The organism is Simiduia aestuariiviva (assembly GCF_014192475.1).
Taxonomy (GTDB): domain Bacteria; phylum Pseudomonadota; class Gammaproteobacteria; order Pseudomonadales; family Cellvibrionaceae; genus Simiduia; species Simiduia aestuariiviva.
This window is the reverse complement of sequence record NZ_JACHXZ010000002.1, coordinates 101,823-159,493: the sequence shown is the minus strand read 5'-3', so window position 1 is coordinate 159,493 and position 57,671 is coordinate 101,823. Positions and strand designations below refer to the sequence as shown.

The window sequence follows — 57,671 nt, the reverse complement described above, 5'->3', positions numbered from 1 at the left end:
AAAAGAGCGCGACCATCACTGGCAGGGCCTGCAGCAACATCACGCCACTGCGCCGCAGGGCTGGCTTTACCCCCGCTGTGGGGCCACTAAACAGCAGTTGCTGCGCCGTTAAAAGCCACCAAAATGTGAGCGTGCAGTACAGGGTTTCAAATATTAATTGCGCGAAAAGTAGTTGGGCTGCCGCGGCAAAATAGCCAAGGAACACCACCAGGAGCGCGTCGCGCCGATGCCGCATCTCCAGCAACTTGAGCAACATGCCCACCAACAGCAATCCGGTCATGGGCTCTACGCCGCGCCAACTGCCATAGCCACGCCAAATACCAAACGCGCAGACCAACACCAACAGCGTTTTAATCAGTCGACCGGGCATCGCCCAGCGCCCCAAATAAATTTGCCAGCGCCAGATCAAGATCACCGCGCCTGCACCCAAGACCCAAACGGGCAGATGACTTGTGTGTGGCGCCAGTGCCCACAACAGCGCGAAAAATAGCCACAGTTGACTGTTGCGGGGGATCTGCTCAATCAGCACTGCGTGTCTCCAGCCCGTATAAAGCCAATCGGGTTAAGCACCGGTCTCTATGGGAATCGCCCTGCCCCATCGGAATCACCTGGCCCGGTAATGCCAACGAAAAAGGCAGCCCTCGCTGATCCAAATAAAGCACCCAATGGCACAGGCGACTGAGCCGGTTCTCTGTATCCATGCCTTCAAAAAAATGCCAATCAAGTGCCTGAGCCTGCCCCTCTGACTGGGCAAACTGTTTCAGCATCAGGCCCTGCCCCCGAGCAAACTGCTTCCAGGCAATGCGTCGCAATGATTGCCCGGGCTGGTAGCTTTCGAGTCCGACAAAGTCATCGCTGCCCGCGCGCTGAAAGTGGGCATCTAGCTCTCCCTCTGCGTCCGCCCAAGGCGCTTGCTCACTCGCGATAGGTCTTGGGTATACCAATGCCTTAGCGTCCAAATCCAGCCAGGTCCAACAACGCAAAATACCCAGAGGAAACACACTCTCAAGTTTTAATCGCCCTGGATGCAGCCAGCCGCGACGGTCACTTTGGGCCCAGAGTTCCACATCTTGCTCGTCCCCCGTTAAACTCAGTGATATGCACGGCTCATTGCGCCAACCAACGTTCAGTACCTGCCCCTTGCCACTGCCCGCTTTGCATTGAATACGCACGCGGAAAGCTGCGCGCTCGCCTACAAATACAGGCTTAACCTCACCTAATGTTAATCGCAGAGCCGCTAAATTGTGATAGGTGTGCAAGATGGCAACTACGAATACGCTCAGCAGCAAAAATGCCAAGCCTAGGATCAGCGAGTTTTCGTAATTGGTGCCCAGCACCCACAAAAGCAGCAGCGTAAAAATATAAGCCCAGCCACTCGCGGAGGGAAAAATGAATAAATTGCGCTGCCCTAACGTGACCGTACGCGCAGGTCGGATGCGACGGTTAACCCAATTGCGGAAACGTCTTTGCAACGCCGCCGAAAATGCACTCAACATAAAACCCACATCTACGTAATTAAAGAAGCGTGGCCACCGTAGCCAGGCTGCCAAGGAGAAGTACTCAGATACTAAATCACGCCCACCATATCACCAAGGAGGGATTTACGGGTGCTCAGGATGCAAAAAATACAGCGTCAAAATCGCCGTCATCAGAGCGCATTTGAACGCCAATTAAATCTTTACAGGCGGGCATGTGATCGCCCACAAAGAATGCCTTGGGCTTATCTGCGCTGGATTTTCGGCCTTGTAGAACAAATTTTTCACATGCATTTTGAATAACGATGTCTGAAAAACGCTCCATCGCCGCCACGGGAATGTAGCCCTCAGCAATGGGCTCACCGCTCAGTGAGCTGGAGATGCGTTGAACCTGCTGAGCGGCCAGCGCCATGCCAAAATGAAAATGAAAATCACCCGATACCTGCTGCAACACCACGTAGGGGAGTCGTTTTTGTAACTCTCGACGACTATAAACCCTCTGGATCACCACACTCTGCCGGCAAATGCGCTGCAAGCTTTTTATCAGTTCATTCAAACACAGCTGCAATGATTCCGACTGTGGTATTTGTTTAAGTTCGCGCTCGCACTGAGTGCGCGACGCCCGCTGCTGTGCGGAAAAATCACGCGTCAATTCTGCCGCCAGCGATTCGCCAATGTAACCCAACTCAACTAACACATCGGTTAAATTTACGCGCGTTGCCTGTTGCAGTATCAACAGTCTTTCGAGATCCGGCTCCGTTAGCAGACCGGCATGTACAGCCAGCTCACCTAGCATTAAATCGGTATTTCGCTGCTCTCGATTGAGCTGGGCGACCTCTCGCTCAGTCATCAAACGACTATCGACAGCTAATTCACCTAAGGATTTATTTTTACGGCGTAGGTGCGCAAGCGCGGTGTGGAATTGCTCCACGTTGATACGTTCTTGCTCAAGTAAGAATTGACCAAATAACGCCGCTGACATAAGTGAGCTCCCTGTAATTATGCGGGCCCGGCGCAGTCATTGAACACAGGGCACACCTACAGGTATAGCGCATTATAGGGGGGCCAGTATTAGCCCTGCAGCACATCCACCGCGTCGAGCGTGAGCTGAGCTAGCAGATCGCCCTGATTGTCGCCCTGTTCGCCCATGCCTTTTACGCGATGGGCAACCACCGGGCCGAACAGGGTTTGCAGATCTTCGGGGACCAGGTATTTACGCTTGTGCAGCAAGGCCCAGGTTTTTGCGGCTTTTAACAGCGCTAAGGCACCGCGAGGAGAAAGGCCATAGCTGTATTGCGGCGCGCTGCGAGTGTGATTCACCAACCGCTGCAGGTAGTCTAGAACTGCCTCTGACGCTTTAACTTCCGCAGTCTTGGCACGCAAGGTGTTCAGTTGGGCAATGGTCAACGCGGGCTTCATGCGCGCCAACAAAACCCGGCTATCCTCACCCAGGAACAGTGCGCGCTCGGCCGCATCTGAGGGGTAGCCCAAGCTGATGCGCATCAGAAACCGATCCAATTGTGACTCAGGCAAGTGAAAGGTACCGGCCTGAGACAGCGGATTTTGGGTCGCAATCACGAAAAACGGGTCCGGTAACTTGCGGGTTTCACCGTCCGTTGTCACCTGCCCCTCTTCCATGGCCTCTAACAGCGCACTTTGGGTTTTTGGCGTCGACCGATTAATTTCATCGGCCAGCAAAACCTGCGAAAACACGGGCCCTGGGTGAAAGGTGAAATTCCCTTCGCTCTGATTGAAAACGGAGACCCCGAGAATATCTGCCGGCAACAGGTCCGAGGTAAATTGAATGCGCTGGTAGGACAGCCCTAACACCTGCGACAGGGCGTGCGCCAAGGTGGTCTTGCCCATGCCCGGCAAGTCTTCGATCAGCAGATGCCCGCGCGCGATCAAACAGGTCATGGCTAACTTGATCTGCTGGTCTTTGCCAAGCAGCACGCCAGCGATTTGTTCGCAGGCGTTGGCCACGGGCTCCAGCATATCGTTAAAGGACATGCAGCCCCCGTTGCAAATCGGCCTTTAAATCGTCAATGTCCTCTAGGCCTACCGATACACGGATCAAATTTTCAGTAATTCCCGCCTCGGCCTTGTCGCTATCTGAGAGACGGCCGTGGGTGGTAGTGGCCGGATGCACGATGGTGCTCTTGGCGTCGCCCAGGTTGGCGGTAATGCTAAATATGCGCGTGGCATCGATACAGGCCCAAGCTGCATCACGGCCGCCTTTGACTTTGAAAGACAGCACGCCACCAAAGCCTCGCTGTTGAACACTGGCCAGCTTGTGTCCCGGGTGGCTCGGCAGCCCTGCATAGTAAACTTGCTCGACCTGCGGTTGTTCAGTCAGCCATTCAGCCAAGGCTTGGGCGCTGGCGCAATGGGCGTCCATGCGCAGCCGCAGCGTTTCCAATCCCTTCACAAACACCCAGGCGTTAAAGGCACTCATCGTCGGGCCCGCGGTACGGACAAAGGCCAACACCTCATCCATGTGCGCTTGCTGCCCTACCACGACGCCGCCCACGCATCGGCCCTGACCGTCTAAATATTTAGTGGCAGAGTGCACAACAATATCCGCCCCTAGACTTAGGGGCTTTTGCAGCGCTGGCGAGCAAAAGCAGTTATCCACCACCAACACAGCGCCATGGTCATGGGCGAGCCGAGCAATGGCGCCGATATCAGCCACTTCACACAGTGGGTTGGATGGTGTCTCTAAAAACAACATCTTGGTGGCCGGTGTCAGCGCCGCCTGCCAATTGTTCAGATCTGTCAGGGTCACAAATGTGGTGGTAATGCCGAGTTTGCTCATGTATTTGCTAAACAGCGCATTGGTAGTACCAAACACGCTGCGCGAACACACGACGTGATCACCGGCCTTCAATAGCGCCATACAGGTGCTCAGAATGGCGGCCATACCCGAGGCCGTAGCCACCGCCGCTTCGCCCCCTTCTAGCGCCGCCATGCGCTCTTGAAAATAGCGCACGGTGGGGTTCGTGTAACGCGAATAAACGTTGCCGGGATCGTCCCCGGAAAAGCGCGCCGCCGCCGCTTGTGCGGAATCGAACACATAACTCGAGGTCAAAAACATGGCCTCTCCGTGCTCGCCCTCTGGACTGCGCAACTGGCCCGCGCGCACCGCCAAGGTGTCGCCCCCAGCATCTGCCAGCGCTTCATCGAGAATTTCTCGCTGTTGCGCCAAGTAGGCCTTAGAACCTAAATCCTTTTTAGCCATCGTCGATCAGCCCAATTCATGCATGTCGTTGTGCAGCCCGATGACACTGTCACCATCCATGGCGTTTTTCACATCACCGGCTTTGGCTGCGTCATTGCGCGCCGCTTCCAATCTTGCCAAATAGGCATCATCTACATCGCCGGTTACGTATTCACCGGTAAATACGGAGCAGTCGAATTCGGCCACCTCTGGATTGCCTTCACTGGACGCCGCTATTAGATCCTCAAGCTCCTGATACACCAGCCAATCAGCACCGATTTCTTGACAGATTTCTTCCGTGCTGCGGCCGTGGGCAATCAACTCCCGCGCCGAGGGCATATCGATGCCATAAACGTTTGGAAAGGCCACAGCGGGTGCAGCGGAGGCAAAATAAACTTTGTTGGCGCCGGCTTCGCGCGCCATCTGAATAATTTGCTGACAGGTGGTGCCGCGCACGATGGAATCGTCCACCAGCAACACATTTTTGCCCTTAAATTCCAGCTCAATGGTGTTGAGCTTTTGGCGCACAGATTTTCTGCGCTGCTGTTGGCCCGGCATGATAAACGTGCGGCCAATGTAGCGGTTTTTCACCAAGCCTTCGCGGAATTTAACGCCCAGAGTTTGCGCCAATGCCTGCCCAGCAACACGGGAAGAATCGGGAATGGGCACTACCACATCGATATCGTGGTCTGGATTTTCGCGCAAAATTTTATCGGCCAGCTTCTCGCCTTGACGCAAGCGCGCCTTGTAAACCGAAACACCATCCATGATGGAATCAGGACGGGCAAAATAGACGTGTTCAAAAATGCACGGGCGCAGTGACGGTGCTTTGGCGCACTGGCGGCGATGCAATTGTCCGTGCATGTTGATATAGATTGCCTCGCCCGGAGCCACATCGCCCAGCAACGTAAAACCAAGGGTATCGAGCGCAACACTCTCTGAGGCGACCATATATTCGTCGCCTTTTTCAGTGGTGCGCTTACCGTACACCAGCGGCCGAATGCCGTGCGGATCACGAAATGCAACCACACCGTAGTTGGCGATTAGAGCCACTACGGCATAGCCACCTTTAACGCGATCGTGCAACGCCTCAACGGCGCTAAAAAAATCGTCGGCTGTGGGCGTTAATTTGTTAAGGCGATGCAGTTCGTGGGCTAAAACGTTGATCAGCACTTCCGAATCGGAATCGGTGTTGATGTGGCGCAGGTCCGCGCGAAATACGTGCTCGCTGACCTCTGCCGCGTTGGTGAGATTGCCATTGTGGGCAAGTGCAATGCCGTAGGGTGAGTTCACATAAAACGGCTGAGCCAATGCTGGGCCCGAGCTGCCTGCAGTGGGATAGCGCACGTGGCCGATACCCATGTTGCCAATTAAACGCAACATGTGACTGGTGCGAAATACATCGCGCACCAACCCGTTTGCCTTTACCTGAGCGAGCCGTCCCTCATGGCAGGTCACGATGCCTGCCGCGTCCTGGCCTCGGTGCTGAAGCATCGTAAGCGCATCGTACAACTGGGTGTTGACGTTACTCTTACCGACTATTCCTACAATACCGCACATAGTTCTTCACCTTAGCTAAAACGCTACTTCATCAAACAAAAATATCGCGGCTGCCCAATGAGTGAGCTAGCCCTGCAATTGTCCGTAGCCGCTAAACAGCCGACTTAACAGGTCGCCGGCGTCACTGGCCAATTGCTTGGCCCACCCTTCAAAGGACAAAAACGTCGGAATCAAACGCGACTCCTGCCACCAAGGGTCTTGATCGATGGGTAAAAAGTGAGGCAGCCACATCAACAGCGCCATCACCACCACCAATCCGCGGGCCAATCCAAAAAACATACCGAACAGTCGGTCGGTACCTGTCAGCCCAGTCATTTTCACGAGCTGGCTTATCAGATAGTTGACCATGGCCCCTACTACGAGGGTGCCTAGAAAGAGTAGCGCAAAGGCCAGAGAATGAACGACGGATGGGGTTTCAGAGACGCCTTCCAGCAAGGGGGCTAGACGATCGTCAAACCAGAGGGCAATGGAGATCGCCAGTACCCAGACCACCAGCGATAGCGCCTCTTTGACAAAACCTCGATAGATACTGATGACGCTGGAAACAAGCAGGATCACAAGGATCATCCAGTCGGCCCAATTCATGGAAGTTTCCTTTGGTATCGTACAAAGGGTACGCGGTGGGTTTCGAGGCGCGCATTCTAACAACTGATCCGGTGCAGCGGTAGATAAATTTCGGTGCCCAAGATTAGGGCTTGAACTCTTTCACCAGAGAATTCACCTTCAAACTCGCATCCAGTTCTTTTTTGAGGGCTAGAATTGTTGCTTTATCGGCCTTAGGCCCCACGAACACGCGCACCACTTGCTGCCCCTTGCTGTTTACTAGCGGCCGCACAAACGCCGAGTGACCCGCCGCCTCTAATCGCTCGCGCAAGTCGTCAGCGCGGGATTTTTCGGTAAAGCTGGCCACCTGTAAAACCCAGCCTCGCAGCACCCCCTGCTCATTCAATCCCGGTGCCACTGCCGGCGCCTCGAGGGCAGATGCATTGGGCGCCTCCTTCGGCGCCGGGGCCGGTGCCTCTACCGGTGCTTCTGGCTCATCCACCAAGGCATACATTTGATCGGGCGCTTTGGCCGGCTCGATCGCATCGGGACGCACGGGATCGGCGATGACCTGCGGGGTAATGGTCGGTGTCGGCGGGATTTGCGACTGCCCACCAATGTAGCGGTTATCTGGCTCGTCAAACAAGCTCGGAAAGAAAATGACCGCGATGGAGGCCAATACCACTGCCCCCACCAAGCGCTGCTTTACGTTGTCATCCACGAAATATTACGTCCAAAAATGTGTAATTAAGCCAGCCATCTTAAAGCGCTGCAGCCAGCACGTCATCCGCACCGCTTCAGCTCACTGAAGCGCCCTGCGCCTCAAGCCATTCGAGCGCAGCAGACACCGTAAAGAATGATCCTAACACCCATATGCTATCACCCTGCTGGCTATTGCGCTCAGCGGCCTGCAAGGCCTCCCCGACGTCGACCTCACAACTGGCAGGGCCCGTCACCCATTGCGACAGGGCGCGCCCCTGGGCTGCGCGAGGATTGTCCGGCAAATCCGCAAAATACCACTGATCCACGAGCGGCTGCAGCGGCGCCAAGGTGCCCGCATGGTCTTTGTCGGCCATCATAGCCACGATGGCATGGGTGCGCCCCCTGCCCTCAATGGCTGCGGCTCGGCTGGCAAAAAATTGGGACGCCGCGGGATTGTGTGCCACATCCAAGACCCAATGACGGTCGCGCCATTGCAATTGCTGAAATCGACCCGGTACTCGCAAATGCGCTAATTGCTGCAGCGCCGCGCCGTTTATCTGAATCCCCAGTGACAGCAGCGCCACCAATGCAGCAACCACACTGGGCAAGGGCAAATGGGGCTCGGGAAAGGCGAAAATTTGGTCGGCGTAGGTGAGCTCACACAGGCCGTCGGCGGTGTTGACGGTGAAATCTCGACCGATGAGTAAACTGCTGGCACCTACCGACGCCACCACCTCAAGCACCGATGACTGGGGCGTGGCATCAACATAGATAACTGGCCTTCCAGCGCGGCAAATACCGGCTTTTTCCCGCCCGATTTGGGCCAAGTCTGTGCCCAGCCAATCCTGATGGTCCAACGCAATGCTGGTGATGATGGCCACGTCGGCATCGATGATATTGACCGCATCAAGGCGACCGCCCAACCCGACCTCAAGAATCCAATAATCAACCTCTTGCTGCTGGAAGATCCACAGCGCCGCCAAGGTGCCAAATTCGAAATAGGTGAGACTGACATCCTGCGCCTGCGCATCAATAGCGGCAAACGCCTGGCAGATCAGCTGGTCACTTGCAGGTTCACCATTTAGGCGAATGCGTTCGTTGTAGCGCAGTAGGTGGGGCGAGGTATAGGCGCCGACGCGATATTGCTGGCTGGCTAATAACGCCGCCAGCGTCGACACAGTACTGCCCTTGCCGTTAGTCCCCGCCACTGTGATTACTTTGGCGTTATTGGGCGCCAGCAGCCCAAGTCGCTCAGCGACTAGGCGCACCCGCTCTAAACCGAGGTCGATGGCACTGGGGTGGTGCTGCTCTTGCCAGCGCAACCAGTCCGACAGGTGGCCAAACCGCACGGCGGTTAGGCCACCTTGCTGTTGGTGAACTTAGCCAGCAGGCCAGCTACTTTATCGCGCATATTTTCACGCGCAATAATCATGTCGATGGCACCGTGCTCCAACAGGAATTCAGCGCGCTGAAAGCCTTTGGGCAGCTTTTGACGAATGGTTTGTTCAATGATGTTGGGACCGGCAAACCCAGCGCGCGCACCCGGCTCCGCAGCATTGATGTCGCCCAGCAGGGCCAAGCTGGCCGACACGCCGCCGTACACGGGGTCGGTCATGATGGAAATGTAAGGCACGCCAGCCATTTTCAAGCGCTCGATCACCGCGCTGGTTTTCGCCATTTGCATGAGGGAGATCAGTGCTTCCTGCATGCGCGCTCCACCGGTGGCAGAAAAACATACCAGTGGAATTTTCTCTTCCAGCGCCACTTGGGCCGCGCGCGTAAAGCGCTCACCAACCACATAACCCATTGAGCCGCCGTGGAACGCGAACTCAAAGGCAACGGCGACCACCGGCATCCCCTTGAGCAGCCCCTTCATCGCCACCAGTGCGTCTTTTTCACCAGTGTCTTTCTGGGCTTGGGTCAAACGGTCTTTGTATTTTTTTACGTCTTTGAATTTCAGACGATCAACCGGCAGTACATCGGCACCGATCTCGTGGCGCTCTTGTGGATCTAAGAAAATATCCAAGCGGCGGCGCGCGCCGATGCGCATGTGGTGATCACACTTTGGACACACATCGAGATTGCGCTCAAGTTCAGGGCGATACAGAACCGCCGCACACTTTAAACACTTCTTCCACAGTCCTTCCGGCACCTTGCTCTCGACACGCTTAGTGTCTTTGCGAACCACATTTGTGACAATTTTGTCCAACCAGCTCATGATCGTATACCCAAGTCTTAAGTTGTAATTTGTTGTTTTACCTGTGTTTACAGGCTATCTAGCGCCGCTCGCAACGGCGCAATGAGGCTTGCTGTTTGCTCGGCGATCTGCTCAGCAGGCTGCCCAGCCAATTCACCCATTTTGCTCACTAATAAGCTACCCACCACTACGCCATCGGCTACTGACGCCACGGCCTTGGCGGACTGGGCATCTTTAATGCCAAACCCCACGCACAGCGGCAGGGTTGAGTGGCGTCGAATGTCGGCGATTTTAGCGGTCACAGCGTCAATATCCAAATGCCCTGCACCGGTCACACCCTTTAAGGACACATAGTAAAGAAAACCACCCGCCAAGGCAGTAATGCTGCCAATGCGGGCATCTGTGGTCGTGGGTGCCAGCAGGAAAATATTCTCAAGCTCACGGGCTTTTAGAATTTCATTAAAGGGTTCGGACTCTTCCGGTGGCAAATCCACCGTTAGGAAGCCATCAACTCCGGCGGCAGCGGCCTGATCGGCCAATACCTCAAACCCCATTCTCACCATGGGGTTTACATAACCCATGAGCACCACGGGCGTCTGCTGGTTCGTTTTTCGAAATTCAGACACCACGGCCAAGGTGCCGCGCAAACTCGTATTGTGGGCTAACGCGCGCTCGTGACCGAGTTGAATCACAGGACCGTCCGCCATGGGATCTGAAAACGGCACACCCAGCTCTAAAATATTTGCACCCTGAGCCACCAACGCATGCATTGTCGCAAGCGTCGCGCTGGGCTCTGGGTCACCGTTGACAATGTAGGTGACCAACGCTTTTTTTCCTTCGGCCTGCAATGTTCGCAAACACTCATTAATTCGGTTCATAGGGATTCCAAGTAACTCGATTACCGGTTAGCGATTGGTGGTGCCGACGGTTATGCCGTCGATATCGGCCACGGTCAGAATGTCTTTGTCGCCACGGCCAGACAGGTTCACCACAATGCACTTGTCCTTATCCATGGTGCGCGCCAATTTCATGGCATAGGCCACCGCGTGACTGGATTCCAGCGCCGGCATAATGCCCTCAACGCGCGTCAGCGTGCGGAACGCAGCGAGCGCCTCATCATCATTGATGGCCACGTATTGGGCGCGCCCAACATCTTTCAGAAATGAATGCTCTGGCCCCACGCCCGGATAATCTAGGCCGGCTGAAACCGAGTGGGTTTCAATAATTTGCCCATTTTCATCTTCCATGAGGTAGGTGCGATTACCGTGCAGAATGCCGGGAATTCCGTCATTGAGTGGCGCGGCGTGGCGGCCGGTTTCAACGCCATCACCACCGGCTTCGACCCCATAAATTGCGACGTCGGCATCTTTTAAGAAGGGGTGAAAAAGGCCGATGGCATTGGACCCACCACCGACGCAAGCCACTAGGGCATCGGGCAGCCGACCAATTTGTGCGAGCGACTGGGCGCGCGCTTCGCGCCCGATCACACACTGAAAATCGCGCACGAGCTCGGGGTATGGCGCCGGACCGGCCACTGTGCCGATAATGTAAAAGGTATCGTCGACATTGGTAGCCCAATCGCGCATGGCTTCATTCATCGCATCTTTCAGCGTGCGAGAACCCGATTCTACCGCGATGACCTCCGCGCCCAACAGCTTCATGCGATACACATTTAAAGCCTGCCTGCGCACGTCTTCTGCGCCCATATACACTTGGCACTTCAACCCCAAACGCGCCGCCACTGTAGCTGTCGCCACCCCGTGTTGACCTGCGCCCGTTTCGGCAATGACCCGCTGCTTGCCCGAATGTTTAGCCAGCAGCGCTTGGCCGATGGTATTGTTTACCTTGTGGGCGCCCGTGTGGTTTAAATCTTCGCGCTTGAGATAAATTTTTGCGCCCCCAACGTGTGCCGTGAGTCGCTCTGCAAAATACAAGGGTGATGGACGCCCAACATAGTGCGCTAAATCGTGATCAAACTCGGCCTGAAACTCTGGGTCTTGCTTGAGCTTGCGATACATCGCGTCCAATTCATCCAACGCATGAATCAGCGTCTCCGAAACGAAGCGTCCACCATAGTCACCAAATCGACCCTTGGCATCGGGGACCGCATCGTAATCTACTGCAGTAGGTTTGTTTTCCTGGTTTGACACATTCAACTCCGTTGCCAAATTGCGCTCAATTCAAACGAGCTAAAGAGTGCACCGCGCGTGATCTGCAGCCTTTACCGCAGCCACTAACGCGCGCACTTTCTCAATATCTTTAATGCCGGGCGCGACCTCCACCCCTCCGCTAACATCTACGCCATAGACGCCAGTCTTTGCAATTGCGCGACCGACGTTGTCGGCGCTGAGCCCGCCGGCCAGCAACAATGGGCGCGGCGCCTGTTGAGGTACTCGGTCCCAGTTGAACTGTGCACCGGTACCACCCGGCACCCCGGGCTGGTAGGCGTCGAGCAAAAAGCCAGCGGCGCGAGGATGCGCCGCCATGGCGGCGTCGAGTGCAAAGCCATCTTTCATTCTAAACGCTTTAAAATATGGCAGGCCAAAAGCCTCGCAATGTTCTGCAGTTTCATCGCCATGAAACTGCAGTACTGACAAAGGCACCGCACTCAACACAGACTCAATCGTCGCCAGCGATGCATTCACGAACAAGCCCACTCGCTGCGTCAATGGCCCTAATGCCTGCACAAGGTCTACAGCCCGCTCAACCGTTACCGCCCGCGGGCTGTGCGGATAAAATACAAAACCAAGGGCATCCACACCACAGGACTCAACGGCCAAAAGATTGTCGACCTCGGTCAGGCCACATACTTTTATGCGCGTTCGCTGGTGCGACAAGCGGGTATTCACGGGCGTCTACCTTTACCGGCTAGCGGATTTAACGGAGGCCGAATACTAGCAGAAAAGACCGCACAAAACTGCCGGTCAACGGCTAAAATCACCCAGCTTTTCGGCTAAAAAACACGGGCCAGGCTGAAACTCTGGCAATCCAAATTGCGCGGGGTAAGCCACATGCACCAAATACAGCCCATAGGGCGGCGCCGTCTCAGCCGCTTTTGTTCGATCCTGAGATGCCAACACCTCAGAGACCCAATCGACATTTGCCCAGCCCTTGCCAACTCGCATGAGCACACCCGAGATATTGCGCACCATATGGTGCAAAAATGCGTTGGCGGTAATTTCTATAATGATGAGGTCGCCGCGCCTTGCAAGGTCTATACGCTTAATTTCACGCACTGGATGGCGGGCCTGGCACTGAGCCGCACGAAACGCATTAAAATTGTGCTCGCCAATCAGCTGCTGAGCGCCGGCACGCATGCGATCGACGTCCAACGGTTCGCGACACCAAGTCAATTGATCATGCTGCAGTGCCGGCCTGAAAGGCGAGTTAAAAATGATGTAGCGGTAAGTGCGCTCGCGCGCACTGAAGCGCGCGTGAAATTCAGGCGCCACTTCTGCCGCCCACTTGATTGACACACCCGCGGGTAAATTGGCATTGACCCCCGCCGTCCACGCCTTTGCGGTACGGTCTGCGCGCGTATCGAAGTGCACCACCTGATTTGTTGCATGTACCGCCGCATCAGTGCGACCGGCACAGGCCAAGGTAATGGGCTCGTTCGCCACTTTTGACAAAGCGTGCTGGAGTGCCGACTGAACCGTCGGCACGCCCTCTTCCTGCTGTTGAAACCCACGAAAACTGCCGCCGTGGTACTCGAGCGATAACGCCACACGGCGCACGCCTTCCGGCAATTGCATGCCGGCCACTATTTCGCAATTCGGGGTGTAAATCTTTTGCACACAAATACCGTTAATCGGCGACCCGCAGGCCATAAAAAAGGCCCTGCAAGCTAACGCCTACAGGGCCTTTTGGCAAGTCTAACGCTAACCAATACGCGACATTAGATCTTCAGCTTCGCCCTTCTGGGTATCATCGCCCTCTTCCAGGACTTCACTCAAGATATCACGGGCACCTTCACTATCGCCCATATCGATATAGGCGCGCGCCAAGTCTAGCTTGGTTGCAACCTCGTCGCTGTCGGCCAAAAAGCCCAACTCGGCATCTACACCGTCTTCGTCATCCTCAGATTCCGGCGTGTCTGCCATGGCCTGCTCAAACACATCATCATCGCTACTGCCGAGCGGTGGCAATTCATCTGCACCGTCCTCTATTCCAAGATCCGCGCTAATGTCGAACTCTGGCTCTTCTTCTGCATTGAGGGCTTCCGCAGATGGCGCACCCTGATCACCTGCATCATCCAGTGCAGCCAGATCGTCATCCAGATCCAAGTCGGCAGACAGCGTCTCCATCTCTTGATCCAAGGCCGCTAAATCTGCGTCGCCGAAGCCTTCCGCCATATCAAAATCATCGGCCTCAACGGTTAACGACTCTGGCTCGTCACCATCATCGCCAGTGTTGAGCGCTGCCGTGGCATCGACCTCAGCGTCTGACCCACCAGATAATTCCAGTTCATCCTCCAAAGAAAGGTCGAACATTTCATCATCTGCGGTGGATTCCGCTTCGCCCATATCGCCAAGGTTTACGGACAAGTCACCGTCGTCATCCAAATTTAAGGCAAAATCTTCATCGTCACTGGCGCTGCTAGAACTATCGGGTTGCGCCGCTGACAAATCGGACACATCCAGATCTAACAAATCTTCATCCGCTTGCGCAGACGCACCTGCGGCTAGATCGGTAACTTCAGGCTCCGCATCATCCAACGAGAGCGTAAATTCGTCGTCTTCCGTGGCAGAGTCTGCCTCGGTATCGAGCGTCAAGCCAAAGTCATCATCACCATCCAGCGATAGTTCTTCTAGCGCCTGCTTGTCCTCTTCGCTGTCTAAATCGAGGGTAAATTCGCCGTCATCATCCCCCAAATCAAGGCTAAACTCTTCTGCCTCTTCGCTATCATTGGTCCCTGCATCCAGGTTGAGCGATAATCCCTCGGTCTCAGCGGCACCGCCCTCATCCAAACCATCCAGATCAAAGTCCAGATCGCCCATCTCTTCGGCATCATCCAAATTGAGGGACAGCTCGTCGTGCGAATCTTCGGTAGCATTTAGGTCGCCAAAATCGGTGTCGAGATCTTCCAACCCCTCCAAGGCGCCAAAATCGTTATCCTCTGCGCCTTCTTCGGCGAGACTCAAAAGCGGATCTTCCTGAAGAATATCTTCCTGATCATCGGCTACGGCAGCAGCCGCACCTACCGCTGCCACCGCGGCAACCGTTTGCACTTGAGTGCGGTCAAATTCACCCGCACCCGGAATTGAATCGCGCAGCTCTTCAGCACGCTGCAGGGTTTGACCATCTGCGCTGCTGAGCAATCCGGCATAGTGCTGATCGAACGCCTCAAGGTTTTTCGTTTCTGCGTACACTTCGAGCAGCTTTAAGGTGACGTCTTCGCGACCTGGATCTTGCGCCAACGCCTTAACCAACATTTCCTCTGCTTGATCGTATTTGCCATACGCAATGTAGATATCCGCTTCGGCCGCGACATCGGCGGTCTCCGCCTCTGCACTTTCTACCTCTTCGTAGTCTTCAATGGCTTGCTCTTCATCAAGCTCATCCATTTCTGCTGGCATCTCGTCGGGCAGCGCGAAGGGGTCCACCTCGTCAGACTCAGCTTCAGACTCTTCAAAGAAGTCCAGTTCATCGTCTGCATCGGCAGCGTCGCTTTGCTGACGCTTCCAGAAGAACAGGCCACCCAACAATGCCAACAGCGCCAGCGCGATGTACAAAATGTTGTCCATCAGGGTGTCGACCAAGGATGGCTCCGGCTTGCTGGCAACCACTACATTGCTCGCCGCCGGCTTTGGCTGCGGCTGTTCTGCTTGGGTTGTCGGTGCAGGAGCCGCGGTTTCTGCGGGTGCGGGCTGCGCCACTGAGGGAGCTGCAGACTCTTCACCTTCAAGCCCTTTGGCCGAGGCCAACTGCAGCGCCCGCAACTGCTCGCTGGTCACTTCCAGCAAGCGCTCCATCGTCTCGATCTGACCTTCTAGATCTGAGACCCGGCCACGCAAATCTTCATTTTGACGCTGCGCTACACCCAGCTGCTCCTGCGCGATTGCCAATTCATTTTCGAGCGCTTCGACATTGCGACCACGCCCGCTGCCCGCGTTAACCTCCGTAGATGCGCTGCCGCTACTCAGCTGTACGCGCCCTTCTCTACCGCTAGCTCGATCGGACACCGAGCCGCTGCGACGACTGCCCTCAAGGGCCGCGCCACCGGTCCACTGACTGTTTTGATAAGCGACCTCATTGATCGCCTGACGCGTGCTCAACGAACTGATTTCATCCGCGGCAGGCAGGCGCAACACCTGGCCTTTTTTAAGCAGATTAATATTGTTGTTGATGAATGCATCTGGATTTAAACGCTGAATGGCTAGCATCGTCTGCTGAACCGAGTAGCTGCGATCTGGACGCGCCATCAGGGCGATATCCCAAAGCGTGTCGTTCGCGCGAACGGCATAATCGCCCGCCGCCGCTGCGCGTGGCTCCTGGCGAGGTTCAGGGCGCGCACTGGCCACCGGCTGAGCAGGCTGCACCGCTGGACGCGGCTTTACCGGCACCGCAGCAGGCGCAGATTGACTGGGTGCCGCCACGGCTTTTTGATTTTTCTCACTGAACGTTGGGAGGTCCATTAACACCGTGTATTCACGGAGCATACGCCCAGTGGGCCACTGAGTTTCCAACAGAAAGTTCAGGTAGGGCTCTCGAACGTTATCTTGCGTAGTGACTCGAATATGTGGGTTATTGGGATCATCCAAGACCACTTCGAACTTCATGCCGCTCAGAAAGAACAAGCGCTCAACATTAGCGCGTTCATAGGCTTCGCGCGAAGCCAACTGCACTATGATTTCTTCTTCACTCAGGTCGCGAACCTGGAGCAGCTTGATTTGAGCATCGAGCGGTTGATTCAATGCCGAGTTGAGCTTGATTTCACCCAATCCAAGGGCGAAACCCAGATTGGAGACCAGCGCTGCTGATACCCCAATTGATAAAGCCAACTTACGAAGACGCATATGACGATCCTTTTATTATCTCCCCGACTCTAGCTATACCGGAGCGTTTACACAGGCACCCACGGGCCCTTAAATCACTCAGCGATAATGCACTTGAGACGCCGGCGTAACGGTGGCTAACAGTCTCAGAGAGCCAAAACGGTCATGAAGTTAGACTACAAACCTAGAATATATCTTCAATAGTGCTCGTAAGTCTGCATTATAAATAGCTTTTTATCAACATTAGACCCGCTCAGAAACACGCCGGCGTGCCTTGATTGACATCCCTGCCCCCATCATTGTTTTCGATTGCAGGTGCAACCCAGCACTATAGTGCCAAGCTAAGCTAGCATCTGCGCTCGAAGTCACAGCTTTCATCGATCAGCGCTTGCACACTAAGCTTTTGATTTGTCGGATTTTTTTACTGACTACCGGATAGTACACGGCCTGCGGACCCCACAACGCCAAAGGGCCGCACGCTGCGACCCCTTGGTTTTTAGATAGTTTTGTCGACCCGCGCCTAATTTTCCAGCAAAACCCGCAACATGCGGCGCAACGGTTCAGCGGCGCCCCAAAGCAATTGGTCGCCAACCGTAAATGCCGACAAATACTCAGGCCCCATATTCATTTTCCGCAGTCGACCAACGGGAACCGACAGGCTGCCTGTTACTGCAGTCGGCGTCAGCTCAGCCAAGCTCGCAGCACGAGTATTGGGCACCACGCTTACCCAATCATTGGCCGACGCCAATATGCCTTCGATGTCAGCGAGCGGTAAATCACGGTTGAGCTTGATTGTCAGTGCCTGACTGTGACAGCGCATAGCGCCAATGCGCACACACAACCCATCAACAGCCAGCGGGCTTTCAGCTCGCCCCAGAATCTTGTTGGTTTCGGCCTGCCCCTTCCACTCCTCGCGACTTTGGCAATTGTCGAGCTGCTTGTCGATATAAGGCAGCAGGCTGCCCGCAAGCGGCGCGCCAAATTGGTCTACCGGAAAGGTGTCCGCACGCATGGCGCTGGCCACCTGCCTGTCGATGTCTAAAATCGCAGACGCGGGATCATCCAACAGGGGCTTAACTTCGCCGTGAATCTTGCCCATCTGCGCAATCAACTCGCGCATATTCTGCGCACCCGCACCGCTAGCAGCCTGATAGGTCATGGAGCTCACCCATTCCACCAAACCTTCTCGGTAGAGCCCGCCAATGGCCATCAACATCAAGCTCACGGTGCAATTGCCACCGATGAAATTTTTCACACCCCGCTGCAAGCCCTCTTTGATGACATCGAGATTTACCGGATCTAATACAATGAGCGCATCGTCCGCCATGCGCAGACTCGAGGCCGCATCGATCCAATAGCCCTGCCAGCCAGACTCACGCAGCGCATAGTAAACGCGCTGCGTGTAGTCCCCGCCCTGACAGGAAAGAACGACATCCATGGCTTTCAGCTCGTCAATGCTGTTGGCATCTTTCAACGGCGGCGCGTCTTTGCCAATATTCGGCCCTTTACCACCTACATTTGATGTCGTAAAAAATATCGGCTCGATATGGGCAAAATCTTGTTCTGCAACCATTCGCTCCATGAGCACTGAGCCCACCATGCCGCGCCAACCTACAAATCCAACTCGCATTTTCGTATTCAACCTACAACTAATAATTAAAGTGCAGCCACCACAGCATCGCCCATGGCTTCAGTGCCAACGCGCTGCATCCCCTCAGACATAATATCACCGGTGCGTAAGCCTTGATCCAACACCGCCGACACCGCCCGCTCGATGGCTTTCGCAGCATCTTCTTGGTCGAGGGAATAACGCAGCATCATAGCCGCCGACAAAATGGTCGCCAACGGATTGGCGACGTCCTGACCTGCGATGTCCGGAGCGGACCCATGGCAGGGCTCAAATAACCCGCGACGGTTTTTGTCGAGTGATGCAGAGGGCAGCATACCGATTGAGCCGGTTAACATTGCGGCGGCGTCGGAAAGAATATCACCAAACATATTGCCCGTAACTATCACATCGAATTGTTTTGGCGCCTTGACCAGCTGCATGGCTGCGTTATCCACATACATATGCGTCAATTCAACGTCGGGAAACTCAGGCGCTAGCCGGTCCATGACTTCACGCCACAACACCGTGACCTCCAACACATTGGCTTTGTCGACACTGCACAAACGTTTGCCGCGTTTCATTGCCATTTCGAATGCGTTGCGACCAATGCGCTCAATTTCACTCTCCGAATATTTGTAGGTGTTGTAACCCTCCCGCTCACCATCAGGTAATGTGCGAATACCGCGCGGTTCACCGAAATATATCCCGCCGGTGAGCTCGCGCACGATCAACAGATCCAATCCAGAAACCACATCGCGCTTAAGTGTGGAAGCGTCTGCCAATTGGGGATATAAAATTGCCGGCCGCAAATTTGCAAACAACTTCAATGACGATCGCAATTTCAATAAGCCCTGCTCAGGCCGTATGGCGCGACCGAGTTGATCCCACTTTGGGCCGCCCACAGATCCCATTAAAATAGCGTCAGCGGCAGCCGCTCGCGCCAGCGTTGCTTCATCCAGGGGCACGCCAAATGCATCAATGGCAGCGCCGCCCAACAGCCCCTCTTCAAACTGCAAACCCAATTGAAACTGTGCATTAATTTTATCCAGCACTTTGCGAGCTTGCGCCACTATTTCTGGCCCGATCCCATCGCCGGGCAATACCAACACCTGCTTACTCACTTATTCACTCCTTCACTCATGCCCACTGCGATCGCCACTAACAAAACAAACAGAGCTACGAATCAGTCGTTCGCCACAATTGCATCAAACAACCATGGCGCACTTGCGCGACGCTGCGCCTCGTAAGCGCGAATGGCGTCAGACTCCTGCAGCGTCAATCCAATATCATCGAGACCTTGCAGGAGGCACTGCTTGCGAAAGGCATCCACTTCGAAACTGTATTGTTCACCACTCTGCGTGCGAACCTGCTGCTCAGCCAGGTCCACCGTTAAGGTAAAACCTTCCGCTTCATACATCTGCAAAAATAACTGGTCTACTACGCTCTCACTCAACACGATGGGCAACAATCCATTTTTAAAACAGTTGTTGTAAAAAATATCGGCAAAGCTGGGCGCAATCACTGCTCGAAAGCCAAAATCATCCAATGCCCATGGCGCGTGCTCGCGACTTGAGCCACAGCCAAAATTTTTGCGGGCGAGCAAAATACTGGCACCTTGATAGCGCGCCTGATTGAGCGGGAAATCTGGATTGATTGGCCGATGACTGCAATCTTGATCGGGCCTGCCTTCATCCAGATAACGCAACTCATCGAATAGATTTTTTCCAAAACCCGTGCGTTTGATGGACTTCAGAAATTGCTTGGGAATGATCATATCGGTATCGACATTGGCCCGATCCATCGGCGCTACAATACCGCAAACAGTGGTAAACGATTTCATAGTCACTCCTTAATGATCCTGACCAGACAAAGTGCGGACATCAATAAAATGCCCCGCGATCGCAGCGGCTGCAGCCATAGCCGGACTGACTAAGTGGGTGCGCCCGCCATAGCCCTGCCGCCCCTCGAAATTGCGGTTCGACGTAGAGGCGCAATGCTCACCATTGCCCAATTTGTCGGCATTCATCGCCAAACACATTGAACAACCCGGCTCACGCCACTCGACACCGGCTGCGCGAATAATTTTATCCAGCCCCTCGGCCTCCGCTTGCGCCTTAACCAATCCAGAGCCAGGCACCACCATGGCCTGCTTCACGCTGGCCGCCACTTTTCGACCGTTCAATACCGCCGCCGCCGCACGAATGTCTTCAATTCTAGAGTTGGTACACGAGCCAATGAAAACCCGGTCTACCTTGATATCCGTGATTGGCTGCCCCGGTGCTAACGCCATATATTTCAGCGCGCGCTCGATGCTTTCGCGCTTGACCGGGTCGCGCTCTTGTTGCGGATCTGGGATATGAGCACCCACTGGCAACACCATTTCGGGTGACGTACCCCAACTCACCTGTGGCTCAATTTGGCTGCCGTCAATTATCACCACCTTATCGAAGGCGGCGCCTGCATCGCTGTGCAGTTGCATCCACTCCTCAACTGCCTGCGCCCACAAGTCTGCGCTCGGCGCATAGGGTCGGCCCTTGACGTAATTCAATGTAATTTGATCAACGGCAACCATGCCCGCCCGGGCGCCGGCCTCAATGGCCATATTGCAGACGGTCATGCGCCCCTCCATGGACATGGTTCGAAACACCTCGCCGCCAAACTCAATGGCGTAACCGGTGCCACCCGCCGTGCCGATCTCGGCAATGATGGCCAGCACCACATCTTTTGGGGTCACGCCTACGCCCAGGGTCCCATCGACCTGGACCAGCATATTTTTCATCTTTTGGGCCACCAAGCACTGGGTTGCCATGACGTGCTCAACTTCGCTTGTGCCAATGCCGTGCGCCAGCGCCCCCAAGGCGCCGTTAGTTGCCGTGTGGGAGTCTCCGCACACGATGGTCATACCTGGCAAGCAGGCCCCGGATTCAGGACCAATCACATGCACGATGCCCTGCCTGCGATCATTAATTTTAAATTCTACGATGCCAAACTCATCGCAGTTATCGTCGAGGGTCTGCACCTGAATCTTAGAAACCGGGTCTTCGATGCCAGCCACCCCCGCTGCTCGCTCTGCGAGTGTGGTTGGCACATTGTGATCGGGCGTGGCCAGCATAGAGTCCACGCGCCAGGGCTTGCGGCCGGCCAATCTGAGCCCTTCAAATGCCTGCGGGGTGGTTACCTCATGAATGATGTGCCGGTCGATATAGATCAACGCCGACCCATCGTCGCGCTGTTTCACCAAGTGGGCATCCCACAGTTTGTCGTACAACGTTTTTGCAGCCATGAAAACCTCGCTAATCCGCTAACGCCCGGTCAGCCAACATCCGGACACCGCAAAAGCACCCGCTACGGGTGCGCACTCTCGACAGCCAGTGTATGATCTCGAATGGCATTACTCAAATTCATAATTTTTATCCATTTGATTCCCATATGGAATACCCATATGGAATACATAGATACCTCCGAAAAATAGATACCCCCGAAAATAGAGACCCCCGAAAAAAGAACCCACTAGAGAAGTCACGAAATGGACACCCAAAGCTTGCAGGCACTTTGCGCCGTTGCCGAACTCGGCTCATTCTCGAAAGCTGCTCACCGACTGTTCCTGACCCAGCCAGCCATCAGCAAACGCATAGCGAATCTGGAACAGCAACTGAACTGCCAACTCTTCGACCGCATTGGCCGCAAAATACAACTCACCGAAGCGGGCCGCATTCTGCTGCCGAGGGCACGCCAAATTCTGACCTCCGTGGCCGACACTCAACGCGCCATTGACGATTTAAGCGGAGAGATTCGAGGCCAACTCGCCATTGCCACAAGCCATCACATCGGCCTGCATCGACTGCCCCCGCTACTTAAACAGTTCGCCGCCAAATTTCCAAAGGTCGAGCTAAACCTTCGATTTATGGATAGTGAGCGGGCCTATGAAGAGGTGGCCCAGGGGGATCACGACGTCGCGATCGTCACCTTAAGCCCTTCCAACACCGCTAAAATTTCATCAGAAACTTGGTGGCAGGATGAACTGGTGTTCACCTGCGCCGCTGAGCACCCATTGGCCAACACCAATCAACCTACCTTGCAGCAACTGAGTACGCACCCAGCGATATTGCCCGACGCCAATACTTACACCACCTTTTTGATCCAATCGCTGTTTGATCGCGCGGGCGTCCCACTCAACATCAGCATGACCACCCAATCTTTAGACACCATCAAAATGATGGTGTCCATTGGTCTCGGCTGGAGCCTGTTACCGCGCACATTGCTATCGGACGACCTGCACCAAATAGAGCCGGCAGACGCCACCCCAATCGTTCGCCAATTAGGCTGCATTCGGCATGCGCAACGGGACACCAGCAGGGCTGCGGCCGCATTTCAAACACTCTGTCGCTCACAAATTCAAGAAAAATAGACCTGCACACAGTGGCAAGATCGCTATAATGCGCGCCATCGAAATCGGTCAATCTGCACCGCCTTGTTGGAGTCCCCCATGCACTACCCAAAAAACCTCGCAGCACTACTTGCCTTAAGCCTCACCAGCACACCTGCCCTCGCCGACGCGCTCGGCTTACACCTAGGTATCGGCCAATGGTTAAACGATCCTGAAGGCAAAAATTTTAATTACACCCTGAACGACTTGAACCATAAGCAAAGCACCAATGCCTTTTACTACGCCGCCTTCGAGCATCCGGTTCCGCTACTGCCGAACGTGCGCATTCAATACACAAACCTTGATCACAAAGGAAACACCGAATTCCCCTCAATTGATGGCGGTGTATTGGTGAGCAGCCACACGCAACTAAGCCAAACCGATGCGATCGGCTATTACGAACTGCTGGACAATTGGATTAGCCTAGACGTGGGCGTGGGCGTGCGACGCTACACGGGCCGATCACGCATTGTCATTGATGACGTTAATACCAATAGCGAAAGCGCAGACACCTACCTGCCAACCTTGTATGGCGATGCGAATTTTGACCTACCCTTCACGGGTTTTTCTGTGGGTGCCAGCGTTCTCGGTGGCAGCTTTAACAGCAGTGAGTTCACTGAATTTAGCGCGCGCGTAAGCTACATGCTCGACAACATACCTTCGGTAGGCGGTGAGCTTGGCTTTAAAAAGTCAAACATATCGCGCATCAACGGCCTAGATTTAGATGGCGATTACTCTGGCCCCTACCTCACCCTTAAAGCGCACTTCTAGACTCCGTCTGACCGCGCAAAAAAAATGGCGCCACCGGCGCCATTTTTACTAAACCCAATAAATATGCGCTAGCTTAGCCAGTCCTTCATTGGGTTCGGCACCACTAATTCAATAGGCTTGGCAAAACCAGGCACAGTAATTTTACTGGCCGATATTTCCAACGCAGCCTCATCAATCATGCCTTCACCAAACTTGTAGATAGTGTCGAATTGCGCACGCGTGGCGCGCTCATCATAGGCCGCCGCCGCCGAACGGGTGGCTTCACGCTTTGCGCGATAGGCGCTAAACGCCGCTTCGCCATAACGCTTTTTCAACATGGATTCCACTAGGTTGGGGGATAAAACCGTTGCCGTGGCGTTGTTACCTCCAAATCCTTTAGAGTTTAAAAAGGCAACGTCCATGGTTTCTGCGCGACAGTCTAGATCTGCTGTAGGTATATTGAGGTGATCTGCGTGCACATCCTCAGCGATTCGACCTATCGTCTTGATGCCAGGAATAAAACCGTACTTAAACACACCTAACGTAGAAATTAATTGATCGGCACTGGCCGGCGCCAACGAATGCCCGACATAAGCCTTTACCGCAGCAATTGGCCAAGACTCAATACCAAACACCTCGGCCAAACGGTCAAATATCTCACTTTCAGTTACGCGATTAGCCGGCGTACTTGAGCCGTGCGCCTGTACAAAAGAATGCTTTTGCACGCGCTCCGCACCCAATAGATCAATTGCACTCGCCACGGATTTTGCCATCGTGATGTAGTTGCCAGGACCTGGGGCAGAAATGGATTTTTTAAAGCCATCCGCGTTGACGAACACTTCAGTTGCCGCACCGTGAATATCCGCACCTAGCTCTAGCGCAAGGGCATCATCCATCAAAATGACATATTGCGTGGATTCGGCGATAGTAAAGCCGGCGTTTTCACCGAATGGACGGCTCGCACGACGATGATCTGGCTCCGCATCTGCGGGCAGTCCATCGAGTTTGCGCAAATTCTCATCGCTGGCCAACGCCCCCATGGCACCGTAGCCATCGATTACCTCTGGCAATAGCGGCGCCTCCGCGTTGCCCACCATCGCCACTCGACGACGCCCCGCGGTAATGTCGTTCACCGCCGCCTGCAAGTTGTAAAGAAATGTGGCGCAAGCGCCCACGATGGCGCCCGTGTGTCCCACACTGCCCAAAACATAGGCATTGACGAAGTCAGCGGGCATGGTATTGAGCCCTAAAGGACACTGTTTAGCACTGACGCGGCCGCCTTTTAAGCGCTGCTGCATCATTCCACCGAAGCCATTTTCATCGAGCTGGCTCATGGCGTTGCTGGCGTAGACACCGATCTCATCCGGCTTAACCGCGTTGACTACAGTTGACCACTCAATGCCCAAGGAGTGCACCGCATCGGAGGCACCCACAATGGCAAACTGCAGTGCCCGCGGATGAAAGCGCGCATTGTAGTGATCGGCGGGATCGTAACCGCTCGGCAACTGGCCCGCCGCCTTGACGGGCATTTCGCGCGTACTGTCAATTTTAGCTTCGAGCATTTCGGTAATGCGAACGCGAACACGACCCGGTTCGCCCTCGACCGCCTCCACCTGCCAGGCACTGGGTAAAGGCTCGGGCAGATCGCGCTCACGAGTAATAAAACTCACCTCACCTTCCGGTGACAGCGGTACATTTTTATGCCATTCAGTGGCGTCCACATCAAAGTAGCGGCGCTCAAGCTTGCGGATCAGCGTCCCATCCAATGCCGCCTGCGTATATTTCGCCAAGACTGCGGCATCGTCGAGCAACTCATCGCTTGCCATATCAAGCCATTGACCTGAATCAACGTCAAAGCGAACCAGCTTCATCATGGCAATTAAGCCGAGAAGTGTTTGTGCTCGAGACTGCTCATCCAAACTATCAATCACAGTACGTCGGTAGGCGTGATGCCCAGAGCTGCGCCCAGCCGCGCTAAAACCGCCAAAACCTACAATTACAGGTAATCTCACCATGAGAAAACTCAACTCCTTCGTTGATTTGCCAGACACTGACGGGAGCAGTAAACGCAACCTTTCGCAGCGGTCTCGGCACTATAGGTGCGAGTGTAAGAACTCCTTGACGCCTTCTCTATGGCATTTCAGCCGTAAATTATGTATTTTTAGCCAACTTACCAGTTTATCCCTTGCCTGTGTCCATTTTGAGGCCCTAGGATAGCGGCCTTATCGGTCAAAAATTACAGGCAATTCAGCCAAACGCTTGTTTGCTGAATATTTGACCGCAACCACCCTCAACTTGTGACTGATATGCACCAAATCGCGTTCGTACTTTGTGAACATATGCTGGCCACCAGCACGACCCTACCCATGGAAATGCTAAAGGCTGCCGAAAGTGCTGCACTAAGCCAAGACCGGCAGGTTAAACGCATAGCCATCAATACCGTCGCCGTCGATCGAAGCCCCATTGTGACTCGCGCAGGCTTCGACTTGGCGCCTCAGTACGACTTAGATTCAGTGCCAAGACCGGACATGATCTTTATCCCGAGCCTGTGGCGAAACCCACGGCCAATTATCCGCAAAAACAGCGCACTGCTTACCTGGTTGCGGGAACAATATGAAAATGGCGTAACCATCAGCGCCGTGGGTACTGGCGTGTGCTTTCTAGCAGAAGCGGGACTACTTAATGACAAGGCCGCAACGACACACTGGTATTACTTTGACCAGTTTCAAAGAGACTACCCACAAGTTCACCTAAAGCGGCAGTACTTCATTGCCCAAGCCGGCAATCTCTACTGCGCAGCGAGTGTGAACGCACTGGCGGATCTAACTGTGCACTTTATTCAACGCATGTACGGCAAGCCTATTTCGCTACACGTAGAGCGACATTTCTCCCATGAAATTCGCCGCTCCTACGAAACCACAAGTTATTTCGATGGCGGAACACGGCACCATCCCGATGAAGAAATTATGCAGGCACAAATGTGGTTACAGGATAATTACGGTCGCGAAATCAAGCTGAGCTTGGTAGCAGAGCGCTTCGATATGAGCGTGCGTACATTCAATCGTCGCTTTAAAGCAGCCACTGGACAATCACCGCTGCAATACTTACAAGAGATTAGAATTGAAACTGCGAAGGACTTACTAAAAACCAGCAACCTTTCCATCAGCGAAGTAGCATTCAAAGTGGGCTACCACGACATGGGCCACTTCACCGGCCTGTTCAAAAAACTATTAGCTACGACGCCCTCAGAATACCGCACGACTGTCAGAGCTAAACTCTTTAGCGCAGTTTAACACTCGAGCACTAGCGACCAAAACAGTGTACATCGTCGTCCGATTGCGGGGCGACGTGTCCGACTAAAATCAAAGGGAGTCATCAGGTGCGTTTGGTAAAGATCACGACGTCTTTATCCGCGAAAGTTAGCTCTGCCTGCCAATGCCCTGCCAACCATTTGAAACTGGCCTCAGAGAAAAATGCTATGTGGGTGGGGTCATTCTTGTAGTGCCACCCCGCAAACGCCTCGACACTTTTTACACGCTTCGTCATCAACGCCAATTGGCCTTGCGACCTCACAAGTTGCCACATAGCCATTAGTGACAAGCCCGGTGCAGATAGGTGCTCAACGACCTCTGTTGCGGTGACAAAATCGTACTGGCACAAAAGCACTTGCTGGTTCGGGGCATAAAATTTATCGTAAACTTCTACCTGCATCCCTTGAGATCGCAGCCACTTTTGCAAAACTGGACCTGGACCACAACCGACATCAAGGCCGCGACTATTGGGCACCAAGCGATCCAGTAGTGGATCGCCTAAGCGCCGCAAAAATTGGAGATACCCTTGGTCTTCAAATGTGTTTTCATGCAGATCGTATTCCGCCCTTTCGCGCGGAAGTGACAAATGCCACTGGGCAGGAACGTACACCAATTGGCAATGCTGACATTGCCAATATTCACGATGTTTATCAATGAAGTACAAGGCGCCCTCAGCGTGCGAACACAGAGGGCAGTATTTATAATCTGTCAAAGGAAAATGAACTTAAGCAGCGTGTAGCGAGTGCTTTTTCTGCCCGTTAATTGCAATCGTTCTCGGCTTCATGGCATCCGGCAATTCTCGCACAAGTTCAATGTATAACAGCCCATTATCTAAGCTGGCACCCTCAACTTTTACATAGTCTGCCAGCTGGAAGCGCCGCTCAAAATTTCGCTCAGCAATACCTTGATGCAAATATTGCCCATTCGATTTTTCAACGCTCTTTTTACCTACAACGGTCAACTTTCCTTGATCAACTTTAATTTCAATTTCACTTTCAGCAAAGCCAGCCACGGCCATCGTGATACGGTAGGCATCTTCTCCGAGCAACTCAATATTGTAGGGAGGGTAACTCGACTGATTGGACTCCGCTTGTGACAGCGAGTCTAAAACACTTGCCAACCGGTCAAAGCCAATAGTAGAACGGTAAAATGGGGTTAGATCAAAATTACGCATAGTCTTATCCTCTTTTCGAGCAATAATTAATTGGGCTGATCCTAAGATCCAGCAATGTTGTGCCCCGAATTCGGCAGCACAAAGGAGATATATGGGGGGCTTTGAGTATTTCAACCCCTGCTCCACTCAAACTTTGCATTGGCCATCGCTCCCAACCAAAAATAACGCGCCCAACCAAAAATAAACTACCTTCAGTGCCGCCCTCTCAGGAGCCGGCATTGCAGCGGCTGTAGGAAAGCGAATGGGGATGCCCGCTATAGTTCAATAAATATATTTTCTGTCGGCGCGAAAAAAACAGTTGAATTTTCTCTCCGCAGTGACAATATGTATTTCAGGACGTCCTGAAAAGTCACGTAAGTAAAGGAGCACTTCTATGAAGTTGGCTGCGAATATTGTGTACCGAGATTTGGAAGCGTCACCGGCACTAAGTGCCACCATTGAGAAAAAACTTGATAAATTAGCGCGCCTCTCCGACCGCTTAGCGGTTCAACGAGTCGTAGTTACCGCACCTCATCAACACCACCACAAGGGCAGTGCATTCCACGTTAGCCTAGAAATGCAATTGCACGGCAAGCCCATTAATATCAGCCACGCCGAAGACAAGGCACCGATAGCCGTGCGAGAGGCTTTCGCTGCGGCTGAGCGAGCCATAAAGGCAGAGTCCGGCAAACAGCGCGCCAAACGTCACGTCGATAAAAATGACTGGCTCGCACCTGAAGCGGAACCTGAAGACCTAGACATCGCCAGTTGATACCAGAGCGTTTTGGTGCACCACGCTACTAGACTGGTGTACCAAATCATCCTGCCTACGCGTTGCTGAGCATTGGCGACTAGTGCTATGTTTACCACTGCAGCCTAGAGTCTTGAAGGGGATCTTATGCTCAGTGTGTACACACAATCTCAGCGCCGCTCTGCTCACGGACATCCACTACCCGCACAAGCGGCCAGCAAGCAGGCCATTGCGCCCACACTTTGCCTACTTTTTTTGTTGAATGTGTACGCCCCTGCGCTCAACGCAGCAGAGCTAGCCCCAGAATTTGAAGCGGATCGCTTATTGCTTGCAACTGAGCAAGCCCTTTCAGCCAATGCCTATACACCCGCCCAAGGGTACCTTAACGAAATCACCAAATTAGGTGTAAAGCCTCCAAACGAATATTATTATTTTCTAGGCAGGGTTTTAGCTAATCAAAGTCAGTACGATGACGCCGTCAAAAACTTTACTCGCTATGTCAATAACGCGGGAAAAAAGGCGCGCTTTTATCATGAGAGCCTCACTGCCATTACCGAACTGGAGCAACACCAACACGCCAGCGCACCCACAAACCATCAATCACAACGGTTACAATGGGGGGGCGTCATCGACGGGCAAACAGACGAACAGTACACACAGAGATTACTTAAGCTCTACAAAACACAGCAAGATATCACAGCCCTTTCGCGCCACATCAATAGCCTCTTGAAGTTTTATGCGCTACCTAACTCAGCCAACTCTACGATCGAGCCATCCGGTTATTACCAGCTAAACGTCAGGGGAAGTCGCATTGCCACCGTGCTATTACAAGACCCGGACGCCAATACTGAACAACGCGCAGCTAAGATTACCGGTTACCAATTCAGCGTGTACGGCATTAATCCATACATGAAAGCCACATGCGGAAAAAGCTTAGAGGTCGGTCAGGCTTGCTGGTTTAACAAACCTGAGTCCTCAGAGCCGTGGCTGGTTTTACAGGCAAACTTAGTCGGCGCTACCGAACTGGAAAAGGCGCTGTCAGTTCTTATAAAAACCATCCAGCGCAATAGCTAGCCGTTAGGCTGAGGCGCGACGATTTGGCAGCACCATGCAGTCTGGCTGATAGCCAGGCTCTAGGATTTGCAAATAGGTCAACTGATCTTGATCCAAATAGGTCACCAAAAACAATTTGGCGAGGTCGGGATAGCCACGAACGTCCGGCGCCGACAGCAGCTCTTCATTTTCGCCAAATCCCAACCACAGGCGAGTTGCCGAGAAATAGATCAGTCGGCTTAGACCAAAATGGCGGTGGTAAATTTCTCGGACAGTGAGTCCAGCGGTATTAAAATAGGACATTTGCCTTGCTCCTTGGCTGGGGTCGCCCCCGCTCCATTTTTTCTAACAAATTCAGATAGTTAGCTTAAAAATGCCATTGTAGTCGTCGGACCCCAGCGCAGTGTCTGGCGCCGAGTAAAACCACAACTTGGTACGTGAGCACATATTAGATCAATCCTTGTACACGGTAAAGCCATGAAGTGGGGGTTTTTAGATGTTTTGTACCACTTGCTCGACCCCTTTTAGAGCCTGCGCTAAACGGCTAGATTGAATAGGCTTACTCAAATGGTCATTCATACCGGCTGCACGGCATTGCTCACGGCTGTGGGGTTGAACATGTGCTGTCAACGCCCAGATAGGCAGCTGAAACCAACCCTGCTCTACGCACAGTGCGCGTAGGCGACGTGTAGCTTCAAATCCATCCATCACCGGCATATCGCAGTCCATTAAAACCAAATCAAAGCGTCCGTTTCGGCTTTTAAAAATTGCCAATGCTTGCTCTCCGTCCTCAGCCAGAGTCACTAGATGGCCCATGCGCTCCAACATTTTTTGGACCACCACTTGATTAACCCGGTTATCTTCTGCCACCAAAATGTGTAATTGGCTTTGAAAGCGCACCTGACCATCGGCTTCCGACACCACCAGCTCGGCGGCATCCACGGGCTTTAAGCTGACGCTTATCCAAAAGCTAGCACCATCTCCCGGCAAACTGGTCACCCCGATTTTGCCACCCATTAATTTTACCAACTGCTTACTGATATATAGCCCCAGCCCTTTGCCCCCACCGGATGGATTTTCGTAGGTACTGGCATCAGCTTCAAATAGATTGGCCGCACTGTCCATGTCAATACCCGGGCCGGTATCGCGCACAACAAATTTCAATCGATTTGGGTTGGAGGGGTCAGGCGATCGAGTCACTTTTAATACCACGTCCCCGCGTTGCGTGTGTTTACATGCATTGGATAAAAAGTTCATTAACACCTGCTGCAATCGCGCTTTATCACCCACAACAAATAGCGGCACATCCTCGGCAATCACACACTGCAATAGCAGGTCTTTATCCACCACCTTTGGCTTAAACGCATTAACACACTCTTCACAAAGATGGTGAAGATTAAAACTCACTTCTTCTAGCACAATTTTTTGTGTTTGAATTTTTGCCAAATCGAGCAGATCATTTATGATGCCTAACAATGCTGAACCCGACTGGTAGATTAGATTGTTATACTGTCGAGCCGTGTCTGAATTTAAATGTTCACGTAACAGCTCCGACATACCCAGTATGCCGTTCATTGGCGTACGTATCTCCTGTGAAACGCGCGCTATCAAATCTGATTTAGTCTGGTTTTCGTGGACGACCTGCTCTCTCGCCTCCTGTAAAAACTGAATGCGTGATGCTAACGCCAACGCTAACAACATCATTTCAACTATCGCACTCAAACGAAACCATGGCATAAATTGACTTACACCAACATTCTCTCCCCCTAAAATAATCGCGGAAATAAGAACTACAAACACACACAACAGCGACCACGCTAATGTGTAGTACTTGGCATAGCCATAGCCCTGCCTCCACATGTAGCCGCCAGCACCTAGGAAGCTAACGAAGGAAATCAACGCGGTGACCATCGACAATTCGAACAAGTAATGTGTGCTAACAAATGGCGACAGCAACAAAGGAATCGCGCAAATAACGAGCAACACTTGAAAATAGGTATATAAAGCCGGAGCACGATCTTTGAGCGACAAAAAACTCAAAGTAAACGCACACCCGAACAATTGCGTAAGTGCAGACCAAAACACTTGGTTGGTGATATTGGTAATCGAAAATTGCGGCAGCACATAGGAAAAGGTGGTGCCATCAATTGCCGCAAACAGGAGGGTGAAAGATACGGCGAACCCCACATAATAAAGATACGATGGATCACGCAAAGCGAAAAACAAAAAGAGGTTGTAAAAAATCATCGCGAGCGCGATGCCGTAATAGATGCCAGAGTAGGCGCTTTGTTTCGCAGACTGCAGATGGAAAGTCGACTCATCCTGCAATTGGATCGGTAGATCTAGCCAGCCAGTGGTGTTGACGCGCATCCAGAGAACAATTGACTCACCTGCGCTAAGGCGCAGTGGCACCACATAATCCGCGTGCGGAAATATCCGCTCAGACACCGGCACGGAAGACGCAAAACTAACGTGTTCTAAATCGCGATCTTGGCGCACCATATAAATGTCAAGCGCATCTAAACTCGCATTTCTAGCGGATAGAAACCAACGCTCTTCAGGCCCAGAATTGTGCAAATTCAAGTAAAACCACACGGGGTGACTGACGTTGCCTAACGTAGCATCTGTATCGGTCACTTGCTGCCAGTGAGAATCCTGGCCGACCAATTGAATGGCCCTGAAGTCAACGCCACCACTCAAATCTTCAAAATAGAGCATGTGTCGACTCACCGACATGTCCAGCGGCGAGCTGGCAATCGAGAGCGCCGGCTGATCTACTGCCACGAGCTGCCCACGGCTATGGTCAGCCAAAAACAACAGCAAAACGCCTATGAATCCGAGTTTTAGCCACATTGCGCGACGCCCTGCTCTCCTACCCTCAATTCACTAAGCCTAGGGCAGGCTAACAAGGTGCGCAAATATCAGGAAAAGCCCTGTGCTAGAGCTCTGAGACTAGTTGCTCGGCATCTGGGGTGATACCCGCCAGCTCGTCCAGAAAATCGATGCTGGCCTGGTGCTTCAATGCTTGACGGTGCTGGTCCATAAGATTGCGCACCGCCTCTCGATTCAAGACTTGCCGATCTACCAGTACCCGCGAGTGGAGTTCACCGATCGGCTGCGCGGTAGCACATTTACTAAACACAAATTGATTGCTGATGAGGTCTAAAAAAGGACCTGACTTGCTTGAGGGCATAATAAACATCAGCTGAAGCCCCAGAGACTCCGTTAGATACCCGATGACCTCCTTGGATCGATGCTCGTCCATTTTGCTAAAGGCCTCATCCACAAGCACCATCCGCAGATGGTTTCGCCCTTCATTGAAACGAAATGCAGAGGTAATGGCGGCACTTCGAATAATATAAGCAGGCGTTTCTAGCTGCCCTCCAGAACCAGTACCATATTGGCTCAATGCGATGGGCGCCTTGCCCTCAGGCTCCTTGTAGATTTCGTAACGTCGGTAATTTCGATAATCCGCTAAACGCGCAAGCTCTTTTAATGCCTGTTGCTCATTGTCATCCAACAACATAGACATCAACTTGTCACGCACCCGCTGATGCTTCTTATCAAGCCGCATTTCAAATAGCGACTCGCCATCACCCAGCGCAGGATTGTCGATAACAGCCTTAAAAAACTGCCAGTATTCTTTAAATTCAGGCACCCAGCTATAGCCAAAATAAAAGCGCTCGCGGTCTGCGCCAAATCGATGGCTCTCGAGTTCCAAATTAAGTTGCTCTAAGGTCTGCTTTCCATCATTGATGGATTGATAAATTGCATGGCAAAGGTTGGTAACGAAGGCATTATTGAAACTGTGGCGCATTGCGCTGATGTCTGCTTGCCGATTTGCCAAAATATTATTCTTCAGTCGATTGTACAAACCGTCCAATTGTCGCTGCAGCTGGCATACCGCGCGAAAATTGTGCTCCTCGGCAAGGGCCCCTAAGTTGGGCTCGAACAACAACCGATCTTGCGCCTGCGCATCTAGATTATGCTCCATTAGCACACTGTCTATGCGACGGAGAACTTTGCCCAGCCCCATGTGTATTTCTTCTCGCTCGGCATCCAATTGCTGGATAGTCCGCTCAGCCGCCCAACTATCGGCCTCCTCTATAGCGAGTTCCACGTTGAAGTCCCGCCATAAACCTGCCACCGCGCCGAGGTTGTCCTCCGCCGATTCCAAGGTAGCCAGCGTATCATCCTGCTGATCGTTTAAGCGCTTACAGTCGGCGTCAACGGTTCGCCGCTCCGCCTCAAAATCAATACGCTCATCTTGCAGCGATTCAATTTTTTGCTTTTGCTCAGAGAGCTGTGTTTGTACCGCTGCGATAGCATCTGCAAGCGCGCCATGATCGTCTAGCGACAAGCGCTCGAGCCGTAAACCCACCGCATCAAGCTCACGTTGAAGCTCCAATAGATTTTGCAGGGTATCGGCATAACGACAAGGAGCCAAGGGATTCACCAATGCCATCAATGATTGCAAATTTTCTACGGCATTGCGCGAGGCGGCCTGCGCAGATAGCAATCCGTCCAACTCCACTTGCTTTGCATTGCGCGCACGCGCGCGCGCCGTATGGCCAAAAACCAAATCTGCATCATCGATATCGCAACGAAACATTGCATAATTGGCGGCGCCCAGCGCGTCGATGGTAATGCCTCGACGAACCCCTTTAAGGGCCTCAGCACTGCCAACACGTTTTACTTGGCCATAGCTGGCCAACATATAATGGCGAGCAATGTCGTGACTAAAGGTGAGTACTGCGACAAGTGAATCTGCATCTTCAAACACGCGTTCAGCATCGGCTCTTGCCTTGCTACCCTGAATAACGCGAGCGCGATTGTCCCGCCCAGGTAAATTCCGCAACAACTTGATAGCCTCAGCTTCAAAGTCAGGCTCCACTAAAATGCCAAAACGTGCGCCCCCAATGTAGCCCTCGATTGCCGCTTGCCATTCCGGATCGGTGACCTCGATGTGATCACAAAGCACACGAGCGTCAGCCTCCGGCAAATGCCGTTGGATAGCGTCTAACGCGGTGCGAACATATGCTGGATAACTGACCTGCTGGCCATCGAGCTGGGCAATTTCTGCCTGTTTTACCTGTACTTGACGCTCCAGCTTCTCCAACAACTGCCGCTCACGATCGAGATCGCGCCGCAATGTACTTAACAGACCTTCCGGTGCCAGCCATAAATCCACCCAAGCATTGTGCTGTTGCTGTATCGCTTGCGCGTTGTCGAGATGTTGCTCCAGCGGACTGATATCAATCCAATCTTGATTCGTTAACTCATGCAGTGCCACAGGCTCGCCGCGCTGTCGAGTGGCGACGTCATTGAGCAACTTCTTTGTCGCCGCTGATTGCAGTCCGGGCCATGCCTGCGGCGCTACTGAAAGCTTTGCCAAGCGCTCTGCCGCACTCTGTGCCTGCTTGATTTGATTAATATCAGTAAGCAGCGGCACGGCACCTTTATGGATCGCCTGCTCAAGTTTTTCTCGCTGCGCATCCAGCGCAACTTTGTCTCGCAATGCGGGAACCTGAAGCTGCTGCAAATGCAGATCATTTAATTCTTGCTGCAATACCGACAATCGATCTCGGGCGACGTCCGCATCGCGCACGTTGGCATCTAACTTCCCAACCAATTCTGTTTGCCGGCGTTTGGCGCGAAGGTAGCGATCCTGGCTCTCGTTATACTGTCGGCGCGCCCCAGCATAGCGTAGCTTTTGCATGGCCAACCATTGATCGATAAAGGTATCCGCACTGTCGCGTGCGCCTTTGAGCCGCTGCGCGCTCAATTGCAAGGCACGGGCATCAGCCTCCATGGTATGGATGCGTTTCAACATGGAGGATACATCGCGCACTGCATCGCCCATATCCTTTGGCTCTAAGATTTCATTGGCAACAAAATCGTCAATAGCGCGTATGGGTTTGTAGGCCATAAAACGCGAGAATGCTCTTGCAGCGTTCATCGCCTCACGCTCAGAGACGGCGTCAGAACGACCACGCAACGCGCCATACAAGCGGCACAAATAGGTTTTTTTACGCTCGTATCGCTCGACAGCACCAGTGCCAAACAAGGCTTTTAGTTGCGGAAATATTTGATCCGTAGGTACCACATAGCGCCCCGCTTTATCTTCACGCACCAACTCTGCAAGGCTTAGCTTTACATCGGGCAACACATAAAAATCGAGACTGTCGAGCCGAGCGGTTTTGAGTTTTCCACTGGTTTCAACGAACGCGCTCATTGCCAACAGCGCCGTAAAGGGCTCTGCGTCTTCGCCGGCGTGGGGGACAAACACCGCTGCAAGGTACCCAAAAGCAGACTCGGGGCGCGCATAGGCGCCGTCATCACACCCCAATACGTAAGATGCTAGTGTACGAACCTGCTTGCCGCCACGCCCTCTTTGGGTTGACTCATCTTGACCCGGATTGAAATGAAACAACCCATCGTGAGCCGCGGTCATGACTGTTTGAATTGCGTCTGCCGCAGTGGTCTTGCCAGAGCCATTACCACCTGAAAACAAATTCGTCGGCCCGAATTCAAACTCGCCGTTTGGAATATTGCCCCAATTAACGTATATAAATTTTTGCAAAAACATCAGTCTGACTCCTGCACCAACGCTGGCTCAATTTCAGAGCTTGATAATTGAGTCAAAACATCTGGCGTAACCAACGTCAAAATCATTGGTCGAATAATTAACCAGCTGTCACCTTGCTGAAGATCGGCGTCCGCAGCCATGCGAATGACTCGCAATTGCCTCAACTGACGAAACAGTGCACGCCGCTCCAATAAGTTGTCCGGCAGGCTACGACCCAAAAGGTTTTTAAGCGATAAATTTAACGCCTCCAGTGCCAAACTGGCACACCCTTTTTCGTCAATCTTTGCTTCGCGCAGACTTCTTTCATACTCCACCGCCAGAACCAGCGTTACCGCCACCACCATAGGAGGCAAAGGCGCCCGCAGGCCACCACCAAAAGGCGGCTCTTCCAACTCGTCATCCACACCAGGAATCCTGGAGCCCGGCGGAACCAACCGCACATACTCAAACTGGGAATCGTGATGAAAACGAATACCCGCAATGGAAAAATAGTCATCCAACAGCGGTTCTATTCGCAAAAATAAATCATAGAACTCTGCTTCAATCTGACTTTCATCACGGCAAACCACTCCGTAATCCAGCAATCTCTGAATTAATTGTTGGCACTGGGTTGCACTGACGTTACATTTTTGCAATGCGATTTCTAGCGGCTCAGAGAACAACGTCATAATGCTAAGAAGCCTTAGTTTGATCGATCAATTTGACTACAAACCCTTCGCGAAGTGCGAAATAAGGGTCAGCCTCGATAACCGGTGAAAATTTTTGTACGCCATCAATATGAGACTCGACGGGCCCAACGACCAAGGTGTGGCCCGTTTCAAGCGACACGCCATCAATGCTTACGAGGTGTGCTAGAGACAGTAGATCTCGGGCATCATTGACAACCAACTCGCGGCTATCCACCTGCCCTTTATCCGACAGTTGGGCGCTAACATAGTCGCGCATTTGGTGACTCGACACATGAAAGGCCTGATCTAAAATTTGTGCGATATGCTGTGCTTGTTGCGCACTGCTGTCTAAGTCTGGAGCCTCGTCCACTTGAGCCCTAACCACCCGCTGAGCAGCGCGAGTTCGCAACTGAAATTGCTCCGCTGCCAGCCAGCCGGCGCGCGCATTGATCCATTGCTGCCCCAACATATCCAAGGCTGCATCCTGCTCCTGTTCAGACAACTTCCTCAACCCCTCACACGCCTCTACAACCGGGTGCGTAGATTGATTGTGTAGATAACTAAGTTGTCGAATAATCATATCCGCGCGCGCGGTAAAATTATTTAGCGCTCGCCGGAGTGCTGGCAACATAATATCGCACGCGCTGCGCAGACGCTCTTCTATGGCGTTAAGCAAATTTTCCAGTAGGGATTGACCTTCTACAACACGCTTAGGCAACAACTTTCTCAGTCGTTGCTCCATCACCGTTTGCCACAAAAGGCCCGCCTGCTCACCCTCACCACCAAACTTGCGACGCCGTCTAATCTGACGAACGAGATGTGAGATTTGATCTCGGTACTTCTCGACACTGTCTGCCGATAAACGCACCTCTAAATCCGGCTTAAACACCGTATCTATGAAGTCAAAAAATTGGTCAGCGGCTTGCTCCACCAACTGCCGCGACTCAACCTCACGCACCAATTGCAGGCGCCGCTCCTCAAGCTCAGCAATGGTATCGGCAAAATCACTAATAATGCGCTCGGAATATTCATAGGCGTCGAGCAGATCATACACCTCACCGTTATCAAGAAATGCCTGCAAACTATTTCGAGTATTGCGGGTGTTGCGATTGCGGGAGCGATAATCGATTGCACCACTTTCTATAAATGGCTGGGTAAACGCGCGGCCCATGCGAGTAAAACCATAGTGGCTTTGCAAGGTGGCCTCATCGAGCTGGCGCTCGAGCCAGCCGTATTCCAACAAATTGTTGAGAATAAAGCCTGCCAGTTCGCGCGCATTTTTGAAGCGGCCTTCCGGCCCACCATCTTCGTGATCGAGTACCGGGGCACGCGCTATCGCTTCAATGAATACATCGACGATAAAGTCTCTGCTACGCCCTTGCCCGTAACCCGACAGGTCAGTATATAGCCGCTGATAAAGTAGCCGGACACACTCCACCACCACTTCACGGTATTTACCCACGAGCGGTCTAAAAAAATGGAGGCGTTGATCAGAAAAAAACATTGATCAGCGAAACAATGACAGGGGCAAGATTACTTAAAGACGCAATGTTTGGCGTAATCTTTAGCTTCGTTGGCAGTCCAATCACCCTTTGGCTTTTCCGCCATAGACTTACACCAAGCGTCACTGCCCACTTTTGGCGCACAGGCAACTAGGCTAAAAACGACCAACAATAAGAATAAGTTTTTCATACAACAAGTTTACTCGTGTTTTTGGCTCAGCCATTCAATGGCCTCGAGCGCGTAATAGGTAATAATCAGGTCTGCACCGGCACGCTTAAAAGCCAACAACGACTCCATTGCGACCGCTTTCTCATCGATTACTCCAGCGGCGGCTGACGCCTTGATCATGGCATACTCACCACTGACCTGATAAACCGCTAGCGGTAAAGAAGAGTTTTGTCGAATATTGGCCAACACATCCAAATAGGCCATGCCGGGCTTAACCATTAATAGGTCAGCGCCTTCCGCCTCATCTAACATCGACTCCGCCAACGCTTCACGCCCATTGGCAGGGTTCATTTGATAGGAGGCACGTGTGCCTTTAAAGGTACTATCTACCGCATCGCGAAACGGACCGTAAAACGCGGACGCGAATTTGGTGGAATAGGACATTACGGGAATGTGGCTAAATCCCGCACCATCCAAGGCTTCACGAATAGCGCCAATCATGCCGTCCATCATTCCAGACGGGGCGATCATGTCGGCACCCGCACGTGCTGCAACGACCACCTGCCGCTGCAAATTGCTGAGCGTTTTATCGTTGTCTACATCATCACCCGCGACCATACCGCAATGACCGTGCTCGGTGTACTCACAAAAGCAATTGTCACTGATGACAAGCATATCTGGCGCCGCCTCTTTGGCGGTGCGCAACATGCGCGCCATTAAACCCTGCTCTGACCAAGAGTCACTGCCACAATCATCTTTGTGCGTGGACACGCCAAATAATATCACTGCGCGCACACCCGCCGACCACGCCGCTTTTACCCGTTGCGCCAATTGATCTTCGGGATAGCGAAAAACGCCTGGCATTGACGCCACAACAACGGGTTCGCGAATATCCTCTTCGACGAAAATAGGCAACACAAAATCGGTGCTCTGCAAGTGCGTTTCTTGCACCAACGAGCGCAGCGTCTGGGTGCGGCGCAACCGTCGAAATCGAAAGTCGGGAACATACATAGAGCAATCCTTTATCAAGCGCGATCAAATTTAACTGCTGCGCACACCGCTAAGCTGTGCCAATTCACCAATCACTAGGCTTCACGCCGCCAGCGCGTGCCTTCTTTACCATCTTCCAGTACCACCCCCTGCGCTTTTAACTCGTCGCGAATTTCGTCACAACGCGCCCAGTTTTTTTCAGATCTCGCTTGATTGCGCTCGATAATAAGGGCATCAATCGCCTCGGCCGTTATATCACCTTCGCCGCCAGCCGTTAGCCATGCCTCTGGAGATTTCTGTAGCACGCCTAACATGTTGGCCGCAGCGATCAAGTGTGACTTCAGCTCCGCCTTTTCATTGTCGGCAGCTTTATTCAATGCCTTGGCCATAGCGTGCAGCTCGCTGATGGCTTGGGGGGTATTCAAATCGTCTTGCAACGCCTTGAAAAAATCTGTCTTTTCAATATTTACAGGCTCGACAGGAATCTCTGAAACCCCGCGCAAAGCGGTATAGAAACCATCTAAATTGGTTTTTGTTTGCTCTAGCAATTCAGCTGAAAAGTCCATATCTGAGCGGTAGTGCGCACTCAGCAATGCCAGTCGCAACACCTCCCCATCAAACTTCTCCAATAGTTCACGCACTGTGCGGAAGTTGCCCAAGGATTTGGACATTTTCTCGCCATCGATATTCACAAATCCATTGTGCATCCAATAATTTACAAAGGGCCGACCATCATGGGCGCAGCAACTTTGTGCTATTTCATTTTCATGATGGGGAAACAGCAGGTCTTTGCCGCCGCCATGAATGTCTATGGTTTCCCCCAGATGCTTTTTAATCATTGCCGAACATTCGAGATGCCAGCCTGGGCGCCCTTTACCCCACGGGCTATCCCAGCCTGGCTCACCGTCGGCAGAGGGTTTCCACAACACAAAGTCACCGGCGTACTTTTTATAGGGTGCCACTTCCACACGCGCGCCCGCCAACATGTCTTCCAGGGAACGATTGGACAGCTTGCCGTAATCCTCCATGGATTGAACGGCAAACAGTACATGCCCTTCAGCGGCATAGGCATGGCCCTTCTCAATCAGCGCCTGAGTCATGTTGATCATGTCGTCAATGTGCTGCGTTGCATAGGGAACAAGGGTGGGCTCTAGGTTGTTAAGTGCGGCCATATCCTTTTGGTATTCGGCAGCATAGCGGCTGGAAACCTCACCAATATCCACGCCTTCATCCTGCGCGACCTTCATGATCTTATCGTCAACATCAGTAATGTTGCGCGCATAGGTCACCTTAGGGTAGAGCCGTTGAAGCACCCGAAATAACGTATCAAATACAACCACTGGGCGGGCATTACCAATATGCACTAAGTTATATACGGTGGGTCCACACACATACATTTTCACGTTAGATGCATCGAGCGGTGTAAACGCCTCTTTCTTGCGGCTATATGAGTTGTAGACCTGCAGTGACATACGGATTCCAATCGTTAATCTAGGGTGTATTCAAATGAGCTAACGCGTTAAACCTTGTTTGCCCAATTATCTTTCAAACCAATGGTGCGATTAAACACCAATCTATCAGCGCGCGTATTTTTACTGTCTAAACAGAAGTAGCCAGCGCGCTCAAACTGATAAGCCTCGCCCACTTGCGCGCCAGCCAAGCCAATCTCTGCTTTTGCCCCTGAAATAATTTGCAGCGACTCTGGATTGAGCGCATCCAAGAAGTTTTTATCTCCACTATCTGGAGACTCATCGTTGAACAAACGATCGTACAATCGCACTTCGCAATCGACATTCTGGGTAGCGGACACCCAATGAATGACGCCGCGCGGATTAACGCCCTCAGGTGGGTTAGCACCGACGGTATCAGGCACTAGCGTCGCGTGGACCTCTATAATATTGCCATCGCTGTCTTTAACAACATCGTTGGCTTGAATAATGTATGCGCCACGTAGCCGTACCCACTCGCCCAAGACTAAGCGCTTGAACTTCTTGCGCGACAAGCTGGTATCTTCAGTGAAGTCTTCGCGTTCAATAAACAACTCACGGGTAAACGGCAGCTTGCGCTCCCCCATCTCTGCATTATTCGGATGCACCGGCTGAACCATTGTTTCGGCATCGCCATCAAAATTAGTGACGACTACTTTAAGCGGTTGCAATACACACATGGCGCGCGGCGCCGATTCATTCAGTTGATCGCGCACTGCAAATTCCAACATGCCAACGTCGACAGTACTGGCAGCTTTGGTTACGCCAATCATGTCGCAAAATTTTCGAATGGCCGCTGCCGGATAGCCGCGCCGACGCATACCCGAAATTGTCGGCATGCGCGGGTCATTCCAGCCGTCCACATGGCCCTCGTCTACCAGTTGCTTAAGCTTGCGCTTAGAAGTCACGGTGTAATTCAGTTCCAATCGTGCAAATTCATACTGACGTGGCTTGGCGGGCACGGGCAAATTTTCAATGAACCAATCATACAATGGGCGATGATCAGCAAACTCTAACGTGCAAATAGAATGCGTGATGCCCTCGATGGCATCTTCCTGCCCATGGGCAAAATCGTAGTTGGGGTAGATGCACCACTTATCACCGGTTTGATGATGATTCATTTTACGTATGCGATACAAAATAGGGTCGCGCAAGTTCATATTGGGCGCCGCCATATCTATTTTGGCTCGCAACACGCATGCACCCTCGTCGTACTCACCGGCGCGCATCTTTTCAAAATCTGCGAGATTTTCTTCAATGCTCCGGTTACGGTAGGGACTGTCCTTACCCGCCTCTTTCAAATTTCCGCGGTAGGCGCGCGCTTCATCAGGTGACAAATGGCACACATAGGCCTTGCCCTCTCGAATAAGATGCAGCGCCCACTCGTACAAGGTATCGAAGTAGCTTGAGGCATATTTGATCTCGCCATCCCATTGGTAACCCAACCAGCGCACATCTTCGACGATGGCATCCACATACTCCTGGTCTTCTTTGCCGGGATTGGTATCGTCAAACCGCAAATTACAGCGCCCACCAAACTCCTCTGCCAGACCAAAATTTAAACAGATGGCTTTGGCATGCCCAATGTGCAGATACCCGTTGGGCTCTGGCGGGAATCGAGTGACAACTTCGGTGTGTTTCTTATCAGCCAAGTCTTGGCTGATGATGTGCTGTAGAAAATGCTGGGGCTTAGTGTCTGACATGAGAGCTCAACATAGGGTGAAATCGGGCACGCTCGGTTCACGGGCGCGGACAAAGCGCGTATTATAGCCGCCTCCCAAACAGGCAAACACCTGTTTCTAGGCAGAAATTTGAGGAAAAGCCATGATTACCCTGCAAACCAACTTCGGCAACATTGTTATAGAGCTGGATTTCGAAAAAGCGCCTAAATCGGCTGCCAACTTCAAGCAATACGTCGAAGAAGGCCACTACGATGGTGTGATATTCCACCGCGTCATTGATAACTTCATGATCCAGGGCGGCGGCTTCACCCCCGATATGGAGCAAAAGCCCACCCGCGACCCCATTGAAAATGAAGCCGATAACGGCCTGTCGAACGAAGTGGGCACCTTAGCCATGGCCCGCACCATGGACCCACACTCCGCCAGTGCGCAATTTTTCATCAACGTCAAAGATAACGGTTTCCTAAACCACACCGGCAAAAACATGCAGGGCTGGGGCTACTGTGTCTTTGGCAAGGTCGTTGAAGGCATGGAAGTGGTTAACCAAATCAAGGCAGTAAAAACGGGCAACAAAGGCGGTCACCAAGACGTGCCGGTCGAACCCGTCATCATTGAAAAAGCGACTGTTAACGGCTAAAGGCTACTAACGACTAATGGCTACGCTTTTTATCTCAGACCTGCATCTGGATGCAAAACGCCCGGCAATCACCCAGGCGTTTTTGCACTTTTTACAGAACCAAGCCAAGGGCGCCGACGCACTCTATATATTGGGCGACCTATTTGAAGCATGGATTGGCGACGATGACGATGCGCCACTGGCCACAGAGGTCCAGCGCGCACTCAAGCAGTACAGCGCGCTAGGGCACCCCCTCTACATCATGCAAGGCAATAGGGACTTCCTATTGGGTGATGGCTTTTGCACCCATACCGGTGCAACCCTGTTGGAAGACCCGACCACAGTCGACCTTTACGGAACACCCACCCTGCTCATGCACGGCGATACACTCTGTACGGACGATGTGGATTACCAAGCATTTCGAGCGCAAGCCCGCAGCCCACAGTGGCAGGCGCCACTACTCGCGCAACCGCTCCCCGTCCGGCGCCAGCTGGCGGCTGATATCCGCAGTAAGACCCAATCATTGGCGGCTATGAAGGCGGAAGACATCATGGATGTTAATCGCGACGAAGTCATTCGAGTTATGGGTGCTAACGCGGTAACCCGCCTGATTCACGGCCACACCCACCGCCCCGCCCGACATCCTGTCGCACTGCCAAGCAACGCCGCAGGAGAGCGCATTGTGCTGGGTGATTGGCACAACGCACTTTGGTACTTAACGGTCGACGCACACGGCTGCGAATTACTGAGCGAACCCATCGCAGAAAGCTGACAGCCACCCTCTGCGCCGGACCAACCCTATACCATGCGCTCGAAGCTTGCGGACTAGCCCGGCACGCCGCTGTGAAAGCGGAAGCTGGTATCCGTTGATTCAATCAGTTTTTGCTCGAGCGTTAAAAAGCGCTCCAATTGTCGCTCGATCACACTGGCTGACTCAAGGCGGGCGGCAAGGCCCAAATAATCTTGATAGTGGCGGGCCTCTGACTTGAGTAGAGACAAATAAAATTTTTGAAGCTCGGCATCCAAATGGGGCGCCAAGGCTTCAAAGCGTTCACAAGAGCGCGCTTCGATAATTGCGCCGATGAGCAGGGTATCAACCAATTTTGCAGGCTCATGGGTACGCGCCGCAGCCCGCAACTCCCCTGCATAGCGAGCCGCACTCAGCTGCTCGTAGGTGACTTGCCGCTTTTTCATAAACCCCAGCACCTGCTCGAAGTGGCGCAACTCCTCCCGCGCCAAACGCGACATCTTGTTGAGCAACGCAAAAGCAACGGCGGGCGCCAAGTTGTATGGACCCTTGTCGCTGTTGTTCATACCGTACTTCCACATCAGCCCCTGCGCGGTTTGCGCCGCTTTTAGCTCGCAATTTGCGTGATCGATGAGCAGTATTTCGGGAGCTTGTAGCGCTGCGTTGATCCAGCCCTCCGGCGTGGCACAATGCAAGAATTCTCGTATTTCGGGTATCGCGGTCATAGGCGGGAAACTTTGGCGTCAGCAACTCAAAAAGGCGTGCATTCTAGCAGGCAGACAGCCCCGGGGCGATATAGGCATCATAATAGGCAACCGACAAGGCGTAGTAGTCGGCATCCATGTTGGCTTTAATTTCTGTTGGCGTGTGGTTGGTGAGCAGCGTCAACCCAAATTGGGCAGGGTCTTTAATTTGGCTGGCCCCGGCGCGAAATAAATCGAACACCCAACACAATGGCGGGCGATCATCTCGATAGCGCACCCGCTGAAGCTCTAGTTGCGACTTCAGCAACCCCTCATCGTTGATGACAACATAGCGAGCCACCACCTGCACTAAAAATTGGGTCAGGCGCTGCTCAATAATTCGACGCTGATCGTGGTCGTAGGCGTTCCAGTCGATAACCTCATGGGCAAACCGTTTGCACCCGCGACAAACGCTGTCGCCGATACCAGTAGAGCAAATGCCAATACACGGGGTTTTTATGGGTTTAAACATGATGCTGACGCTTACCGATGTCCTACTGCGCGGGGGCAAACCATACCTTAGTCACCCCGTTAAAATCCACAGGCAATCGAAGCGAGCGGTGCTATGCTTAGGCCCTGTGCGGAGGCGCAGTCAACCGCCCTTACTCCCATTCACAGAATGAATAGTCAGTATGTAAGTGGTTGATTTACTTAGGGTCCACTTAACATCGACCGGCAAGTCCGGTAGAATTCCCGCCCCGCTGAGAGCCAAAATCTGAGGCTCGCAATTCAGGCTTGTTGGCCGCACCTAGCTATCGCGTGCCACTTGCCCACGCATTACCCGATTCCTTGCCTTACCCGGCGAGGCCAAGAAAGCGTCCCTAGCCAATTGCCAGGTGCTTTCACTCACAGAAATAGAGGAAATTCATCGTGCTTGAAGCCTACCGTAATCACGTTGCAGAGCGCGCCGCCGAAGGTATACCGCCAAAACCATTGGACGCAGAGCAAGTAGCGGCCCTGGTTGAGCTGCTAAAAAACCCACCGGCCGGCGAAGAAGAAACGCTGCTCGACCTGATCACCAATCGCGTGCCGCCAGGTGTAGACGAGGCTGCCTACGTGAAAGCTGGCTTCCTCTCTGCAATCGCCAAAGGCGAAGCGAGCTCACCCCTGATTGACGCTGAATCGGCGGTCCGGTTGCTGGGCATGATGCTGGGCGGTTACAACATCGAAACGCTGGTATCCCTGCTCGACGATGACAAGCTGGGCGCTGCCGCTGCCAAAGAGCTCAAGCACACCCTGTTGGTATTTGATGCCTTCCACGACGTGGAAGAAAAAGCCAAAGCCGGCAACGCACACGCCAAAGGCGTCATGCAATCTTGGGCCGATGGCGAGTGGTTTACCAATCGACCCAAAGTGCCCGAATCCACCAAGATGGTGGTGTTTAAAGTCACCGGTGAAACCAACACTGACGATCTGTCGCCCGCCCCCGATGCTTGGTCACGTCCCGACATTCCGCTGCACGCCAATGCCATGTTCAAAATGGCTCGCGATGGCATAACACCGGATGAAGAAGGCGCGCGAGGCCCCATTAAGCAAATCAACGACATTAAATCTAAAGGCTTGCCCGTAGCCTTTGTCGGCGACGTTGTGGGCACAGGTTCGAGCCGTAAGTCTGCCACCAACTCTGTATTGTGGTTCTTTGGTGACGACATCCCAGGCGTCCCCAACAAGCGTGCTGGCGGTGTCTGTATTGGCAACAACGTAGCGCCAATTTTCTTCAACACCATGGAAGACGCCGGCGCCTTGGTATTTGAAGCCCCCGTAGATAACATGAACATGGGTGATGTGATTGAAATTCGCCCATACGACGGCAAAATTTTGAGTGAAGATGGCAAAGTGCTGTCAGAATTTGAACTCAAGTCCGACGTTATTTTGGATGAAGTACAAGCCGGTGGGCGCATCCCGTTGATCATCGGCCGTGGTCTCACGGACAAAGCCCGCGCCTCGTTGGGACTTGAGCCCGCCAACCTTTTCCGCAAGCCAGAAATGCCCAAGTCATCAGACAAAGGCTTTACACTGGCGCAGAAAATGGTCGGCCGCGCCTGTGGTCTACCGGAGGGCACAGGTGTTCGTCCAGGCACCTATTGCGAGCCTAAAATGACCACCGTTGGCTCTCAGGACACCACCGGCCCAATGACCCGCGACGAACTGAAAGACCTAGCGTGCCTAGGCTTCTCTGCCGATCTCACCATGCAGTCATTCTGCCACACGGCAGCCTACCCCAAGCCCGTGGATATCGACACTCAGCACTCGCTGCCTGACTTCATCATGACCCGCGGCGGTGTTTCACTGCGCCCAGGTGATGGCATCATTCACAGCTGGTTAAACCGCATGTTGCTGCCCGACACCGTGGGCACCGGCGGCGATTCACACACGCGCTTCCCGCTGGGCATCTCCTTCCCTGCGGGCTCAGGATTGGTCGCTTTCGCTGCAGCTACCGGCGTAATGCCGCTGGATATGCCTGAGTCTGTGTTGGTGCGCTTTAAGGGCAAGATGGAGCCGGGCATTACGCTGCGAGACTTGGTGCACGCGATTCCGCTATACGCCATTAAAGAAGGCCTGCTCACCGTCGAGAAGAAAGGCAAGAAGAACATCTTCAACGGTCGCATTTTAGAAATTGAAGGCTTGCCAGATTTGAAAGTCGAACAAGCTTTCGAATTGTCTGACGCCTCTGCCGAGCGTTCAGCGGCGGGCTGCACCATTAAACTGGGTCAAGAATCCATCGCGGAATACCTGACCTCTAACATCACTATGCTGCGCTGGATGATTGAGCAAGGCTACGGCGATGTACGCACGCTCGAGCGTCGCGCACGCAAGATGGAAGCTTGGCTGAAGAATCCAGAATTAATGGAAGCCGACAAAGATGCCGAGTACGCTGCCGTTATCGAAATCGATCTGGCAGAAATCAAAGAGCCCATCGTGTGCTGCCCGAACGACCCTGACGACGCCAAAGTGCTGTCCGATGTTGCGGGTGACAAAATTGACGAAGTGTTTATCGGTTCATGTATGACCAATATCGGTCACTTCCGCGCCGCCGGCAAATTGCTCGATGCCACCAAGGCAGAGTTGAACACGCGCCTCTGGATTGCGCCGCCCACCAAAATGGACGAGCACCAGTTGATGGAGGAAGGCTACTACAACGTATTTGGCCGTGTCGGTGCACGCACCGAAATGCCAGGCTGCTCATTGTGCATGGGCAACCAGGCGCGCATCGCGCCCAAGTCCACCGCCATTTCAACCTCCACGCGCAACTTCCCGAATCGCCTAGGCACCGGTGCCAATGTGTATTTGGGCTCTGCGGAACTGTCCGTGGTTGCGGCGATTTTAGGCAAGCTGCCAACGCCTGCAGAATATTTGGAATACGCAGGCAAGTTAGACGCAATGAGCGGTGAAATTTATCGCTACCTCAACTTCAACGAAATTGAGTCCTTCCAGAAGTCGGCGGATGAAGGCAAGCGAATTGCCGCCATCCAAATCGATGAAGTGGCCGTTTAGGCCACCCGCTAAACCATAAAAAAACCCGCATTATGCGGGTTTTTTTATGGCTAAAGACTATCGGCTAAGCATCACTCGGCAGCTCCATAATACAGGTGAGCAAGCGCTTGAATTGCGCATAAATTTCATCGCGATTGACCTCGCCGGTGGTCAAGCCAAAATATTCCAATCGCTGTAAAGCGCCAAGCAACAGCGCGGCATCAGCCTGAGGTACGGGCGAACCCAAGCGCTCACAAAAAACCTCAAAGCCACTCTCAAATCGACGGCGCAGTTGTACAGCGCTCGCGCGCATTTCGGGATCCAAATGCAGGTCGTAGAAAAACGTCATTTCCAGCACCAACCCACTGGGTCGGTGGCGAATCATGTCGCACACATAATCCGTGGCAAACTTAGTGAGATGGTCCCGCAGTTGCTGGCGCTCAAGGAGTGATTCAGCGGGGGCGTCCTGCATATACTGCAGTAACTTTTCCCACGTACTTTCGACTTCATGCTCAACTTTACTGCGATAGAGCTCAAATGATTGGGCGATGAGATCCTTCAAGTCCTTGAAGTAGTAGGTGGTCAAGGACAAATTTACGCCCGCCTCTGCCGCGACCGCTCTATGGGTAACTGAATTGTGCCCGTTGCGCACAATGAGTCGTAAAGCGGCTTCGAGTATCTCCCGCCTTGTTTGCTCGCCCTTTGCCCGACGAGATTTCACTGCTGCATTCATCGGCAAACTCCCTCACGTAAGCCAACGCCCGAAATACCCAAGGCCAAATAGTTAATCCATTGTACAGAAAGTCACACACTTCGCCTAAAGATGAGACGAAATCAGGACGTAAACCCGAAGAAAGTACGAACTGCGTCGGCCTCCCACATGGTGTCTTGGTAACCAAGCTCAATGAGCTCCGAGCAAAATTCGGGGGCAAATAACAAATAACTGGCCGCCGTGGCACCGCCGCCCTTGGCGGTGGCGCCGGTAGAGCTAAAAAACCAGCGCATGGCCTTAGGCAAATACCGCACCTTGCGCCCGGCGATTTTATCCAGCTCCTGCGACGGCGAGATAATTAAGCTGTCAACAGTGCGCAGCGGTAGCCCCGCAGCGGCCCGCTTATCTTCTGGCACCATATTGAGTAGACGATTAACCCGCTCAAGATGCTCAATATCAGACTCCATGCTGTCCACAAACGCGGCATTAAACAGGTGGCCTAATATTTGTGCGATGGAGGGTGAATGCCTAACAGGCCGCCGCTTACCCCAATGCTCGGGGTTGCGATTGCCGCTCACACCCACCACAAACACCCGATCAGCCCCTAAATGCAGGGCTGGACTGATTGGCGCCAACTGGCGCACCGCGCCGTCGCCAAAATATTCTCGATTAATGCGTACTGTCGGGAAAATAGTAGGAATCGCCGAGGAGGCAAGCAAATGCCTTGCGTCCAGCGCGGTGGGCGTACCAATTCGATGATAGCGTCGCCACCCCTGTAATTCTGGCCGCCCCTGAAAGAAGCTAACAGATTCCCCTGACGAATAGCCCATAGCAGTGACACACACCGCATCCAAATCGCCGGCGGCAATGGCGGGGGCAATGTGCTTAAAGGGGATTTTGTCGTGAATCAATTGGTGCAACGGCGAATTATCGAGCAGTGCCAGAGGCTGATTGCGCCCCACCCCTTCGTTGAATAGCGAAAGGCCAATTTTACCTACACCTTTGAGCAAATCACTGAAATTGTGTTTATAGACCTGATCGACGGTGAGGTTTTGCCAAATATCCACCAAGTTGGCCACAGATTCCCGAAATTGACCCGGGTGACTGGCGATAGCGAGGGCATTTATCGCACCGGCTGATGTACCACAGATGATCGGGAATGGATTGGTAACCGAAGCTGGGAGCAGCTCAGCCAGCGCTTGCAATACGCCGACCTGATACGCTGCACGCGCGCCACCGCCCGAGAGAACCAACGCATTTTTCATAACTGCCCAATCACCTAACAAATGCTTTTCGTCTCCGCATCATAGCAGAGTGGCATTAAAAGGCGTCACTATCAGGATAGGACTGTTCACCACTGAGTTGGATTCGCAATAAAAAACGCCAGCTCAGCGCTGGCGTTTAACATACTAGGCAGCAGGCTTTAATTCGCGCCTGAGTATTTTTCCAACATTTGATTTAGGCAATTCGGTGCGAAATTCTACGCTGCGGGGCACCTTGTAGGCCGTCAGGTTTTTACGACAAAATTCGATGACATCCTGTTCAGTTAACGCCGGGTCTGAGGACACCACAAACAATTTGACCTGCTCACCACTCTTCGGATCGGGCAAACCTATGGCCGCCGCTTCAACGATATCACCGTGCATGCACACCACATCTTCGATTTCATTGGGGTATACATTAAAACCCGACACAATAATCATGTCTTTTTTGCGATCGACAATGCGCACATAGCCATCGTCTTGAATCACAGCCATGTCACCGGTTTTGAGCCAACCCTCAGCGTCGAGCACCTTGGCTGTCTCCTCTGGGCGCTGCCAGTATCCCTTCATCACCTGAGGACCGCGCACACACAATTCACCGGGCTCACCGGTGGGCACTGTGTTGCCAGCCTCATCCACCAATTTAAGCTCAGTGGCGGGCACGGGTAAGCCAACTGTACCCTGTTGAATAGCACTGGGCGGATTAACGGTCACAACCGGCGACGTCTCAGTCATGCCATAGCCCTCGCTTACCACACAGCCAGTTATATCGTGCCAGCGTTTCGCGGCCTCTTTAGTAAGTGCCATGCCGCCCGAGGCAGTGGTCCGCAATGCGGAGAAATCCAGCTGGGCAAACCCTTGATCACGACACAGCGCATTGAACAAGGTATTCAACCCTACAAATCCCGTGATGCGCTGCCCCTTCAACATTTTTACGAACGCGGGAATATCGCGTGGGTTGGGAATCAAAATCGTCTGGCAGCCCGCTGCTAACAACGTCATACAATGCAATGTAAACGCATAGATGTGATACAGCGGAAGCGGTGCTACAAATAACTCCTTGCCAATGTGAATCCCCTCGCCCAACATTTCGCGCACTTGTTGCATGTTCGCCACCAAGTTCGCGTGTGTGAGCATTGCACCTTTAGCAACACCGGTCGTACCACCGGTGTATTGCAATACCGCCACATCATTGGGTTCGTGCGCAGAGGGCTCATAGCGCGACAGGTCTGTACCGCTAAGGGTTTGACGAAAGCTCACTTGGTTGGGGAACTGCAAATCGGGCACATCGCGTTTGATGTATTTCAGTACACTATTAATCAACACCCGTTTTATTGGGTGATGCAGATCACCAATTTCCGTAACAATGACCTGTTCGACCGATGTTTGTGCAATCACTTCAGCCGCACTTTTACCAATATTTGCCAACACCACTAACGCTTTTGCGCCGGAATCGTTGAGCTGATGCAAAAGCTCACGTGGGGTATACAGTGGGTTGGTGTTGACCACGGTCAGGCCCGCGCGCAAAGCACCAAATACAACCACTGGGTACTGCAATATATTGGGTAATTGAACTGCGATTCGATCGCCGGGCTTAAGACCGGTTTTTTGCTGCAAATAACAAGCAAACTGCAGACTAAGATGATCCAGCTCGGCGTAAGTTAGGGTACGACCTAGGCAAGTAAATGCGGGGTTGGCTGCAAAAGTTTCGCAGGCTTTATTTAACACTTCAACCACAGTGCTGTTGGTATCGATCACGTGTCCTCCTGTACCGTCACTTTTATCGTTATCGGCCGTGAGTAATATCGGGTGAGCCGTTATAAACCGCCCACTAGTTGTTTTTCTATAACGCCAAGAATCAAAGCACCCTATTCTACTACAGGTGCAAAGATATCGATCAATCGAGATGCTAGTGCCAGGCTCCCTCGCACCTTGATATGTCCAAACATGAAGGCTTGCATGCCGCCCACGCGACCGTGAAACAGGTCCTCTAACGTTTGCCACTCCATTGTGATGGTTAAATCTGCAGGCGCGACCGCTTCGCCGGCGTGAAACGCCAGCTTACCGTCGCAGATGTGCATATAGAAATTACTGCCATCGGGAATGACATACTGAAACAGCGAGTCGAGACCAGCGGCCTCTGAAGGCCGAAAGCTAGCTTCGAATCGCTGCTGCAGTTGTTGGAACGAGAACGCCACAGGTAGCTAGTGTCCGATATCAGAACGCGAAATGTTCTGTATCCATTTCCATGAGGCTACCTGCGCCAGCTTTAATGGTTTCCACTAGGCCGCGCGTACGTGGCAGTATGCGCTTGAAGTAGAAGCGCGCGGTCTTGAGCTTGGCCTCATAAAACGCAGCGTCTGTGGCACCCGCATCCAGCTTGGCCTGCGCGTCGGCCGCGGCCAGCGCCCAGAAGTATCCGAGCGTTGCGTAGCCTGAGTACATCAAGAAATCTACTGACGCAGCGCCCACTTCGTCGGGGTTTTCCATGGCGAGCATACCAATGTGCATGGTCAGATCGCCCCACTCTTTATTGATGGCGGTCAACGGCTCAACAAACTCTGAAACCGCCGCGTTGCCTTCATTGGCCTTACAAAACTTGTGCACAATCTTGGTAAATCGCTTGAGTGATTCGCCGTTGGTCATGAGAACCTTGCGGCCCAGCAAATCCAATGCCTGAATACCCGTGGTGCCTTCATACAACATAGAGATACGCGCATCGCGCACATTTTGCTCCATGCCCCACTCAGAAATATAGCCGTGGCCACCGAAGCACTGCAGACCCAAGTTGGCCGCTTCAAAGCCAGTTTCGGTGACGAATGCTTTGGCAATGGGCGTCATGAATCCTAACAATTCATCAGCCGCTTTGCGGGCCTCTTCGTCTTCAGCGCGATCGACAATATCCACTTGTTGTGCAGTGAAATAGATCATCATGCGCGCACCTTCTGCTAACGCTTTTTGCGTCAATAGCATGCGGCGTACATCTGGATGCACAATGATTGGATCTGCGGGACCATCTGGGTTTTTAGGGCCAGAAAGTGAGCGCATTTGCAGGCGATCACGGGCGTATTCCAAAGACTTCTGGAATCCCACTTCCGCGTGTGCCAAGCCCTGTAAGGCGGTGCCCACGCGAGCGGTATTCATGAAGGTGAACATGCAGTTCAGGCCTTTGTTGGGCGGCCCAATGAGGAACCCTTTGGCGCCGTCAAAATTCATGACGCATGTTGAGTTGCCATGGATACCCATTTTGTGTTCCAGCGAGCCGCACTTCACTTGGTTGCGATCACCCAGTCCACCGTCGGCATTGACGTTAACCTTGGGCACGATAAACAGAGAAATGCCCTTGGTGCCAGCCGGAGCATCGGGCAGGCGCGCCAATACAATGTGAACAATGTTCTCCGCCATATCGTGCTCGCCAGCAGAGATGAAAATTTTGGTGCCAGTGATGCTGTAGGAGCCATCGGCATTGGGTTCTGCCTTCGTTCGCAACATGCCTAAATCGGTGCCGCAGTGTGGCTCGGTCAAACACATGGTGCCGGTCCAGCTACCTTCAACCAGCTTGGTCAGGTAGTGGGCTTTTTGCTCCTCAGTACCGTGTGCTTCAATCGTGTTCATCGCGCCGTGCGACAGGCCTGGATACATACCCCACGACCAGTTCGCCGAGCCCACCATTTCACTTAAAATGGTGCCCAGCGATTGCGGCAGGCCTTGGCCGCCGTATTCCACGTGGTGACACATAGAGGGCCATCCGGCCTCTACATACTGCTGGTAGGCCTCTTTAAAGCCGGTGGGCGTCTTAACTTCGCCATCATCCCATTGGCAGCCTTCTCGGTCGCCCACGGCATTCAGTGGCGCCAAGACGTTTTCACAAAACTTTGCGCCTTCCTCGATGACCGCGTTTACCACATCGGGGCTAGCTTCTTCGCCGCCTGGCAATGACTGGTAGTGCTGCTCATAGCCGAGCAGCTCCCACATTACATATTGAATATCACGCAACGGGGCCTTGAAATCACTCATGTCATAAACCTCAGGTTATTCGATTGGGTATAGCCACAGAATCCGGTATTCCGCCTTGGCTCTCAATAGCGAAATCAACCACTTTGGCTGACATTTTTAGGCGGGCAGGACAATAGTGTAGGCAGAAATTAGCGCGACGGCGGGCCAGTTCAACCCTTTTCGAGGCCTTTTCGGTATTCCCCGGGGGTCACCCCGGTCCACTTCTTAAACGCCCGGAAAAAGGCGCTGGACTCATCGAACCCCAAGCGCTCAGCAATACAGCTATTGGTGAGCTCAGGACAGCTTAGGTAGTGAAACGCGGCTTCCATCCGGCACTCATCCTTCAGGCGCTGATAGGAGGTGTGCTCGGCTTGCAGTTTGCGGCGCAAGGTGGTGACCGACAAGTTCAGGCGCGAGGCAACGGCTTCGGCACTGGGCTGATTGCCGCTGACATCTTTTGACAAGATGGCTCTCACCTTGGCTTTGAGGCTTTGCTGGCTAGCGTCGCTAATCACCAGGTGGTACGGCGCAGAGCGAACGAAGTCCATCAAGGTGTCTTGGTTCTGCACAATGGGGGCATCTAAATAGCTGGCGTCAAACTCAAAGCCGGTGAACGGCTGCTCAAAATGTAATTGCGCTGGATAGCACTCCGCCATCTCGCGAAACTCATCGGGGCAGGCAAACGCAAAATATATCCCATTCAAAGGAATCTCTCGGCCAATGAGCCAGGCATTGAAGCGCTGCCACACCGCCAAACTGGTGCGCACTTGGTTGGGGGTTGCCGACTGCACCATTTGATCAAATTCAGCCTTCGAAACCGAGCTAATACCGCACATCTCTACCCGCGCAATACCCGGCGTCACTTCGGACAGCTTGGAACGCACTAAAAAGCCGCGGCAAATTTCACAAAATTCGCCCGCCCGAACGATGGCTTGACGCAGATTGGCCGCTTGAATCACCGTTAGACACAGCAGCCTAAAAGACCCCAAACGAACCTTTCCGCCACTGAACATTCCAAAACATTCGTCTTGCATCACCTGCATGACGCGCTGGTAAAGTTTGCCGTACTTGAGCGCAGAAAAGGCGCGGCCCGGGCTGAGCTCCACTTCATCAATGGCTAGCTCCGCCATCATTTCAGCACGATTTCCGCCATTTTCAGCGAGCGTATGCAGCAAGGTCGATGCGTATTCGCTGGGAACGCTGACGTCAGCCATAACGTGAGATTAATCTTTTCGGGTGAATGAATGGCGCACTTTGCGCCAAAGGTGCGCAATGGAATGTGCAGTAACAACGGTAATTGCCGCGGCCAACATTATCAGCAGCAGCGCCAACAGGCTCGCCAAGCCAAAACGCAGGGCCTCGCTGAGCGGTAAGTCCCACGCCAAAATAGCGGCCAGCACGAACGCAAGACAAGCGCCTAGGCTAACAGCAAACGAGCCCCTCTTGCGGAAAAAACGTCCAATAATCATTCATCATCCAAATAGTTACTATTGACTAGGCGCGCGCCAGTAGTCGAGATATGGCATAGGCTACGCCATCTTCGCATGACGAGCGAGTCACAAAATTGGCTGCAGCTTGCACCTGTGCGCTGGCATTGCCCATGGCAATGCCGAGTCCTGCGGCCTGCAGAAATGCCATATCAGAGCCCCCATCGCCAAACGCGACCACAGCCCCTGCAGAATGGCCCAAGCGCGCTAGCAGGGATTCAAACAACCCTGTCTTATTCACAGACCCTGCCACCACGCTGGCAAATTGCCAATGGGGCCGCGACGGCAAGTGGGCGTAGGCGAAGTGCAGCGATGTAAATTGTGCCTCCAAGGCCAACAAGCCTGCGGGTACGCGCCGCGTATCGACACCCAACAACAATTTATAGGCCGGCCTGAGTGGCCACTGATCGGCAGGCACGATGTGCGGTTTGACACCCAAATGGCGAGCGTGCTCACTGACGATATCACTCTCATAGGCAGTGCAGTAGTGATCCTCGTAGTAGATCTCACAATGCACATCACAGGCCGTGGCCACTTCAACCACCGAGCGCCATTGCGCCGGCTCCAAACACTGATCGGCCAATAGCGTACCGGCAAAATGACACAGTGCACCGGTATAAAACACATGGGGGCCATCGAGCTTAAGCCGCTGTTGCAGTGCGCTTACGGCAAAGGGCGGACGGCCAGTGGCAAAGGCCGTGCGAACACCGCGCGCCTTTAGTGCAGCAATCGCAGTGCAGGTAGCTTCGCTCAAGTGCCCGTCGCGATCCAATAACGTGCCGTCCACATCGAAAAACGCCATGCGCAGCGGATTACCTGCCCAATCAATTGGCGGCAGGTGGTCTATTGACGGGGTATCCATGAATTTAGATGTGCAGACCGCCTTCGTGGCTCCATTCGCAGCGCACCGATATGCCACCACTGCCGGGGGCGTGATAGCTGCCGTTAGACTCCCAAGTGAAGGTGTGGGTGCCCGACAATTCGGTTTCTAAATGCACCGTCGCGCTCACCCAATACATACCGGATAAGAGGTCTTCAAACTTTGCCAACCACTGCTCCCACTCATATTCAACGGCCTTGTAGGAAGCTCCGAAATGCATGACATCGGTGTGATATTGACTCATGGTGTTTTCCACCACGGGCAGCGAAAACATGTCGCGACACAGAAACGGCCAGTCGTCAGCATCGGGCAATGACATCATGGCGCTGGCGTTGGTCTTGCGACGCTCGCTATCGCCCAGTGCACCGCACACATCCTTGATGCAGCCGTATACGATAGACTCTTGATCGTTATACATAGCACTCAACCTCTATGATTATTCTGCCGTCACTCTACCCAAAAGCGTGGCGTGCAACAATGACCGCTTCTTCAAAACGGCCACCAAGATGATTTAAGCCGCTCTTCACAGCCCGCGAGTTGCGCGCGGTAATTGTTGGCCCGCCGCGAAACTTTTTTGGCTACATTCATCAGCCATGCTTTTTTGCGGTAAGTCCGCCGCTTAAAGCCACCGTGACCCTCGTGGTATGCCAAATATAAATGGTAGGTGTCATTCGGTTTAATGTTGGCTAGACGGCCACTCTGGTAGTTGTACCAGCCAATAAAATCGACAGCATCGCTAAAATCATCGCGGCTGGCCCAGCCGTTACCGCTGTTATTCTGGTACCACTCCCAGGTTTCATCCTTTGCCTGTGAGTAACCGTATGCGCTGCTTGCACGGGGCCCAGGAATAACCCACAAAATCTTGGTGCGCGGTGGCTTGGCTTTCGCCACAAAGCGACTTTCTTGATGCATCATTGCCAT

Annotated in this window: 51 protein-coding genes (2 of these 51 cut by a window edge); 8 read left to right on the top strand and 43 right to left on the bottom strand. The window is 53.1% G+C overall.

Translation table 11 applies throughout. From position 1 onward, the window contains the following. The 19 genes from FHS30_RS06250 to leuC form a co-directional block, all read right to left on the bottom strand. Positions 1–529 carry the start of a transglutaminaseTgpA domain-containing protein gene (locus FHS30_RS06250; RefSeq protein WP_183909525.1) on the bottom strand. It extends 1,508 nt beyond the left edge of the window, so only the first 529 of its 2,037 coding nucleotides appear in the window; the start codon lies at positions 527–529; its stop codon lies off the left edge, out of view. Further along, complete coding sequence (locus tag FHS30_RS06245; RefSeq protein ID WP_183909523.1) at positions 519–1,496, bottom strand: DUF58 domain-containing protein; 978 nt, start codon at positions 1,494–1,496, stop codon at positions 519–521. The genes FHS30_RS06250 and FHS30_RS06245 overlap by 11 nt, the downstream gene beginning before the upstream one ends. 115 nt (positions 1,497–1,611) lie before the next feature. Continuing rightward, positions 1,612–2,457 carry a hypothetical protein gene (locus FHS30_RS06240; protein WP_183909521.1) on the bottom strand — a complete coding sequence of 282 codons (846 nt, stop codon included), beginning with the start codon at positions 2,455–2,457 and terminating at the stop codon, positions 1,612–1,614. An 89-nt stretch (positions 2,458–2,546) separates the two neighbouring features. Continuing rightward, entirely contained in the window at positions 2,547–3,470 is a 924-nt protein-coding gene (locus FHS30_RS06235; protein WP_183910241.1) for an AAA family ATPase, read from the bottom strand. 4 nt (positions 3,471–3,474) lie between these two features. Beyond that, positions 3,475–4,713 carry an O-succinylhomoserine sulfhydrylase gene (locus tag FHS30_RS06230; protein ID WP_183909519.1) on the bottom strand — a complete coding sequence of 413 codons (1,239 nt, stop codon included), beginning with the start codon at positions 4,711–4,713 and terminating at the stop codon, positions 3,475–3,477. Between the two features lie 6 nt (positions 4,714–4,719). Next, positions 4,720–6,252, bottom strand: coding sequence for an amidophosphoribosyltransferase (gene purF / locus FHS30_RS06225; protein ID WP_183909517.1), 1,533 nt, complete (start codon positions 6,250–6,252; stop codon positions 4,720–4,722). A gap of 66 nt (positions 6,253–6,318) precedes the next feature. Continuing rightward, positions 6,319–6,837: a CvpA family protein gene (locus FHS30_RS06220; protein ID WP_183909515.1), complete on the bottom strand. Its 519-nt coding sequence runs from the start codon at positions 6,835–6,837 to the stop codon at positions 6,319–6,321. 103 nt (positions 6,838–6,940) lie between these two features. Further along, entirely contained in the window at positions 6,941–7,516 is a 576-nt protein-coding gene (locus FHS30_RS17365; protein WP_183909513.1) for an SPOR domain-containing protein, read from the bottom strand. A gap of 76 nt (positions 7,517–7,592) precedes the next feature. Next, on the bottom strand, positions 7,593–8,846 hold the full coding sequence (folC, locus tag FHS30_RS06210; RefSeq protein ID WP_183909511.1) for a bifunctional tetrahydrofolate synthase/dihydrofolate synthase: 1,254 nt from the start codon (positions 8,844–8,846) through the stop codon (positions 7,593–7,595). Positions 8,847–8,851: 5 nt separating this feature from the next. After that, on the bottom strand, positions 8,852–9,715 hold the full coding sequence (gene accD, locus FHS30_RS06205; protein ID WP_183909510.1) for an acetyl-CoA carboxylase, carboxyltransferase subunit beta: 864 nt from the start codon (positions 9,713–9,715) through the stop codon (positions 8,852–8,854). 47 nt (positions 9,716–9,762) lie between these two features. After that, a complete protein-coding gene (trpA, locus tag FHS30_RS06200) occupies positions 9,763–10,572 on the bottom strand; it encodes a tryptophan synthase subunit alpha (protein WP_183909508.1) in 810 nt (269 codons plus the stop codon). 27 nt (positions 10,573–10,599) lie between these two features. Beyond that, on the bottom strand, positions 10,600–11,844 hold the full coding sequence (gene trpB, locus FHS30_RS06195) for a tryptophan synthase subunit beta (protein ID WP_183909506.1): 1,245 nt from the start codon (positions 11,842–11,844) through the stop codon (positions 10,600–10,602). A gap of 39 nt (positions 11,845–11,883) precedes the next feature. Continuing rightward, a complete protein-coding gene (locus tag FHS30_RS06190; protein ID WP_343048932.1) occupies positions 11,884–12,543 on the bottom strand; it encodes a phosphoribosylanthranilate isomerase in 660 nt (219 codons plus the stop codon). Positions 12,544–12,618: 75 nt separating this feature from the next. Continuing rightward, positions 12,619–13,449 (bottom strand): tRNA pseudouridine(38-40) synthase TruA, encoded by an 831-nt coding sequence (truA, locus tag FHS30_RS06185; protein WP_246341238.1) that lies wholly within the window; start codon positions 13,447–13,449, stop codon positions 12,619–12,621. Between the two features lie 126 nt (positions 13,450–13,575). Next, the gene (locus tag FHS30_RS06180; protein ID WP_183909502.1) at positions 13,576–16,713 is read right to left on the bottom strand and encodes a FimV/HubP family polar landmark protein; all 3,138 of its coding nucleotides are present in this window, start codon (positions 16,711–16,713) and stop codon (positions 13,576–13,578) included. A 499-nt stretch (positions 16,714–17,212) separates the two neighbouring features. After that, positions 17,213–18,322: an aspartate-semialdehyde dehydrogenase gene (gene asd / locus FHS30_RS06175; RefSeq protein ID WP_183909500.1), complete on the bottom strand. Its 1,110-nt coding sequence runs from the start codon at positions 18,320–18,322 to the stop codon at positions 17,213–17,215. 26 nt (positions 18,323–18,348) lie between these two features. Continuing rightward, a complete protein-coding gene (leuB, locus tag FHS30_RS06170; RefSeq protein WP_183909498.1) occupies positions 18,349–19,422 on the bottom strand; it encodes a 3-isopropylmalate dehydrogenase in 1,074 nt (357 codons plus the stop codon). Positions 19,423–19,484: 62 nt separating this feature from the next. Continuing rightward, complete coding sequence (gene leuD / locus FHS30_RS06165; RefSeq protein ID WP_183909496.1) at positions 19,485–20,141, bottom strand: 3-isopropylmalate dehydratase small subunit; 657 nt, start codon at positions 20,139–20,141, stop codon at positions 19,485–19,487. Between the two features lie 9 nt (positions 20,142–20,150). Further along, entirely contained in the window at positions 20,151–21,584 is a 1,434-nt protein-coding gene (leuC, locus tag FHS30_RS06160) for a 3-isopropylmalate dehydratase large subunit (RefSeq protein ID WP_183909494.1), read from the bottom strand. A gap of 243 nt (positions 21,585–21,827) precedes the next feature. Between leuC and FHS30_RS06155 the strand changes: the two genes are divergently transcribed. Further along, positions 21,828–22,709, top strand: coding sequence for a LysR family transcriptional regulator (locus tag FHS30_RS06155; RefSeq protein ID WP_183909492.1), 882 nt, complete (start codon positions 21,828–21,830; stop codon positions 22,707–22,709). Positions 22,710–22,787: 78 nt separating this feature from the next. Then, a complete protein-coding gene (locus FHS30_RS06150) occupies positions 22,788–23,498 on the top strand; it encodes a TIGR04219 family outer membrane beta-barrel protein (RefSeq protein ID WP_183909490.1) in 711 nt (236 codons plus the stop codon). A gap of 68 nt (positions 23,499–23,566) precedes the next feature. Here FHS30_RS06150 and FHS30_RS06145 read toward each other — a convergent pair whose 3' ends face one another. Then, positions 23,567–25,492 carry a beta-ketoacyl synthase gene (locus FHS30_RS06145; RefSeq protein ID WP_183909488.1) on the bottom strand — a complete coding sequence of 642 codons (1,926 nt, stop codon included), beginning with the start codon at positions 25,490–25,492 and terminating at the stop codon, positions 23,567–23,569. Positions 25,493–25,783: 291 nt separating this feature from the next. Here FHS30_RS06145 and FHS30_RS06140 point away from each other — a divergent pair, with 291 nt between their 5' ends. Continuing rightward, complete coding sequence (locus FHS30_RS06140) at positions 25,784–26,770, top strand: GlxA family transcriptional regulator (protein WP_183909486.1); 987 nt, start codon at positions 25,784–25,786, stop codon at positions 26,768–26,770. A gap of 82 nt (positions 26,771–26,852) precedes the next feature. Here the strand turns inward: FHS30_RS06140 and FHS30_RS06135 are convergent, their stop codons facing one another. Next, entirely contained in the window at positions 26,853–27,500 is a 648-nt protein-coding gene (locus FHS30_RS06135; protein ID WP_183909484.1) for a class I SAM-dependent methyltransferase, read from the bottom strand. Positions 27,501–27,512: 12 nt separating this feature from the next. Then, positions 27,513–27,962 carry an Hsp20 family protein gene (locus FHS30_RS06130; protein ID WP_183909482.1) on the bottom strand — a complete coding sequence of 150 codons (450 nt, stop codon included), beginning with the start codon at positions 27,960–27,962 and terminating at the stop codon, positions 27,513–27,515. Positions 27,963–28,335: 373 nt separating this feature from the next. On the opposite strand from FHS30_RS06130, the gene FHS30_RS06125 reads away from it, so the two are divergent. Both FHS30_RS06125 and FHS30_RS06120 read left to right on the top strand, forming a co-directional pair. Then, a complete protein-coding gene (locus FHS30_RS06125) occupies positions 28,336–28,713 on the top strand; it encodes an HPF/RaiA family ribosome-associated protein (protein ID WP_183909480.1) in 378 nt (125 codons plus the stop codon). Between the two features lie 126 nt (positions 28,714–28,839). After that, positions 28,840–29,766, top strand: coding sequence for a hypothetical protein (locus FHS30_RS06120; RefSeq protein ID WP_183909477.1), 927 nt, complete (start codon positions 28,840–28,842; stop codon positions 29,764–29,766). A gap of 3 nt (positions 29,767–29,769) precedes the next feature. On the opposite strand, the gene FHS30_RS06115 is transcribed toward FHS30_RS06120, so the two are convergent. The 9 genes from FHS30_RS06115 to FHS30_RS06075 form a co-directional block, all read right to left on the bottom strand. Next, a complete protein-coding gene (locus FHS30_RS06115) occupies positions 29,770–30,048 on the bottom strand; it encodes a hypothetical protein (RefSeq protein ID WP_183909475.1) in 279 nt (92 codons plus the stop codon). Between the two features lie 189 nt (positions 30,049–30,237). After that, positions 30,238–32,598 (bottom strand): hybrid sensor histidine kinase/response regulator, encoded by a 2,361-nt coding sequence (locus FHS30_RS06110; RefSeq protein ID WP_183909473.1) that lies wholly within the window; start codon positions 32,596–32,598, stop codon positions 30,238–30,240. Between the two features lie 85 nt (positions 32,599–32,683). After that, positions 32,684–36,334 (bottom strand): ATP-binding protein, encoded by a 3,651-nt coding sequence (locus FHS30_RS06105; RefSeq protein ID WP_183909472.1) that lies wholly within the window; start codon positions 36,332–36,334, stop codon positions 32,684–32,686. Then, entirely contained in the window at positions 36,334–37,002 is a 669-nt protein-coding gene (locus tag FHS30_RS06100) for a DUF4194 domain-containing protein (RefSeq protein ID WP_183909470.1), read from the bottom strand. Before FHS30_RS06100 ends, FHS30_RS06105 begins: the two co-directional genes overlap by 1 nt. A 4-nt stretch (positions 37,003–37,006) precedes the next feature. After that, positions 37,007–38,506 carry a Wadjet anti-phage system protein JetA family protein gene (locus FHS30_RS06095; protein ID WP_183909468.1) on the bottom strand — a complete coding sequence of 500 codons (1,500 nt, stop codon included), beginning with the start codon at positions 38,504–38,506 and terminating at the stop codon, positions 37,007–37,009. A 29-nt stretch (positions 38,507–38,535) separates the two neighbouring features. Then, positions 38,536–38,694, bottom strand: coding sequence for a DUF3012 domain-containing protein (locus FHS30_RS06090; RefSeq protein WP_183909466.1), 159 nt, complete (start codon positions 38,692–38,694; stop codon positions 38,536–38,538). A 9-nt stretch (positions 38,695–38,703) separates the two neighbouring features. Then, positions 38,704–39,684 (bottom strand): porphobilinogen synthase, encoded by a 981-nt coding sequence (gene hemB, locus FHS30_RS06085; RefSeq protein WP_183909464.1) that lies wholly within the window; start codon positions 39,682–39,684, stop codon positions 38,704–38,706. A 74-nt stretch (positions 39,685–39,758) separates the two neighbouring features. Further along, on the bottom strand, positions 39,759–41,135 hold the full coding sequence (cysS, locus tag FHS30_RS06080; RefSeq protein WP_183909462.1) for a cysteine--tRNA ligase: 1,377 nt from the start codon (positions 41,133–41,135) through the stop codon (positions 39,759–39,761). Positions 41,136–41,182: 47 nt separating this feature from the next. Then, entirely contained in the window at positions 41,183–42,853 is a 1,671-nt protein-coding gene (locus FHS30_RS06075) for a glutamine--tRNA ligase/YqeY domain fusion protein (RefSeq protein WP_183909460.1), read from the bottom strand. A gap of 121 nt (positions 42,854–42,974) precedes the next feature. Between FHS30_RS06075 and FHS30_RS06070 the strand changes: the two genes are divergently transcribed. Together FHS30_RS06070 and FHS30_RS06065 are read left to right on the top strand one after the other, a co-directional pair. Further along, a complete protein-coding gene (locus FHS30_RS06070; protein ID WP_183909458.1) occupies positions 42,975–43,469 on the top strand; it encodes a peptidylprolyl isomerase in 495 nt (164 codons plus the stop codon). 16 nt (positions 43,470–43,485) lie between these two features. After that, a complete protein-coding gene (locus FHS30_RS06065) occupies positions 43,486–44,220 on the top strand; it encodes a UDP-2,3-diacylglucosamine diphosphatase (protein ID WP_183909456.1) in 735 nt (244 codons plus the stop codon). Between the two features lie 53 nt (positions 44,221–44,273). Here the strand turns inward: FHS30_RS06065 and FHS30_RS06060 are convergent, their stop codons facing one another. Together FHS30_RS06060 and FHS30_RS06055 are read right to left on the bottom strand one after the other, a co-directional pair. Further along, complete coding sequence (locus FHS30_RS06060; RefSeq protein ID WP_183909454.1) at positions 44,274–44,921, bottom strand: MiaE family protein; 648 nt, start codon at positions 44,919–44,921, stop codon at positions 44,274–44,276. Between the two features lie 43 nt (positions 44,922–44,964). Next, positions 44,965–45,411, bottom strand: a complete 447-nt coding sequence (locus tag FHS30_RS06055; protein WP_183909452.1) for a DUF1289 domain-containing protein — start codon at positions 45,409–45,411, stop codon at positions 44,965–44,967. Between the two features lie 398 nt (positions 45,412–45,809). On the opposite strand from FHS30_RS06055, the gene acnB reads away from it, so the two are divergent. After that, a complete protein-coding gene (gene acnB / locus FHS30_RS06050; RefSeq protein WP_183909449.1) occupies positions 45,810–48,434 on the top strand; it encodes a bifunctional aconitate hydratase 2/2-methylisocitrate dehydratase in 2,625 nt (874 codons plus the stop codon). A 64-nt stretch (positions 48,435–48,498) separates the two neighbouring features. On the opposite strand, the gene FHS30_RS06045 is transcribed toward acnB, so the two are convergent. The 10 genes from FHS30_RS06045 to FHS30_RS06000 form a co-directional block, all read right to left on the bottom strand. Further along, the gene (locus tag FHS30_RS06045) at positions 48,499–49,146 is read right to left on the bottom strand and encodes a TetR/AcrR family transcriptional regulator (RefSeq protein ID WP_183909447.1); all 648 of its coding nucleotides are present in this window, start codon (positions 49,144–49,146) and stop codon (positions 48,499–48,501) included. 101 nt (positions 49,147–49,247) lie between these two features. Then, positions 49,248–50,390, bottom strand: coding sequence for a patatin-like phospholipase family protein (locus FHS30_RS06040; RefSeq protein WP_183909445.1), 1,143 nt, complete (start codon positions 50,388–50,390; stop codon positions 49,248–49,250). A 144-nt stretch (positions 50,391–50,534) separates the two neighbouring features. Beyond that, complete coding sequence (locus FHS30_RS06035; RefSeq protein ID WP_343048930.1) at positions 50,535–52,145, bottom strand: AMP-binding protein; 1,611 nt, start codon at positions 52,143–52,145, stop codon at positions 50,535–50,537. A gap of 110 nt (positions 52,146–52,255) precedes the next feature. Further along, the gene (locus FHS30_RS06030) at positions 52,256–52,585 is read right to left on the bottom strand and encodes an SCP2 sterol-binding domain-containing protein (protein ID WP_183909443.1); all 330 of its coding nucleotides are present in this window, start codon (positions 52,583–52,585) and stop codon (positions 52,256–52,258) included. A gap of 19 nt (positions 52,586–52,604) precedes the next feature. Then, positions 52,605–54,404 (bottom strand): acyl-CoA dehydrogenase C-terminal domain-containing protein, encoded by a 1,800-nt coding sequence (locus FHS30_RS06025; protein ID WP_183909441.1) that lies wholly within the window; start codon positions 54,402–54,404, stop codon positions 52,605–52,607. 149 nt (positions 54,405–54,553) lie between these two features. Continuing rightward, entirely contained in the window at positions 54,554–55,597 is a 1,044-nt protein-coding gene (locus FHS30_RS06020; protein WP_183909439.1) for an AraC family transcriptional regulator, read from the bottom strand. A 9-nt stretch (positions 55,598–55,606) separates the two neighbouring features. Then, complete coding sequence (locus FHS30_RS06015; RefSeq protein ID WP_183909437.1) at positions 55,607–55,852, bottom strand: hypothetical protein; 246 nt, start codon at positions 55,850–55,852, stop codon at positions 55,607–55,609. Positions 55,853–55,877: 25 nt separating this feature from the next. Next, the gene (locus FHS30_RS06010) at positions 55,878–56,732 is read right to left on the bottom strand and encodes an HAD family hydrolase (protein ID WP_183909435.1); all 855 of its coding nucleotides are present in this window, start codon (positions 56,730–56,732) and stop codon (positions 55,878–55,880) included. 4 nt (positions 56,733–56,736) lie between these two features. Beyond that, positions 56,737–57,168 carry a hypothetical protein gene (locus FHS30_RS06005; protein ID WP_183909433.1) on the bottom strand — a complete coding sequence of 144 codons (432 nt, stop codon included), beginning with the start codon at positions 57,166–57,168 and terminating at the stop codon, positions 56,737–56,739. A gap of 71 nt (positions 57,169–57,239) precedes the next feature. Beyond that, positions 57,240–57,671: the 3' portion of a transglycosylase SLT domain-containing protein gene (locus FHS30_RS06000; RefSeq protein ID WP_343048929.1), read on the bottom strand. It continues 192 nt past the right edge of the window; the window shows 432 of its 624 coding nt (coding positions 193–624); the start codon falls outside the window, past its right edge; the stop codon is at positions 57,240–57,242.

What these genes read in the sequence shown, in the direction of transcription:
- purF (WP_183909517.1), bottom strand. Translation starts at nt 6,252, where the DNA reads ATGTGCGGTATTGTAGGAATAGTCGGTAAGAGTAACGTCAACACCCAG.
- FHS30_RS06230 (WP_183909519.1), bottom strand. Translation starts at nt 4,713, where the DNA reads ATGGCTAAAAAGGATTTAGGTTCTAAGGCCTACTTGGCGCAACAGCGA.
- FHS30_RS06240 (WP_183909521.1), bottom strand. Translation starts at nt 2,457, where the DNA reads ATGTCAGCGGCGTTATTTGGTCAATTCTTACTTGAGCAAGAACGTATC.
- FHS30_RS06130 (WP_183909482.1), bottom strand. Translation starts at nt 27,962, where the DNA reads ATGCGTAATTTTGATCTAACCCCATTTTACCGTTCTACTATTGGCTTT.
- accD (WP_183909510.1), bottom strand. Translation starts at nt 9,715, where the DNA reads ATGAGCTGGTTGGACAAAATTGTCACAAATGTGGTTCGCAAAGACACT.
- FHS30_RS06235 (WP_183910241.1), bottom strand. Translation starts at nt 3,470, where the DNA reads ATGCTGGAGCCCGTGGCCAACGCCTGCGAACAAATCGCTGGCGTGCTG.
- FHS30_RS06115 (WP_183909475.1), bottom strand. Translation starts at nt 30,048, where the DNA reads ATGTCCTATTTTAATACCGCTGGACTCACTGTCCGAGAAATTTACCAC.
- FHS30_RS06025 (WP_183909441.1), bottom strand. Translation starts at nt 54,404, where the DNA reads ATGAGTGATTTCAAGGCCCCGTTGCGTGATATTCAATATGTAATGTGG.
- FHS30_RS06015 (WP_183909437.1), bottom strand. Translation starts at nt 55,852, where the DNA reads ATGATTATTGGACGTTTTTTCCGCAAGAGGGGCTCGTTTGCTGTTAGC.
- FHS30_RS06120 (WP_183909477.1), top strand. Translation starts at nt 28,840, where the DNA reads ATGCTCAGTGTGTACACACAATCTCAGCGCCGCTCTGCTCACGGACAT.
- FHS30_RS06070 (WP_183909458.1), top strand. Translation starts at nt 42,975, where the DNA reads ATGATTACCCTGCAAACCAACTTCGGCAACATTGTTATAGAGCTGGAT.
- hemB (WP_183909464.1), bottom strand. Translation starts at nt 39,684, where the DNA reads ATGTATGTTCCCGACTTTCGATTTCGACGGTTGCGCCGCACCCAGACG.
- FHS30_RS06045 (WP_183909447.1), bottom strand. Translation starts at nt 49,146, where the DNA reads ATGAATGCAGCAGTGAAATCTCGTCGGGCAAAGGGCGAGCAAACAAGG.
- FHS30_RS06005 (WP_183909433.1), bottom strand. Translation starts at nt 57,168, where the DNA reads ATGTATAACGATCAAGAGTCTATCGTATACGGCTGCATCAAGGATGTG.
- FHS30_RS06220 (WP_183909515.1), bottom strand. Translation starts at nt 6,837, where the DNA reads ATGAATTGGGCCGACTGGATGATCCTTGTGATCCTGCTTGTTTCCAGC.
- FHS30_RS06150 (WP_183909490.1), top strand. Translation starts at nt 22,788, where the DNA reads ATGCACTACCCAAAAAACCTCGCAGCACTACTTGCCTTAAGCCTCACC.
- FHS30_RS06040 (WP_183909445.1), bottom strand. Translation starts at nt 50,390, where the DNA reads ATGAAAAATGCGTTGGTTCTCTCGGGCGGTGGCGCGCGTGCAGCGTAT.
- FHS30_RS06100 (WP_183909470.1), bottom strand. Translation starts at nt 37,002, where the DNA reads ATGACGTTGTTCTCTGAGCCGCTAGAAATCGCATTGCAAAAATGTAAC.
- FHS30_RS06180 (WP_183909502.1), bottom strand. Translation starts at nt 16,713, where the DNA reads ATGCGTCTTCGTAAGTTGGCTTTATCAATTGGGGTATCAGCAGCGCTG.
- FHS30_RS06010 (WP_183909435.1), bottom strand. Translation starts at nt 56,732, where the DNA reads ATGGATACCCCGTCAATAGACCACCTGCCGCCAATTGATTGGGCAGGT.
- FHS30_RS06055 (WP_183909452.1), bottom strand. Translation starts at nt 45,411, where the DNA reads ATGTTTAAACCCATAAAAACCCCGTGTATTGGCATTTGCTCTACTGGT.
- cysS (WP_183909462.1), bottom strand. Translation starts at nt 41,135, where the DNA reads ATGTCACTGCAGGTCTACAACTCATATAGCCGCAAGAAAGAGGCGTTT.
- FHS30_RS06125 (WP_183909480.1), top strand. Translation starts at nt 28,336, where the DNA reads ATGAAGTTGGCTGCGAATATTGTGTACCGAGATTTGGAAGCGTCACCG.
- asd (WP_183909500.1), bottom strand. Translation starts at nt 18,322, where the DNA reads ATGCGAGTTGGATTTGTAGGTTGGCGCGGCATGGTGGGCTCAGTGCTC.
- FHS30_RS06020 (WP_183909439.1), bottom strand. Translation starts at nt 55,597, where the DNA reads ATGGCTGACGTCAGCGTTCCCAGCGAATACGCATCGACCTTGCTGCAT.
- FHS30_RS06060 (WP_183909454.1), bottom strand. Translation starts at nt 44,921, where the DNA reads ATGACCGCGATACCCGAAATACGAGAATTCTTGCATTGTGCCACGCCG.
- FHS30_RS06145 (WP_183909488.1), bottom strand. Translation starts at nt 25,492, where the DNA reads ATGGTGAGATTACCTGTAATTGTAGGTTTTGGCGGTTTTAGCGCGGCT.
- FHS30_RS06065 (WP_183909456.1), top strand. Translation starts at nt 43,486, where the DNA reads ATGGCTACGCTTTTTATCTCAGACCTGCATCTGGATGCAAAACGCCCG.
- FHS30_RS06075 (WP_183909460.1), bottom strand. Translation starts at nt 42,853, where the DNA reads ATGTCAGACACTAAGCCCCAGCATTTTCTACAGCACATCATCAGCCAA.
- FHS30_RS06245 (WP_183909523.1), bottom strand. Translation starts at nt 1,496, where the DNA reads ATGTTGAGTGCATTTTCGGCGGCGTTGCAAAGACGTTTCCGCAATTGG.
- FHS30_RS06105 (WP_183909472.1), bottom strand. Translation starts at nt 36,334, where the DNA reads ATGTTTTTGCAAAAATTTATATACGTTAATTGGGGCAATATTCCAAAC.
- leuD (WP_183909496.1), bottom strand. Translation starts at nt 20,141, where the DNA reads ATGAAATCGTTTACCACTGTTTGCGGTATTGTAGCGCCGATGGATCGG.
- FHS30_RS06110 (WP_183909473.1), bottom strand. Translation starts at nt 32,598, where the DNA reads ATGTGGCTAAAACTCGGATTCATAGGCGTTTTGCTGTTGTTTTTGGCT.
- FHS30_RS06140 (WP_183909486.1), top strand. Translation starts at nt 25,784, where the DNA reads ATGCACCAAATCGCGTTCGTACTTTGTGAACATATGCTGGCCACCAGC.
- FHS30_RS06095 (WP_183909468.1), bottom strand. Translation starts at nt 38,506, where the DNA reads ATGTTTTTTTCTGATCAACGCCTCCATTTTTTTAGACCGCTCGTGGGT.
- FHS30_RS06090 (WP_183909466.1), bottom strand. Translation starts at nt 38,694, where the DNA reads ATGAAAAACTTATTCTTATTGTTGGTCGTTTTTAGCCTAGTTGCCTGT.
- leuC (WP_183909494.1), bottom strand. Translation starts at nt 21,584, where the DNA reads ATGGCTGCAAAAACGTTGTACGACAAACTGTGGGATGCCCACTTGGTG.
- FHS30_RS06155 (WP_183909492.1), top strand. Translation starts at nt 21,828, where the DNA reads ATGGACACCCAAAGCTTGCAGGCACTTTGCGCCGTTGCCGAACTCGGC.
- truA (WP_246341238.1), bottom strand. Translation starts at nt 13,449, where the DNA reads ATGCAATTGCCGGAAGGCGTGCGCCGTGTGGCGTTATCGCTCGAGTAC.
- trpA (WP_183909508.1), bottom strand. Translation starts at nt 10,572, where the DNA reads ATGAACCGAATTAATGAGTGTTTGCGAACATTGCAGGCCGAAGGAAAA.